This is a genomic window from Rhizobium sp. BK212 (genome assembly GCF_014197475.1).
GTDB lineage: Bacteria > Pseudomonadota > Alphaproteobacteria > Rhizobiales > Rhizobiaceae > Rhizobium > Rhizobium anhuiense.
This window is the reverse complement of sequence record NZ_JACIFS010000009.1, coordinates 114559-171063: the sequence shown is the minus strand read 5'-3', so window position 1 is coordinate 171063 and position 56505 is coordinate 114559. Positions and strand designations below refer to the sequence as shown.

Sequence of the window (56505 nt, the reverse complement as noted above, 5' to 3'; positions counted from 1 at the left end):
TTGATCGCGTGCATCACCGCCTTGCGGACCCGCACGTCCTTCCAGAGCGGCGAATCGTGGTTGAAGCCGAGATAGTTGACGACGAAAGAGACACCTTCGATGACCTTGAAGTCCTTGTTGTCCTTGAAGGTCGGCACATCGTTGGAATCGACATAAGTGAACTGGATTTCGCCGGATCTCAGCGCTGCGATCGCTGCGGCCGGGTTGGCGAAATAGCGATTGATGACGCGTTCCAGGGCGGGCTTGCCACCACGATAATCGGTGTTTGCGGCAAGTTCGACATATTGGTCCGAGACGTATTTGGTGAATTTGAACGGGCCGGTGCCGATCGGGGTGGTGGACCACCACGTGTTCTTCGCCAGCTGGTCGGCCGGTATGGAGGAGAGCGCATGCTCGGGCAGCATCATCACCTTGGTCATCGTGTCGAGAAGACTGCTGCTGGGTGCGCTGAGCTTGATGACGACGGTGTGATCGTCCGGCGCCTCGACGGACGATATGCCCTTCAGCCGGGCGGCGAGCACCGAGCCGGATTTCACATCCATCGCAAGGCCGATGGTGAACTTCGCGTCCTTGGCGGTGAAGGGCTTGCCGTCATGCCATTTGGCATCGGCGAGCTTGAACGTGTAGGTCATCTGATCCGGGCTGACCTCATAGGAGCTTGCCAGTGCGCCCACCACCTTCTGCAGCGTCTCGTCATAGGTGACCAGCGGTTCGTAGTAGATGCTGAGCCAGGTGAAGCCGGCGGTCGCGGCAAGCGGATTGAAATTGCCCTGGAAGCCGCCGGGGCCGACATCGAAACCGCCGGACAGGGTGGCGGCCTGAGCCTCTGTTGCAACGCCCGAAGCGACAAGAGCCGGCACAGCAACCGTCGACAGCATGGCGCCAAGCGCGATGACGGATAATCTAGACAGTCTTTTCATGTGTTCCTCCCATGTTTGAACTTGTCTTGTTGTTGGCAATCACCCGGGCAATGCCCTCGTAGTGACGATCCAGGCGTCTGCGCGCCTCCTCCAGATCCCTTGCTTCGATCGCATCGACGATCGCGGCGTGATCGCGCCACGTCGCCATCGGATCGGTATTTTCAAGATTGACGAAATCCGATGCCTTGTAGAAGGCGAGCCAGAAGACATCGATCAGCCGCACGAGCGTCTCATTGTCCTGGCAGCGAAACAGCAGTCGGTGGAACAGCTGGTCGTCTGTCGCAAAGGTTTCACCGCGTTCGGCATGGACGCGCATTCGGTTGACGGTCGCGCGCAGTTCGGAGATGTCCTCCTCTGCGATCACCTCGATCGTCTTGCCGATCAACCCCACTTCCAAGGTGCGCCGGATTTCGAGGACCTCCTCGATCTGCCGCAGGGCGCCGCCGAGGCCGTAAGCGAGGTTGTCGAGAAGCGGTTCGAAGGAAAAGGCCTTCACGAAGATGCCGACGCCGCGCCGCGTCTCCAGCACGCCGACCGATTCCAGCGCCTTGATGCCTTCCCTCAGCGAATTGCGGCTGACGCCGAGCTGGGTGGCGAGCTCTCCTTCGGCCGGAAGCAGGGTTCCGGGCGCCAGGCCATTATCATCGATATAGGCGCGCAGGCTTTCCTGGACCGATACGTGCAACAGCGGCGCGCGCGTCAGCGGCTTCATCGATTTCAATGTCATTTACCCCGGTCTTCTTCTGGTTTCGCCCATATGATGAAGTCTACATATCCACTTGTAGGATATCTGTCAAATGGGCAGGTTTGCATCGCAGCGCAGAACTGGTCCGCTGCCTGGCGATTGCCCTTTCATTCTAATACCAGTATAGATCCAAGCGTATTCCACAGAAAAAACTGAATGTGCCGCGGAGGGTATCGGGAGAAATCATGGCGACAGATGAACTGATCGAAGCGATTGGTAAGGAATTGCAGGTGTCAGCATCCGGTCTGCCGCTCTACAAGCGGCTGAAAGCGGCGATCGAAACCGCGATCCTTTCGAATACGCTTAAGGCCGGCGCCGTTCTGCCTGGAGAGCGTGTTCTGGCCGAGACGCTGTCGCTTTCCCGGGTGACAATACGCAAGGCGCTGGCGCTGCTCGAGGAAGAGGGTTTCCTCAATCGCCGCCACGGCTTCAAGACGGAAGTCGGATCGCGCGTCGAAAAATCCCTTTCCACGCTCACCAGCTTTTCGGAAGACATCCTCGCGCGGGGGCTCGTTCCAGGATGTATATGGCTTTCCAAGCAGATAAGCCGCCCGTCTCCGACCGAGATGATGGCGCTCGGCATTGCTGGCAATAGCAATATCCTGCGCATGAAGCGTATCCGTACCGCCGATGGCGTGCCCATTGCGGTCGAGACCTCAACGGTGCCCGTTCGCTTCATACCTTCGGCAAACATGGTCGGCGACTCTCTCTACGAGACGCTGGAAACGCGGGGCTTCCTGCCGCAGCGCGCCGTACAGCGCATGCGTTCACGCGCGGCCTCGGTGGAGGATGCGCAGCATCTCCACTGCGACGCCGGAGCGCCGTTGCTGATGACGGAGCGCCGTTGTTTCCTCGGCGATGGCCAGATCGTCGAATACTGCGAGAGCCGCTATAAGGGCGACGTTTACGACTTCGTCTTCGAACTGAGGCGATAATACCAGTTATAAACTGGTTGTAATCTGGTATTTTCCAACTATCGTGATGCCGAAATGGAGTGTCACGATTGCAGCGCGACGACATCAAAAAGAGCCTTATCGTTTCCTGCCAGCCGGTTCCGGGCGGTCCTACGGACACGGCTGAATTCGTGACCGGGTTCGCCAAGGCCGCCGTCGATGCCGGCGCAAGAGCGTTGCGGATCGAATCCATCGCCTATGTGAAGGCCGTTCGTCCGGCCGTGAACGTGCCGATCATCGGCATCGTCAAACGCGATCTCGATGACAGTCCGGTGCGTATTACGCCGTTCGTTGCCGATGCCGAAGCGCTGGTCGATGCGGGCGCCGATATCGTCGCCTTCGATGCCACGGATCGCCTGCGTCCCGTCTCCGTCCAGAAGCTGGTGCAGGCGATTAAGACAAGGGGCAAGCTGACGATGGCCGACTGTTCGAGCCTCGAAGATGCGCGCAACGCCCTGGCGGCCGGCGTCGATTTCGTCGGCACCACGCTGTCCGGCTATGTCGGCGGGCCTGAGCCTGTCGATCCGGATATCGGCCTGATCACAGCCATGCACGCGCTGACGCCTTATGTCATAGCCGAGGGTCGTATCCGCACGGTGGAGCAGGCTGCCGCCGCAGCCAAGGCCGGGGCTTTTGCCGTCGTCGTAGGCTCGGCGATCACGCGCACCGAGCACGTGACGTCGTGGTTTCGCGACGCCGTCGCTGCGGCCTATGATGCCGACGATACCCAAACGGCGCTTGCAATCGATATCGGCGGCACGAAGACGATGGTGGCTCTGGTCAGGGGCGGCGAAGTGCTGGCTGAAATTACGGTGCCGACGGTGCGGGATACGGGCCCCGATGCCTGGCTTGCCATGATCGCCGACTCTATCCGATCATGGACGGATCGCTATTCGCGTGTCGGCATCGCGGTGACGGGCTTCATTCAGGATGGATGCTGGTCGGCGCTCAATCCGGCGACGCTCGGCATTCCCGATCGCTATCCGCTGGTCGATAAGGCGACGGCGACCTTCGGTAAACCGGTTTTTGCCGTCAACGATGCGCAGGCGGCCGCCTGGGGAGAATACAGGTTTGGTGCCGGCGATGGCGGCGATCTGGTGTTCCTCACCATCTCGACCGGCATCGGCGGCGGCATCATCGTCAACGGGCGCCCACTTGCCGGGCTTGCCGGTCATTTCGGGCTGATCCGTGGTCCGTCCGCCGGGCAGTCGCCTTTGGAAGACCAGACGTCGGGCCGCTGGATAGCGGCCGAGGCTGCAAAGGCCGGGCATCAGGCGACCGCCGCCGAGGTTTTCGAGCATGCCAACAGCGGTGAGGCCTGGGCCGAGGCGATCATCTCGCAATCGGCATTCCGCGCAGCGACGCTCTGCTGCGATATCCAAATGATGCTCGATCCCAAGCATATCGTCATCGGTGGCGGCATCGGCCTTGCAGCGGGTTACCTCGACCGGATTCGTGATTGCCTTGCGGGTATCGACGCCCGGCTGACGCCCGTTCTCGTACCTGCCAGGCTGGGCAGCCGTGCCGGCATCGTCGGCGTGGCGAGCCTGGCAGTGCGACGTGACTGAATAATTCCAGAAAACATGGATTCAGACGTAACAATAAGAGAAAGGGAACTACGATGACATTGAACAGAACGTCCTTATCAGCCCTTGCCCTGCTTCTCGCAAGCGTTGCTTTGCCGGGCACCTCGAATGCGACAGTGACCGTTCTTGGCTGGCCGGGTGGTTCGGAAGAAACGGCGCTTCGTGCGACCGCCGAAGCCTACAACGCCACTGCAGGCATCAGCGACGCCGACAAGGTCGAACTCTTATTCTTCAACCGGGAGGGCTTCTACGACAAGCTGCAGGCCGACATGGCAGCGGGGTCGACTGCCTTTGACATCAACCTCGTTGCCACCTACTCGATCGGCCGTTATGCGCCGTACATGGAGCCAGTCGACCTCGGTAGCGATGCCGCAAAGACGTTTGGCGAATCCGTGCTGAAGACCATGCAGTTTGACGGCAAGCAATATGGAGTGCCGACAGATCTGTCGCTGCACTTCATGTATTATCGCAAGGATCTGATCGATGCGCTGATGAAGGACGATGCGGCAAAGGCGAAATATGCTGAAATCTCCAAGCAGTATCTCGGCAAGGAATTGCAGCCGAAGGACCCGGATAACTGGACCTGGGACGACTGGGCGGCAACGGCTCTCTACTTCTCGAAGCAGGTGAATTCCGAAAGCCCCGTGCGTTATGGCACCGTATTGCAGATGAAGAACCTGCTCTTCAACATGATGGTGTTCCAGTCGCTGCCGCGCTCCTATGGCGCAGACTGGACCGACAAGGACGGCAATGTCACCGTTGATTCCGATGCCTACAAGACTGGCCTTGAACTCTACAAGAAGCTTTACGACGCCGGCGCTTCGCCTAAGGATTCGCTGAGCTATGAATATGCCGAGACCAATGCCGCCTACGGTGCCGGGCAGGCTGCCACGGCACTTCAGTGGAATGCCGCTGCGGCGGATCTCACCAATGCCGAGAAAACCCCCGCAGTTGGCGACGTCACCGGTATTGTGGCACCGCCGGCCGGGCCGAACGGACGCGCCGACCATATTCACGGTCTTGGTCTCGGCCTCAACAAGAACGCCAAGAACAAGGACGGCGCCGTCAAATTCCTGAAGTGGCTGGCGACCGAGGATGCGGCCCTGCTCTATGCACGCAGCGGCGGCTCTCCGGCTCTTGCGCCCGACGTGGTGGCGAAAGTCGCCAAGGAACGTCCTGATCTCGTCAAACTCGGCGAGTTTGCCAGCAGGTACGGCTACGTGATGAACGGTGCGACTTCGGCTAACGCACTCTCCGTCTACGAATTGCAGGCGAAAGAGTTCACCGGCTACTGGTCGGGCCAGCAGAGCCTTGATGACGCGCTGGCTCGTGCGAAGGCTGGCATGCAGGACCTCCTGAAGAAGTGATATTCGCCGGATGCCCTGTCTTTTGCAGGGCATCCGGCCCCAGCCGGCGGATCGAAATGGCCATAGTAAGACGTGCCGAGGGAAGAGCCTATCTCACGCCGCTCGTGGGTTTCCTGCTGCTGTTCCTCGGATTTCCCGCAGTCATCAACATCATCTATTCCGTCTCGACGGTCGATTTCCAGACACTGCGAAGTCCGACGCTGAGCGGCTTCGGCAATTACCTGGCGGTGCTTGCCGATCGGGATTTCTGGCGCGCCATTTTCTTTTCGCTGCGCTTCGGCATCTTGACGGCGCTTATCGAATGCCTGCTCGGCCTGTTTCTTGCGATTTTTCTGGCGCCTCTTCTGTCAAAGCGCTCGGTCCTTATGGCGCCCCTCATGCTGCCGCTCATGGTGGCGCCGGCCATGATCGGACTGATGTATCGTCTGGTGCTGCACGAATTTGCCGGGCCGGTGCCCTATTATCTCTTCGAGTGGTTCGGCGACAGCCCGACCTTCCTCGACGTCGCTCACGCATTCTGGACGCTGACCGTGGTCGAAACGCTGCAATGGACGCCGTTTGCCTTTCTGCTGTTTTACATGGCCTATGTCGCCGTGCCGCTCGACGTGCGCGAGGCGGCCGCCCTCGACGGCGCGTCGGCAATCAAGCTGCTTTGGTTTATCGAACTGCCGCTGATGCTGCCGACACTCATGATCGCCTTCTTCATTCGCTTCATCGACGGCTTTCGTGTTTTCGACAACGTCTACGCGTTGACCGGCAGCGGTGCGGGCGGCTCGACCATGTCGCTGTCGATCTATATCTATCAGGCATTTTTCAAGGAGGGTGCGATCGGCAAGGCGGTGGCGGCTTCCGTTGTTCTCTTCCTTGCCTCGCTGCTCGTGCTCTATAGCCTCAACTGGCTGGCCGGCCGCAGGAGGACGTGAGCGATGATGAACACGCTCCGCTGGATCGTTTTTGCCGCCGCAGCTCTTGCGATGAATTTTCCGATCATCGTCACGCTCGTCACGTCGTTCAAAAGCGCGCGCGAACTGTCGGTCAATCCCGGTTTGTGGATCAGCCAGCCGACTCTCGAAAACTACCTGCGGGTTTTAACGCAGACGGACCGTTTCAATATCTATTCCTACCTCTGGAACAGCACCGTCGCTTCGTTGATCGGCACGGGGCTTGCGATCATGCTCGCCTTTCCCGCGGCCTATGCGATCGCCAGGAGCGAAGCGGGCAAGCACACGCTGCTGCCGATCATCGTCAATCTGCGCGCCGTGCCGCTGATCATTTTCGCCATCCCGCTCTACATGATGTACCAATGGCTCGGTTTGCTCGATACCCAGCTCGGTCTCGGCCTGATCCTGACCATCGTCAACACACCGCTGGCGCTTGTCATTCTCGTCAATGCGATTTCCGACGTCCCGCTCGAACTGGACGAAGCGGCAAAGGTGGACGGCGCGAATTCGTTTCATATCATGATCCGCATCATTCGGCCGGTCGTGCGTCCTGCACTGGTGACGACCTTTATCTTCGGCTTTATCACCGCCTGGAACGAGTTCCTCTTCGGTCTGATGCTGACGACAAACAAGGCGGTGCCGATGACCGTTGGCGCTTCCTTCTTTTTTGCGGCAAGCGGCGGCGGCGTGCAATGGGGGACGGCATCGGCCGTGATGATCCTCGGCGCGCTGCCTCCAGCCTTTCTAGGCCTCCTCATGTATCGGCAGATTTCCGGCTCGATGATCTCGGGTGCTGTCAAGGGCTAGTATCAGTTGAAGGCGTTCATCCTGCCTTGTCGCAAGACATAATGGGCGCTGGCCGATATTCTCATATTCCGCCGCGTCCTGTAGAGTCGCGGTATCTGCAGGCCTATGAGAAAATTTCAGAGCGATCGATGAAGAAGACCTTCAATCCGGCCTCGGTGCGCCGGCCTTTCGGAAATTACAATCACGGCCTGCTCGTGCCGCCCGGCGCATCGCTGTTGGTCACTTCGGGCCAGTTAGGTATCGGTCTCGACGATACTGTTCCGAGCGACGTGGCCGCGCAGGCGGAACTCTGCTTCGAGGCGATCAAGGCGATCCTCGAAGAGGCGGAGATGAGTTTTGCCGATGTGATCCGCATTTCGGGGTTCGTCACCCGGCGCGAAGACTTTCCGGCCTATATGGCCGTGCGGGATCGCTATACCCTCGATCCGAAGCCGGTTTCCACTCTGATCGTCGTCGGCGGCTTTACGCGGCCGGAATTCTTCGTGGAGGTCGAGGTGACGGCGGCGAAGATTTTTTAAAAGCGCTCCATCGCGTCTCCGACGCGGGTGAGGAATTTTGCCCGTGTCTCCGGCGTGCAATTGTTCATGTCGTAATGGGCGAGGAAGGTCACCGGCCTCACCGGATTGATCTGCGCCCTCAGCACTCTCTTGACGATCTTCTTCGGCGGGTTGCCGGCTGCAAAGGCGCGGAAGGGCGTTGCGCCATAGGTCAGGACGGCGGCGAGCTTGCGGATGTGGCGCAGCCGCGATTCTACCTTGCCGTTGACCAGTTCGAAGGAAACGCCCGGCAGCCATACGCGGTCGAAATATCCCTTCAGAATTGCCGGAAAGCCGAAATTCCAGATCGGGGTGCAGATCACCAGCCCCTCGGCCGCCTTCAGCCGCTCGACATGCGATTCCACCAGCTTCAGATTTTCCGGATAGTCGTGATAAACGAGCCGGTCGCGGCGTGAGAGCACCGGATCGAACTGCTCTTCGTAAAGGTCGCAGCCGTCCACCGTATGCCCGGCCTTCTCAAGGCTCTCGACGGTCTGCCGGTAGAGCGCCTTGCCGTAACTTTCCTCGACCGGGTGAGAGTGGAGGACGAGAACCCTCATGAAGCCTCCATCAGGGCCGCGAGACCGGGGAAGAGATAGTTCTTGCCGGCGTTGAAATCGAAATCGGGATTTTCCCAGGCAATCATCTTGCCGGGATTGAGCAGGCCTTTCGGATCGGTTTCCTGCTTGAAGGCGAGCTGCACCGTGTCGGTGCGCTTCATGCCGCCTTCCTCAAGCGTATAGCGGTGCGGGTTGAAGATCGGGCATCCATTGTCCTGGTGGATCTTGATGATCTCTTCCAGCCGCTCCTCGGTGGTGTAGCGCACCAGCGGCAGGCCGGAGCACTGGATCTGGCCGTCGAATTTGATGAATTCGAGATGACCCGGCACTTCGTCGCCGAAGATCTCCACCATCTTTCGCACCTTGGCGACATGGTCCGGTCCCGGATATTGCACCTGAAGATAGGTAAAGTTCGGGTCGACCTTAAGGGCGCGCAATGTCGTGTGGTTCCAGGCCAACTCATAGGCATGCGGAATGCCGCGCATGCTTTCCACCGTGTCGGAGCGGAACATGATCTCGCCCTTCTGCGCCGCGGTGAAGGCAAGAAAGGCATCCAGGGAGTGCGGCGCGATCATCAGCACGACGATCGACTGGCCCTGACGGATGTAGGGCTTGTGGCGGGTGAAATAGTCGTAAGGAATGGGAGCCGCGATCGGCGCGATCTCTTTGACGAGGATGCCGTTGCATTTGGCCAGCGCGTCGGAAAAGCGCACCGCGTCCATGAAGTCGTCATAGCCGACCAGCACATCGACCCAGTCATAGGCAGGCGCAAGCGGCATCTCGATCTCGGTGATGATGCCGTTCGTGCCGTAGGCGTGGCTGACTTTCTGGAGATCCCAGCCGGTGAGATCGAGCACACGTGGCTCGGCCTCCATGGTGACGACGCGCAGGCGCAGGATGTTGCCAAGGTCGCGCAAGCCGCCCCAGGTGATCGAGCCGACGCCGCCCGAACCGCCGGCGATGAAGCCGCCGACCGTCGCCGTCTGGGCAGTGGAGGGGTGGAAGCGCAACTCCTGGCCGGAATGGGCCTTGGTCTGCTTGTCGAGCTGGGCAAGCACGATGCCGGGTTCGCAGACGACGCGGCCGGGATGGATCTCCTTGATCTTGTCCATGGCGGCAAGATTCAGCACGATGCCGCCGGAAAGCGGCATGGCCTGGCCGTAATTGCCGGTGCCGGCGCCGCGCGGCGTGACCGGCACGTCGTGGGCATAGGCGATCTTCAGCGTCCGGATGACCTCTTCCTCGGTCTTCGGCGTGACGACGAGATCGGCGGAAACATTGTCGAGCTGCGCCTTCAGGATCGGCGAGTACCAATAGAAATCCCGGCTCTTCTGGCGCACGAGCGCCGGATTGTCTTCGACGGCGATGCCTTCGAGTTCCTTTTTGATCTTCTGATAATCGGCCATGTCAGGCTCCAACGACGCTATCGAGTTCACGGTAATCCGGCAGGCTGCGGTCGATCACCTTGCCGCGACGAAGCACGACGCGGTCAGACTGCGGACGGGAAAGGAATTCACTCCAACGCCGCGCGCTGAAGAGCACGAGATCGGCCGGATCGCCGGCGGCGATGCGGCCCTTGTCCGGCCGTCCGACGATGGCGGCGGGCGAGGTGGTGACGACACGCGCCGCGGTATCGAGCGGGTGGTCGAGATGCAGAATCCGCACGGCCTCGCGGAAGACCTCCACCGGATCGAGATCGCCATAGGCATAGAAGGGGTCGCGGGTATTGTCGGAGGCGACCGCGGTCGCGACACCGGCGGCGGCCAGCTCGTGGAACAGGGTGACGCCGCGCCAGCGCGGGGTGCGGCCGGCATAGCGGTCCTGCAGATACATGTTGCACATTGGCAGCGCGATGACCGCTATGCCTGCCTTGGCGACCAGCTCGACCGTGCGCGCGGCGGTGTCTTCGTCCTGGCGGGCGAGCGAGCAGCAATGGCCGGCGGTCACCTTGCCCTCGAACCCGTTGCGCAGCACGGCCTCGGCGATCGCCTTCAGCGTCTCGGCGCCGCGATCATCCGTCTCGTCGACATGCAGATCGACATCCAACCCATGCTCTGCGGCAGTCCTGAAGAGCGTGTCGAGCTGCCAGATGAGCTCCGGCCCCATGCGCGTGACGCCGCCAAGCAGGCCGCCTGTTTGCCGGACGACGGTGACAAGATCGGTAAAAAAGGAGCTATCCGCCATGGCGTCCAGCGGAAAGAGGGCGACGGCCTGCAGCGCGATCCTCTCCTTCCAGGCATCGCGGATTTCGGCAAAGACCTCGAAGGAGATGCGGTGCTGGGGCGCCAGCGAATCCAGATGCGTGCGGATCAGGCTGGTGCCGTGGGCATAAGCGGAGCGCAGCGAGAATTCCATGCGCCGTTTCACGTCCGCGGCCGACCAGTTGGCTTCCCGGTCAGCCCTGACGGCATCGAGCGCGCCTATGAAACTGCCGTCGGGATTGGCCTGACGCGGCCAGATATGGCCCTTGTCGAGATGGGTGTGGATATCGGCAAAACAGGGCCAGACCATGCCGTCCTTGAGATCGATCCTGGCATAATCGGCGGGTGCGGCGCCGGCCGGCCGGATGGCGGCAATCGTACCGTCGCTGATGACGATATCGACCGTCGCGAGTCCTTCCGTAACCGGCACGTCGACAGGCTCGACGGTGACGGCGGGCACCGTCGCATTGCTCAGCACGAAGCGGGCCGCATTTGGCGGGGATATGAAGGAATAGGTCATCAGTTTTCCCGTTTGATGCTGCTTTCATGCCAGCGGTGGAGGCTCAGCCAGGCGATGAGGGTGGTGAGGCCGAAAATGGCGACCCCAAGCATGGAGAGCATCAAGAGCGCCGCGAAGAGCCGCGGTATGTTCATCCGGTACTGCGCTTCCAGCAGGCGGAAAGCGAGGCCGGAGCCGGCGCCGGCGGAGCCCGCGGCAAATTCGGCGACGACGGCGGCGATCAGCGCAAGGCCGCCGCCGATGCGAAGACCGGTCATGAAATAGGGCTGGGCGGCTGGGATCTTCAGATGGATCAGCGTCTGCCAGCGCGAGGCGCCGTAGAGTTCGAAGAGGTTGATGAGGTTATGGTCGACGCTCTTCAGGCCCTGCACCATGTTTGACAGGATGGGGAAGAATGCGACGAGGAAGGCGCAGATGAGCAGCGCCACCTGCGTGGAGGGCGCGTAGATCAGGATCAGTGGCGAGATCGCCACGATCGGCGTCACCTGCAGGATCACGGCGAGCGGATAGAAGGCGATCTCGATCCAGCGTGATTGCACGAGAAAGATCGCAAACCCCACGCCGCCGATCAGCGCCAGTATCAGCGAGATGAAGGTGATCTGGGTCGTGACCCAGAGGGCAGGCGCAAGCGTACCCCAATCATTGACGAAGGCTGCCGCCACGGCGCCGGGTCCGGGCAGGATGTAAGGCGGTACGCCCGAGAGCACCACGTAAAGCTCCCAGATGATGATGAGCACGGTGATGACCAGGAAAGGCACGGCGATGCGCAGTGCCAGGTCGCGCCGCCCGACGTTCGCCGGTTTGGCGACGGACAGGGATGCGACTTCGGCAGTTTCGATGCTTTCGACGCTCATAAGTGCTCCTCCGATCCGCCGATCGCCTCGATCAACGAACGCGATGCCGTCTCGCAGGCCTGCCGATATTGTTCCGAGGTTCGATAATGCGAATCCCGCTCGAGGCTGGTCATCAGCGGAAAATCGGCATGCACGCGGCCGGGTCTCGCCTTCATCACCACGATCCGGTTGGAGAGGTAAGCGGATTCGAAGACCGAATGCGTCACGAAGATCACAGTGATACCCGTCGTCTGCCACAGCCGCAGCACGTCGTCGTTGAGCTTCTGGCGGGTGATTTCGTCGAGCGCCGCAAAAGGCTCGTCCATCAGCAGCAGCTTCGGCTTCGTCACCAGCGCACGGGCGATCGATACGCGCATCTTCATGCCGCCGGAAAGTTCTCGTGGATAGGCATCGGCAAAATCTTGAAGACCGACGGTCGCCAGCGCTTCCACAATCCGGTCACGGGCTTCCGCCTTTGAAATCCCCCGCAGTTTCAGCGGCAGGTAGACGTTGCCGAAGACGGTCTTCCACGGCATTAGCGTCGGCTCCTGGAAGACGAAGCCGATATCGCCCTCGGGCAGGCCTTTCGAATTGATGCGTGAACTCGGCCAGTCGATCTTGCCCGCGGTGATGTCTCCAAGGCCGGCGATGATGCGCAACGCCGTGGACTTGCCGCAACCGGAAGGGCCGAGCAGGCTGACGAACTCGCCGCTTTCGACCGTCAGCGACATGCCTGAAAGTGCTGTCGTGCCGCTGGAAAAGACCTTCGACACCGATTGCATGACAACCAGCGGCCGCTTTTTCGTTTCCTTCGAAGGCACCGCCTTGATTTCGGCTAGGGACATATTCTCGCTCGTTTGTCGAAGGGATGCGGTCCGCCGCCAGGCAGGCGGCGGACCTGGCCTGGGAGGCTTATTTCTTCAGCGCCATTCCGGTGCCCTTGCACACGAACTTCGTCGTAAAGGCCTTGGTATAGTCGGTATCGGTCTTGAACACCTTGATGGCGGTCATCTCGTTGAAGAACTTCTTGTAATGGGCGTCGGTGATGCAGCCGATGCCCTTGTCGAGACTGTCGCCGGATTCGATGATGCCGTATTCCTTCATCTTGGCGATCGAATAGGCGATCTGGCCGTCCGTTATTTCAGGATTGTCCTTCTTGATCAGTTCGTTCGCCTTGGTGTTGTCGCCGTAGAGGTAGTTGTACCAGCCTTCGATCGAGGCATCGACGAATCGCTGCACCACATCGGGCTTGCCGTCGATCATCGCCTGCGTCGTCGTGATCATCGTCGAATAGGGCGAGTAGCCGTTGTCGGCGAGCAGGAAGACCTTCGGCTCGAAGCCTGCCTGTTTCTGGATCTCGTAGGGTTCCGATGTCAGGTAGCCCTGCTGGGCGGAGTCCTTGTCTGCGAGGAAGGGGGCGGGGCTGAAGTTATAGGGTTTGTACTGCTCGTCCTTGAAGCCTTTGAAGTTGGCCTTCATCCATTCGAAATAGGTGAGGTAGCCGTCCTTGCTGAGGAACAGCGTCTTCAGCTTGGCGAGGTCCTCGAACTTGTCGACGCCGTTATCCGGATGGGCGATCAGCACCTGCGGATCCTTTTGGAAGATCGCGGCGACATCGACCAGCGGAATGCCCTGCTCCACGGCGGAAATTTCTCCCTGCGGACCGCCCATGTAGAAATCGAGCTTGCCGGAGATCAGGAGCGCGCTGTTTGCCGCATTCGGGCCGCCCTGGACGATGGTGACGTCGAGGCCGTATTTCGCATAGGTGCCGTCGGCGACGGCCTGGTAGAAGCCGCCATGTTCAGCTTGGGCAAGCCAGTTCGTCCCGTAGCTCACCTTGTCGAGGGCAAGCGCCGGCGAGGCGGCTGCAAGCATCGCGGCAAGGCCGAGGCAGCTCAGGAATTGCGTCTTCGTCAGTGCTTTCAACATGGTCGGCAGTTCCCCTTTTTAACCGAAGGAAGCCTTGGTCGGCTCCCTTTTAAGGGAATTTGAGCCATTGCGTTGCGCTTTGAAAAGCATCAAAATTCGTGCGCATTGATGCCTTTTCGGCATCTGTCGGAAAGCTGAAGATAATTTGTGCGCCCTGCGTAAAATTTATGCACCGGAGAGATCATGCTGCACTCCAGACGCCTTCTTTACATCAACGAGATCGCCCGTTCCGGTTCGATCCGCAAGGCGGCCGCGCGCCTCAATGTTGCGTCATCGGCGGTCAACAGGCAGATTCTGGCGCTGGAGGAAGAGATCGGGGCGCCGCTTTTCGAGCGGCTGCCGCGCGGTTTGCGGCTGACGGCTGCCGGTGAACTCTGCATAGAACATATCCGGGACGTGCTGAAGAATTACGAGCGCCTGGAGGGGCGCATCCGCAGCCTCAAGATGCAGCAGGCTGGGAAGGTGCGCATGGTGACGACCGTCGGCCTTGCCGCCGGGCCGCTGCCCGAAATCATCGCGCGCTTTCTTTCAGAGCATCCACGCGTCTTCGTCCAGCTGCGCAACGATACCGGCGGCACGACGGCCAGCCCCGTTGTATCAGGCGAGGTGGATATCGGTCTCGGCTTCAATATCCCGGCCATGCCGGGGATCCGCACGCTCGGAAATTTCGATATCCCGATCGGTGTCGTGCTGCCGCCGGGCCATCACCTGATCGGTCCCGGGCCGATCAATCTTGCCGATGTCACGCAGGAAAAACTGGTTCTGGCGCAACCGGGCACCAGCCTGCGCGAGGTGATCAACCTTGCCTTTGCGCGCCTGCCCATCCCTGTCGAGCCGGTGCTGGAAACCAATGCATCGGAGATGCTGAAGCAACTCGTCAAATGCGGCACCGGGCTGACGCTGCTCAATCCGCTCGACGTCATCACCGAATGCCGGCGCGGCGAACTCGTCTTCCGTCCGATCGCCGAGCCGCATGCGCGTTACCAGCAGATGAAGCTGTTTGCGCGCGCCAGGGCGCCGCTCGACGCGGCCACCAGCCTTTTCGTCGAATATCTGCTCGCCGAACTGCTCGGCCTGGTGCAGGAATTGCAGGCCAAGGGCCATATCCCACCTGATACGAGATCCGCGGCCGAGCCTATTTCACATAGAGATTCGAAAGTGGATAGACCTTGAGGTCTTCAAGCAATTCAACAAACCCCGTGACCTGATGGCGGCAGATCGCTTCGCCCTTTTCGGCGGTGGCGACCGAGGCATCGCCGACCACGCCGAGGGGGTTGAGGTCATGCGCGATCCAGGCCAGCGAATGCGGCGGCAGGGGCTGAAGATATTTGGATTGCTGCCGCATCCGTTCGGCCTTCGAGGCGAAATTCTCTGCCTTGTCCATACGCACCAAGTCGGGGCGGAAGTGCAGCATCAACGATGTCTCGACATCGCCGCCGTGAATGCCGTATCTGCTCTCGTGATCGCTGACCATGCCTTCCGGGTGGCCGAACCGGCCCCATTGCGTGGAGACCACCGCCATTTGATGGCGCACGCGCAGTTCACGCGCGACGATGCTCATGATGTCGACATTGCCGCCGTGGGAATTGACGATCACCATCTTCCGCAGCCCGGCTTCTGCAACCTTTGCGCCAATCGCCGTCCAGACGGGGATGAGCAGTTCGGCGCTGAGCGACAACGTGCCGGGGCCGTAAATATGTTCGTTGGCCTTGCCGATCTCCTGTGTCGGAAGGACCAGGATGTCCAGATTCTCCGGCCGCTGCCTCTTCAGCTCCGCCAGCATGCCGGTCGCGATGGCGACATCGGTTGCAATCGGCAGATGCGGGCCGTGTTGTTCCGTCGAAGCGATGGGCAGAACGGCAATCGTGGTCTCGGGGGAAAGGCCGGCAAAATCATATGTGTTGAGCTCGTTCCAGTAAAACGGCGTCGCCATGCGGTCGTCCCCTTTTCGTCACCTGTCTTGACAGGAAGTAGGGAATAACGATGAGCGCGAAAAGCATCATTTTGTGTGCATGGCGCTGCCTTTTCGAGTGCGCCAATATTCCAACTGCAGTTGTCTCCGGTGTGATGCTACCGGGATCTGAACCGGAAGGCCTCGACGAAGGCGCTGAAGGCCGGCGAGGAATGGCGGCGGCTGGGATAGTAGAGATGATAGCCTTGGAAGGTCGGGCACCAATCGACAAGGACCTCCCGGAGCAAACCGGTTTCAACGTATCGTCGGATGAGGTCCTTCGGCAAATAGGCGAGGCCGACGCCGTCGAGGGCGGCATCGATCGCCGATCCGATATGGCTTAGGATCAGCTGGCCGTCGACGCGGACGCTGAACTCGCGTGCGTCCTTCTTGAATTCCCAGGCATAGAGCGCGCCGGAGGTTGGCAGCCGCAGGTTGACGCAATTGTGGAGGGTCAGGTCTTGCGGGCTTGCCGGCACGGAACGGCGGGCGAAATAATCGGGTGATCCGACCACGGCATAGGAGACATCGGAGCCGATGCGAACGGCCACCATGTCGCGTGCAACCGCCTCGCCCAGCCGAACGCCGGCGTCGAACTGACGCTCGACGATGTTCGTGAATCCGTTGTCGACAATGAGTTCCACGATGATATCAGGATAATCTCGCAAGAAGGCTGACAGTCTTGGACGAAAAACCAACGCGATGGCGTCGTCGGGACATACGATGCGGACATGGCCCGAGGGCTTGTCGCGCAGGGCGCTGATTGCGCTGATCTCGGCGGCAATGCTTTCGAAATGGGGTTCGATGCTCTCCACCAGGCGCTCCCCGGCCGCCGTCGGCGCGACATCCCGTGTCGTACGGGAGAGGAGGCGGACGCCGAGCCGTTCTTCCAGTGCCCGGATCGTATGGCTGAGGGCCGAGCGGGTGACACCCAGCTTGGCGGCCGCGCGCGTGAAGCTCCGCTCTCTGGCCACTTCGAGAAACGCCCGCATCTCGGTGAATTCGTCGCGCCGCATTGGTGAATCTCCCTCATCACAACATGCAGATTATAGCCGCTAGTCTGTCAAAACCAATCCGGCTATCTCTTTCCGCAATGGACAGGAGAACGCGGAATGACCATCGAACTGACATTGGACGAGACTGTTCCGGCCGACAGCACCGTTACTCCATGGGCTGCGGTCACCTGCCTCTCGCTTCTGACCTTTCTCCTGGTGGGGCTGGAGTTCATGCCGGTGAGCCTTCTGACGCCGATCGCCCAGGATCTGGCCATTTCGGAAGGTCAGGCCGGACAAGCGATCGCTGTCTCTGGCCTTTTTGCGGTGATCACCAGTCTTTTCGGCAACGCGTTTTTGGCAAGGCTCGACCGGAAAACGGTCGTCCTGCTTTATACGGCGGTGCTGGTCGCTTCCAGTCTGGCCGTGGCTCTTGCTCCGAACTTCCTCGTCTTTCTGGTCGGGCGGGCGCTGGTCGGCATTTCGATCGGCGGCTTCTGGTCGCTGTCGACAGCCATCCTGGCACGCCTGGCTTCTGGAGCCGACCTGCCCAAGGCTATCGCCTTGCTCCAGGGCGGCACCGCATTTGCGGTCGTCATCGCTGCGCCCCTCGGTAGTTTCCTCGGCGGGCTGATCGGATGGCGTGGCACCTTCTTCATCACGGTTCCGATAGCTCTGGCTGCGCTCGTATGGCAATTGGCCGTCCTGCCGAAGATGCCGGCAACGGCAGCGGTCTCGGTTGCCAGAATCTTCGGACTGCTGCGCAATCGCAGATTCGCGATCGGAATGGCGGCGACCAGCCTCGCTTTCATCGGCCAGAACGCACTGTCGATCTATCTGCGCCCATTCCTCGAAAGCGTCACGGGCGTTGAATTGAACGGACTGTCGATGATGCTTCTCGGGCTCGGCATTGGCGGCCTGGCGGGAACATCCATTGTCGGCTTCGTCCTCCGGCGGCATCTTGCCGCCCTGCTGATCGGATTGCCGAGCGGGCTCGCGATGCTTGCCCTTCTGCTGATTGCCCTCGGTCCCTTCACGGCCGTCACAGCAGCCCTGCTGGTGCTGTGGGGGGTCTTCACCACCCCTATTCCGGTGGCCTGGAATACCTGGATGACACGCATCATTCCCGGCGAACTTGAAGCCGGCGGTGGGCTGCAGGTGGCATTGATCCAATTCGCCATCGCCGGTGGCGCCTTTGCGGGCGGGGTGCTGTTCGACACTGCCGGCTGGTGGAGCGCCTTCCTGCTCGCCGCCGTCCTGCTCGCGGGATCAGCCCTGCTCGCCGCTCTGGCGAGCCCTCGCACTTAACCTTCCGAATTCGACAAAGGAGATCGGCATGTCTCAGGGCATTGAAAACAAAGTCGTCGTCATCACAGGCGCAAGCAGCGGGCTTGGCGAGGCCACGGCACGCCATCTGGCCGAGCGCGGCGCTCTCGTCGTCCTCGGCGCGCGCCGAAGCGGGCGCATCGATGCGCTGGCGAGCGAGTTGACCGCTAGAGGCTATAAGGCCAAGGCCGTTTCCACCGACGTCACCGACCGGAACCAGGTCAAGAAACTGGTGGACACCGCGGTGGAGGAGTTCGGCCGCATCGACGTGATGCTGAACAATGCCGGTCTGATGCCGCTTGCACCACTCGAACGGCTCAAGATCGATGAGTGGGACCGTATGATCGACGTCAACATCAAGGGTGTACTTTATGGCATCGCCGCAGCGCTTCCGCACATGAAGGCCCGGAAATCCGGGCACATCATCAATGTCTCGTCCGTCTACGGTCATGTGGTCGACCCCGGTGCCACCGTCTATTGCGCCACCAAATTCGCCGTGCGCGCCCTGTCCGAAGGCCTGCGGAAGGAAGTAAAGCCCTACAATATCCGCACGACGATCATTTCTCCCGGCGCAGTCAGTACCGAACTGCTCGAGCATATCAGCGAGAAGGATATCCAGGCCGGCACGAGGGAATTCGTCAGCAAGATCGCGGTCGGTGCAGATACCTTCGCCCGCACCGTCGCGTTCGCGGTGAACGAACCCGACGACGTCGATATCAATGAGATCCTGTTTCGGCCGACTGCTCAGCCGGTCTGACGGAGTGCAGTCATGACGACATCCTCATATCTGACGCGCCGTGCACTCCTCGGCGCAACCTTCGCAACCGCAACCCTGCCGTATGCGGCCAAGGGACAGGAAGGCCGGGATCCAGCGAGCCAAGTACCGACCGATGTCAGAATCCGGATAATCTTCAACGGCATGACCATGACGGCGACGCTCTACGACAATCCGTCGGCGCTCGACCTCGCTTCGATGCTTCCCCTGGATCTCAAGATCGAAGACTACGGCAAAAACGAAAAGATCGTCTATCTCCCGCGCAAACTCACCGAGGAAGCTAGCGGTCCCTTCGATAACGAGCAGCCGGGTGATCTCTGCTACTTCAAGCCATGGGGCAACCTTGCCCTGTTTTATGCCGATTACAGCTGGGACGGGTTGATCCGGCTCGGTCGATTTGATAACAGCTTCGACCCGCTGCTGGTACGCGGCGAATTCCCGGTCCGCATCGAACGGATATGACGAGGGGGTTCACGGCTGAGGACTTCGTTTCAGTTCCTTCCGCCGGCAGGCCACGTGTTCAGCCAGTTGCGCTTCTTCACAGCACCGGTCGCGGCACGCCCCAGTCGTGCTGACCCTGAACTGGTCCGACACTTGGATGCAGGGCACGCCCACAGATCCGTCGACACATTCAGGCGTGAGGTGTCGCGCGATGCCTGGCATCTATCCTGAAACGCTTCTTGATCCTGTCGACGGGCGTCCCGTCTTGAAGCGGAACCTGGACCAGCCGGTCATAGGTCTCGAAGCCCATCTTGGCATAATAGGCAAGACCGCTGACATTGTCGGCCCGAATGGTGGCATTGATGAAGTCGAGCCCGAGTTCCTCCGCTGCGGCCCGGGTTGCGGGAAAGAGCGCGCTGCCGACGCCTGGAGTCTTTGGGTTCATACGGGCGAAGGTCCCGATGTCGGCAAAGCCTTTCGGCGGATCGCCGTATAGGCTGAGCGACTGAAAGCCGACAAGCGACCGATCATGCTCCGCGACATGGCAGAGAAGAGGAAACTCGCCGTCGATGAACCAGTCCACGAACTCGGCAGCCGAAAGCGGTGTCTCGAGTGCTGTTGTTCCCCCAGCCCGGATGATCTCGTTGAGGAGCTCGCTCAGTTCCGCTGCGTCGGCAGAAACTGCCTTTCGAATATGCATGTTCTTGGCGACCTCCAGACTGACGGCGTATTGGCGAAGTTGGAGATTACAAATCGCCATTTCGTCCGCAAAGGCAATTGTGGTTCGACGGTTCCTCCGGCCTCTTATGTTCAGGCGTTCAAACGCTGTTGCGTCTGTCGGTCGAAGAAGTGAACCTTTGATGTTTCGAAGGAAAGCTTCACCTGCTGTTCGGGCGCCAGTTCGACACGTTCGCGAACGACCCATGTCAGCTCCCTGCCGTCGAGGTCCACGGCGACATGAGTTTCCGACCCGGTGGGTTCGACCACCTTGACCACCGCGTCCACGCCGTTCTCGCCACCGAAGCTGATATCTTCAGGACGAATACCCAGCGTCATCGGTCTGTTTGCCGAATTAACGGGAGCCCGCGAGAGCGGCACGCGGGAGCCGCCCGGCAGCGACAATACCGGGTTGCCGGCATCTTCGATGGTCCCCTCGAGAAAATTCATCGCCGGGGAACCGAGGAAACCGGCGACGAAGATGTTGCGCGGTCTGTCGTAGAGTTCGAGCGGACTGCCGATCTGTTCGACGCGGCCGCCGTGCAGCACGACGATCTTGTCGGCCATGGTCATGGCCTCGATCTGGTCGTGGGTGACGTAGACGATGGTGGTCTTCAGGCGCTGGTGCAGGGCCTTGATCTCCGCCCGCATCTTCACCCGCAGTTTTGCGTCCAGATTGGAGAGCGGCTCGTCGAAGAGAAAGACTTTCGGATCGCGGACGATGGCGCGACCCATGGCGACGCGCTGGCGCTGCCCGCCGGAAAGCTGGGCGGGCTTGCGGTCGAGAAGCGGCTGCAAGCCGAGAATGGCCGCAGCCTCGCCGACCTTCTTGTCGATCTCAGGCCGCTTGGCTCCGGCGAGCTCAAGGGCAAACCCCATGTTCTGGGAGACCGTCATCTGCGGGTACAATGCGTAGTTCTGGAAGACCATCGCGATATCGCGATCCTTCGGCTGCAGATTGTTCACCACCCGGCCGTCAATGCTGATCTGGCCGGCGGTGATGTCCTCGAGCCCGGCGATCATGCGCAGCAATGTCGACTTGCCGCAGCCGGAAGGGCCGACGAGAATGGTGAATTCGCCATCGGCGATCTCGACGTCGACGCCGTGAATGATATCGACCGTGCCGAAGGACTTCTTGACGTTTCTGATGCTTAAACCTGACATCCCGGACCCTCTCGATTAGCGCTTCCTGCGCACACGCAAAGCCTGGTACGGCTTGCGCGGGATTTTCACGCCGAAGGCCGCGTCCGGCTTGCCGCCGCGCACGACCGAGCCATGGCGCGTCGGATGCGGAACGGGAGCCTCGACTTTCTCGGCCGGCGTGATCGTCATCTCCCAGGTGTCGATGATATCGACATCGTAGTCGTCGCCATCAACCGGCAGGCCGGTGGACCAGATCACCGGCTGATGCTCGCCGAAATAGATCAGGCGGAAATCGCCGTCGCCGTCACGCGCGCCGGAGACGCGCGACCACGGCCATTCGCCGATGATGCCGAGCGGTTCGAGACCGTGCTTGACGTCGGCCTCCATGAGGTCCCGGAGGAAGCCGATGCGCTTCCATGCTTCGCCGCGCAATTCGCCACCCTTGGCCCACCAGATCAGATCCTCGGGGTGAGAATAGGTTTCGCCGTGACCGGCATAGCCGCCGCGCGCCATGGTGATCCAGAAACGGTGCACCAGCTCCCTCGGATGGAGATTGCCCCATGACTGCAAGATGTCGCCCTCATACTCGGGCTCGTCGTTGACGACGGGCTTGCCATAGGCATCGCGCCATTCCTGCGTCCGCTTGACGTCGGGGTTCTGGATGCAGGTGTGTGTCACCCACGGTTTGCGGTGATCGAAATTGGCGGTCACGTCGCCATTATGGATGGACCGCAGATGCTGGTAGGGGTCGTTTTCCTCCAGAATGTGGAAGTAGCGGTCCCACTGCTCCATCGGTTTCGTGTCGATCAGGAAATCATATTCATTGGCGAGCGACCACCAGACGTTCCGGTAGGCGGCAAGACGGGCGGCCAGATATTCGACATAGCGGAAATCCTGCGCGGCCGACATGTCGGCATAACCCCAGCGGTCATAGGGGTGGAAGATGATGATATCGGCCTCGATGCCGAGGTCGCAGAGTGCGGCGACCTGCTTTTCGAAGTGCTGGAAGGCGGCGGGGTTGGGCCGGTCGAAGTCTTCCTTGCCGTCGGAGCCGCGTTCGAAGCAGGCATGCAACGGCTCGTTGACGTTATAGGGATAATCCTTCGGAAACACGCCCATGCGCATCTTGTTGAAGCGCGCCGTCTTCAGCGTCTCCAGCGTCTGCTTCTGCATGTCGAACGGTTGATGCGTCCAGGCGTAGCAGGTCGTTCCGAAGGAGAGGAACGGCGTGCCGTCGGCATAGGCGAAATGGAATTTGTTGCGCACGCGCACCGGGCCGTGATTGCCGGCCGAAGGTGCGGTCGCGGCCAAAACACCCGTCTTGCCGTCGAGGGCCGCGGTCTTGGAGCGCGTCTGGAACGACCACTCGCCTTCGCTATCGGGCATGAAGCGAATGCGGTAGGTGCCGTTACCATCATAGAAGCCCGGCACGCGGACTTCGCGGCTCTTCTGGGTGAAGACGGCATCGAATGCTACGTCGAGATAGGGATTGCCGCCGGCAGGCCCTTCGAAGGAGGCCTCGAACACACCCCATTTTTCGACTGTTGCATCGGACATTCTGTCTCTCCTCGTAGAATGATTTTGTGATCAGCCTTTGACGGCGCCGGAGGTGAGGCCGGAGACGAAGTAGCGCTGGAACATGAGATAGACGATCGTCGCCGGCAGCACGGTCATGACGATCGCCGCGTTGAGCTGGCCGTAATTGCTGGAGAACTGCCCCTGAAACGACATCAGGCCGAGCGGCAGCGTCCACATGTGCTGGTCCTGAAGCAGCACCAGCGCCATGGCGAATTCGTTCCAGGTGGAAACGAAGTCGAGGATGAGCAGTGCGGCGAGGACGGGCAGGCATACCGGCAGAAAGATCCGCCGGAAGATGACGAAGTGGCTGGCGCCGTCGATCAGCGCTGCCTCCGATAGCTCCTTCGGAATGCCCTTGAAGAAGCCGTGCAGGATGAAAACCTGATAGGGAACGCCGAAGGCGATGTAGGGAAGGATGACGCCCGGATAGGTGTCGATGAGGCCGAAGGAATTGACCAGGGTGAAGAGCGGCGCAAGCATCACCTGGAAGGGGATCATCGTGCCGAACACGACGAGCAGCAGCAGCGCCTTGGTGATCTTCAACTTGATCTTGGCAAGGGCATAAGCGGCCATCGCCGACAGGAACAGGCCGAGCGGCACCTTGATGACGGTGATGATGACGCTGTTGAAGAAGGAGTTTGCGAAATTGCCGCGGCTCCATGCGGCGCCATAGTTTTCGAAGGCAAGCTCGGCCGGCGGCATGAAGGCGCCGGTGCTCGTCACCGCCGCCGGCGTCTTCAGCGAGGTGAAGACGATGAAGACGAATGGCGCGACCCAGACGAGCGCCACGATGACAAGCGTTATCCAGAGGCCGATCAGAACGGGATCGCGCTTCATCGACGATGGTTGGGCTTCGAGATGCACGGCGGCATGGTCGGTCGGCACTGCTGTCACGATTCGACCTCCTCGTGCTTCTGGGTCCATCTGAGATAGGGAATGACGACGGCCATGGTGATCAGCAGCAGCACGACGGATATTGCCGCACCTCGTCCGAAATCGAAGATCTGCATGGCCTGCGTGAACGCCCAGAGCGCCAGCATCTGGGTGGACTGCGCCGGACCGCCGCCCGTCAAACCGTAGACGATGTCGAAAGCCTTCAGCGACGAGATGACGGAGAGAACGAGGACGATGGTGATCGTCGGGCGCAACGCCGGCAATGTCACATGTTTGAACACCGCCCAGCGGCCGGCGCCATCGATGCGCGCCGCTTCGACGAGCGTCTGAGAGACGTTCTGCAGGCCGGCCAGGAATAGAACCATCGAGAAGCCGACCGTCTGCCAGAGATAGGCGACGAAGACGGAATAAAGCGCGATATCCTTATTGCCCAGCCAATCCTTGATCCAGATCTGCATGCCCCAGGAGGTCAGCAGTTGGGCGAACAGGCCGAAGAAGGGATCGTACATCCACTTCCACATGGTGGCGACGGCGATCGGCGCGATGATCACAGGCAGATAGAAGATGGCCCTGAGGCCATTGCGGCCGAATATTTTCTGGTTGAGGCTGAGCGCCAGCAGCAGTCCGACCAGCGGCGGAAAGATCAGGCTCATCACGGTCCAGATCACCGTGTTGCGGAACGCCACCCAGAAGACCGGATCTTTGGTGAAAATCGCCGAATAGTTCGCAAGGCCGACGAATTGCCGATTGGGATCGAGCCCGTTCCACTTCTGGAAGCTCAGGATCACGACGTTGAGCATCGGGTAGAGCGCGAAGACCGCATAGATCGCCAGCGCCGGCACGAGCAGGATGAGCGCTTGCACGCGCGGATCATGTGTCGATTGTCGAAGTGACATGCTTTCCTCCTGGCAGTGAAAAGCCGCTGCCAGCTGATGAAAGAATGTGCCAGCCGATCAACTCAGAGGTCGATCGACTGGCGCTTGGGAGGGATCAGCTTCTGCTGGCGATGAAGCTCTGCAACTGCTTGGCCGCCTCGGCCGGTTCGGTGCTGCCGGAAGCGACATCATTGATGACGCGGAAATATTCCGTCGTGACATCGAGCGGGAAGGCCTGGTCGCCGTTCATGTAGACCTTGCCGTATTTCTGGAAGATGCCCAGCCATTCGGCTTCGAGCGGCTTCTGATTGGCATACTGGACGTTCTTGTTGACGGAGGTCGAGCTCAACTGGCCGAGCAGATCCTGCTGCACCTTCGTCGACAGGAAATAGTCGAGGAATTTCGCCGCTATGTCGGGGTTCTTGCTCTTGGTGCTGATGTAGTTGTACTCGGCAAAGCCGTAGAGACGGTCGGTATTTGTGGGGAAGGGGAAGATGCCGTAATCGTCGAGATTGGCGCCGGAGCCGTTGAGTTGGCTGACCAGCCAGTCGCCTTCGAGCATCATCGCTGCACGACCGGCCGTGAAGAGGCTGTAGGACTGTTTGTTGTCGATGCCCATGAACGGCTGCAGCGTATAGTCCTTCGTCCACTTCGCAAACTCCGCGAAGGAATCCGTCGCGCAGGGTTCTTTGGTCCAGTCCAACGTCATCGCCTTCAGCGCGTCGTGCTTTTCGGCGCCGCACTTGGTTTCGAGGATAACGTCCATGAGGCGCATGACGTGCCAGTTGACCGTGCCGCCAAAGGTGAAGGCGGGGATGCCCGCGGCCTTCAGCTTATCGGCCGCGGCAAGGAGTTCCTCGTAGGTCTTCGGCTCTTCCTTGATGCCGGCCTGTTCGAAAAGCTTCTTATTGTAGTAGACGGCTTCGCCCTTGAAGGTGAAGGGAACACCGTGCTTGCCGCCCGTATAGAGGTCGGCGAAAGCGGCAGCCGACGGCAGCAATTCGTCGTTCCACTTATACTCGGTGTAATACTTGTCGAGTGGCAGCGACAGGCCGGCCTTCACATACTCGCCGCCGAGGCCGAGACCCGCCCAGCTGAAATAAATGTCGGGTCCTTTGTCCGAGCCCGCGGCGACGCGGAGCGCGGTCTTGTGTTCATCGACGGCGCGCTGAACGATCTCGACATGCGTCCCGGGATTTGCAGCTTCGAAGTCCGTCGCCACCTTCTTGAGGGCCGTATTGGCAGCATTATTGTCGAAGTTGAGGGTCCAGAGCGTGATGTCTTCAGCAAGAACCGGTGTTGCCGAAAGTGACGCCATGGCGATCGCAACGATGCTCGCAGTCTTCAATTTCGCAGAAAGGGTCAGCATTACCGTCCTCCTCTTGTAAGCCGGGACCCTTTTTGCAGATAGTCATTGACATGTCAACTGGTATGATGAGCTAACCATCGTGCCGTCGAGCAAATTTGGCCATCGCGGCGATGATGATGACCGCCGATGCCGCACCGGGATCGATGTGCCCGATAGCCCGGTCTCCCAATCGCGAAGCCCGTCCTTTCGCTGCCGTCATGTCTTTGGTTGCGTCACAGCCGACGCGGGCTGCATGCACTGCCATGTCGAAGCATTCGGGAAGCGGCTTTCCTGTCCCCCACGCATCAAGTGCCGCGTCGGCCGCGGGCTTCCAGGCGTCGACCATCGTCTTTTCACCGGCTTCGGCCTTTCCGCGTTCCTGGATTCCCGTCGCCATGGCTGCGAAAACGCGGACGAAATCGTCATCGGTCAAGGTCTGCCTGTCCTTGGCTGCGGCCGCGGCGCGCATGAAGGCCGTGGCATATAAGGGGCCGGACGAAGCACCGACCGCATTCAGGAATGCCTTTGCCGCAACGTTGAACAGCAGCGTCGGTGGAGTTTCCATATCGAGCTCGCCGACCGCCTTGGCGGCAGCCTGACAGCCTCCGTCCATGGCAAGGCCGTGATCGCCATCGCCGATGGCGCCGTCCAGCTCGCAAAGATGGTCGCGCTCTGCCGCGATATCCTCGGCAATCCCGGCAAACAGTTGTTGCAGGTCTTTTGTGGTAATCGTCATCGATCACCTCGCAAACATCGCGCAATCGCACGGGTGGTCGATCAACCGCTGAAGCTCGTCGTCGAGATGCATGACGGTGATCGAGGCGCCGGCCATTTCAAGCGAGGTGCAATAGTTGCCGACGAGCGACGTGTGGATGACGAGCCCGGCATCGTCGAGTCGGGACTTCACGCGCCGCATCATGATATAGAGTTCCATCAGCGGAGTCGAACCTAGCGAGTTGACGAGCACGGCGACACGATCGCCTGGGTCCGCCTTCATCTCCCGAAGCATGCTGTCCATCAGCTCGTCGGTCACGGCATCGGCCGACCTCAGCGGCTCGCGCGCCATGCCGGGCTCTCCATGGATTCCCATGCCGATCTCCATCTCGTCCTCGCCGATCAGGAAGTTCGGCCGGAGGGTCTGGGGCAGCGAACAGGGAGAGAGCGCCACACCCATCGTATAGGTTCGTGCATTGGCATGGCGGGCGGCGCGCTCGACATCGTCGAAAGAGTAGAGAAGATCGCATGCCGCTCCGGCGGCCTTGAAGATGAAGACGTTGCCCGCCACGCCGCGTCGCCTGTCCCTCTGATCGGCAGGAGCAGACGCCACGTCATCTGTGGTTAGGACGGTGCGGACCTCGATCTCGTCGAGCGCCAGCATCTCGGCGGCCATGTCGAAATTCATCACGTCGCCGGCATAATTGCCGTACATGAACAGGACGCCGGCGCCGCCGTCGACCGCCTTGGCGCAGGCGATGATCGGATCGGGCGGCGGCGAGGCGAAGACATTGCCGATCGCGGCGGCATCCGCCAGCCCCTTGCCGACAAACCCCAGAAAGGTCGGCTCATGCCCGGATCCGCCGCCGATGACCAGGCCGACCTTGCCTTTGCGCGGTCCGTTTCTGGCAATGATCGCGCGGGGCATGTCTTCGACTGCGTAAAGATGGCGTGGATGCGCCGCGAGGATCCCTTGCAGCATCTCATCGACGGCATCTGCGCCGGAATTGATAAGCTTCTTCGTCTTCACGCCGATCCTCCCCAGTGAGCTCCGATTGCATAGATGCGGCTGATGCGCCGGAGGTCAATCCGCCAGCGGCAAGACCGCGGTGGCGAAGGGTGCGAGCAGCAGATCCTTCCCCGATGCGGGGTAATCGACTCTTCGCTCTCCGCTCGTCAGATTGACGACGTGGAGCCTGTTTCCTGCGGCGTCCCGCGCAACGAAAGACAGCACTTCGGAGGGCGAGGACGAGATGCATTCCTGCCAGAATGCACCAGCCAAGGCGGACAAAGTCCGCACCGCATTGAACAGCGGGCGCCGCCCACCCTGCTCGATCGGCTCGGCCGGACCGGCAATCAGACCGAACGGACCGGTCAAGGCCGAGAGCGTCAGGCATTCGAGACCGGCATCCAGCACCCTGATTGCGTAACCGAGTGCGAAGGCTTCAGCGAAACGGCCGTTGTGGCGCGGGTCGCGGTTGGCCATGGGTATACGCGCGCCCGAGGGATTATCCATTGTGCGGCTGCCATAGGGGTTCTGCCGCATCGGGATCGTCGACGGGCCGATCCGGTAGGGCTTGTCGCCGTAGATGGCACGCACCGACCGCGTGATGAAGGGCAGCGCTTCCAATGTCTGCATGACGCTGAGATCGTCGGCCGCATGCACGATGGGGTTGGTGCAGTGGCTGACGAAGTCGAGCTGCCCATCCGGCGCGCGCTTGCGGTTGAGTTCGGTGAAATAGCTCAGCATGCCGCCGCCGATGCGAATACCGGGAAAGGCGGCGCGGGCGGCGGCATAGACCGCGTCCAAAGGCGGGCAATCCGGCCATGTGCTGCCGGGCGGCGTCGATTGCCGGTCGACGGATGGCGAGATCATGATCGCATCCGGCTTGAATGCCGCCAGCTGCATTTGGTGGGCGATCTCGGCCGCCTCGCTTGCCGGCGACGATTTGCAGGGGAGGGCGATCTCCAGCGTCGAGCGGCCGCGGTGGACGGCGGCGATCGCGGTAAAAGTCTTCAGTGCTTCGGCGGCATGCCCGGCATCCGGATCGAAATGAAAGAGGAGTTCCCGCGGCGCGATCTCCGACAGGACGGCCTTTGCCATGAGCGTCGCATCGGCCTCCTCAGGCGTCACGATCACGCCGATATCGGGCATGATGCCGGTCCGCTCTCCAAGCTTGAGTTTTATCGCGCCGCCCAAGGTCGCAGGCGCGAAGCGCGGTGCGGAATGCCTGGTGTCTCTGATAACAAGCGACGTCTTTTGCCGGACAGGTTGGTTGGCAGAGATCTGGTAGGGCCAGGGCAGAGCGAGCGGTCTGACATATGTCTTATAGGATGCGTCCGACCAGTTTCTTTGATCTTCCATTTCAAAGGTGTCGCCCTCCATCCGGCATTCAGCCTGAACGTCAGGCATGACCCGGTGGGTGATGGCGCGCATGTCCTTGAATGGTTGCCAGGGTTCGATGACATCGGGGAACCGTGTCGTCACGATCTCCCCGTCGACATGCTCGACCTTCGCCGGCGAACCCGCCACGCCGACGATTGGATGCAGGATGCAGAAGCCGCAGCGGTTGGTCTCGAAGCCGGTCTCGGTCATGGCTTCGGCCTCGAAATCGAGCCGGTCCTGATATGCCGCGATGCGAACATCGATAACGAGCCTCGTGTCGCCGGGTCCCTCGCAGCGGGCCTGATAAGCGACTTCGAAACGGTCTTCCTTCTGCTCGATGCTGAGATCGACGATTTCAGGGCTGTAGGTGCCCCAATCCCGGTCGCGAACGAGATAAGAAATCGCCCGTAGCACCTCGATGCCGTCGTAGCGGATCGCGCGGAGGTTGCCATCGGCGAGATCGGCGGTCAGCTTTCCGGCCCTCAGCCGAACCGGCGGCGTCTCGACCAGGTGGGTGCCGCAGAGCTGGAACGCATTGATCGTCATCGCAGCATCGCTCCGACATCGATCGTCTGTCCCCTGGCAGCGCTGTCATAGGCGGCCTCGACGAGGGCGAAGGTCTTCAGATTATCGGCCCCCGAGGTTGAGTGCTCCGCGCCGCGCTTGATTTGATCGACCCAATGCTGCTGGATCGCATAGACGCTCTCCTGGATGTTGTGCCAAGGCCGCGAGGCCCAGGACAACAACTTCGGAGAGACATCCATTGTGGTGGTGCCCCTGCCGTGGGCGATTTCAAGGCGGTAGCCCTGGGTCAGGCGGATCGTGCCCTCGGAGCCGTCGAGCTCGATCAGCGTTTCGGGAAACGGCTCTTTCGAGAGCTTGGTGGCGTAGCTGACGTCGACGACCGACGTGGCGTCGTTTTCATGATCGAGCAGAATGGTTGCGACATCCTCGCCCTTGATCTTGGGATTGACCCGTTTGGTGCGGGCCGTGAGTGATCTGATATCGCCGAGGATATAGCGGGCGATATCGAGCGTATGAATACCGAGATCTTCGATGATGAAGCGCTCGCCTTCGGCAAGATACGGCTGGCCGGAGAAGACGTCGTAACCCGAGCGGAAGGAGAAGCGGCCCCAGAAGGGCGTGCCGATGGCGCCAGCATCGAGCGCCTTGCGGACCGCCTGGATCGGCGTCTGCCAGCGAAAATTCTCGTGCACCATCAGGGCCACGCCGGCATTGCGGCAAGCCTCGACCATCGCCTTTGCATCCGACAGCGTCTTGGCGAAGGGTTTCTGGCAGATGGCCGGCACCTTATTCACTGCAGCCATTTCCACCAGAGCGCGGTGACTCTGGACCGTCGTGGCAATGTCGACGAAATCGAAGCCGCCATCGGCAAACATGGCCTCGGCATCGCGGTAGCGGCGATCGATACCGAACTGGTCGCCGACGACCTTCAGCCGCTCCGGATCGCGATCGCAGATCGCGACGATGTCAGCACCTTCGACGTCTTTCCAGGCGTGCATCTGGTTGATCGCGAAGAAACCGCAGCCGATCAAAGCCCCCTTCAACTCGGTCATCTCAGCCTGCCTTTGCCATCTGCATGAGGGTGACGCGCTGCTGCAGGCGCCGCTGGGCCTGATCGACCACGACGGCAATGATGATGACGAGGCCCTTGATGACCATCTGCCAGAACGAGGAGACGCCCATCATGACAAGCCCGTCGGAGAGGATGCCGATGACGAAAGCGCCGATGATCGTGCCGCCGATCGTGCCGCGGCCACCCGACATCGAGGTGCCGCCGAGCACGGCTGCGGCAATCGCATTGAGCTCGAAGCTTTCGCCGGTCGCCGGATGGGCGGCCATCAGTTCGGAGGAAATGACGACGCCGACGATGGCGGCGCAAAGTCCGGAAAACATGTAGACGAAGATCTTCACCACATCGACCCGGATACCGGACATGCGCGCGGCCCGCTCATTGCCGCCGACGGCGAAGATATGACGGCCGATCGGCGTCGAGCGGGCGACATAGGCGGCCGCGAGTGCCAGCACGATCAGGATCCAGATCGACACCGGCAAGCCGAGAATGCGCCCCGCGCCGAAGAAGTCGAAACCGGTCGTGGCATATTCGGGCCGGCCGACGAGGTTCGGAAAGGTCTGACCGTCCGATGACAGCAAGGCGAGACCGCGGGCGACATAGAGCGTGCCGAGCGTGGCGATGAAGGGCGCGACGTTGAGTTTGGTGATCAGCAGGCCGTTGATAAGGCCGATGACGAGACCGATCGACAGCGTGATCAGCACGATCTCGAAGAGGTTGAAATAGATCGTGTAGCCGATCGGCAATTCGATACCGTAAAGGATCAGGCCGCCGGCGACCATGCCGCACAACCCGACGATCGATCCGACGGAAAGGTCGATGCCGCCGGTGATGATGACGAAGGTCATGCCCATCGCCAGGAAGGCGTTCAGCGCCACATGCTTCGACATCAGGATCATGTTCGCCGTCGAGGTGAAGTTCGGCGCGAAGATCGCAAAGAAGATGATCACGGCGAAAAGCGCGATGAAGGTCCTGAGCTTCATCAGCGTCAGAAGCGCCGAGCCGTTGGCGCCTTTCGGCGCAAGAGTGGTTGACGTAGCCGCCATCATGACGCGAGTTTCCCTTGATGTCCGTGTCCCTTGGCCGAAGCCGCGATGATGGCTTCTTCCGTCGCCTCGTTCCGGTCGAAGACGGCGACCAGCTGGCCGTTGCTCAAGACCGCGATGCGATCGGAAAGCGCCATGACCTCCTCGAGGTCGGAGGTCGAAAACAGAATGGCGAGCCCGTTTGCCGCCAGCCGCCGCATGGTGCGGAAGACGTCGGCCTTGGCGCCGACATCGATGCCGCGGCTCGGCTCGTCCATCAGCAGCACTTTCGGATTGGTCATTAATGCCTTACCGATAACGACCTTCTGCTGGTTGCCGCCCGACATCGAGGTCACCTCGAAATCCGGGTTCGGCGCCTTGATCGAAAGATCGCGGATGGCCTCCTGGACGGCGCTCTTCTCGGCACCGCTGTCGATATGGAAGAGCCGGGCGAAGCGGCCAAGGCTCGCCAGCGTCAGGTTGGAAGCGATCGAGAGCACCTGGACCAGACCCTCGCGCTGCCGGTCTTCCGGAATGAGCGCAAGGCCGCGGCGGATACGCCGGGTGGTGTCGCGGGCGCGAACCTGCTTGCCCTCGATGAAGATCTTGCCGGTCGAGTGTGCGTGGCGGCCGATCACACACTCGAAGAATTCGCTGCGTCCCGCACCCATCAGGCCGTATATGCCGAGGATTTCTCCCGCCTTGACCGACAGCGAGACATCGTTGACCGACAGCCCGCCCGTCGGTCTGGGAAGGCTGATGTTTTCGGCGCGAAAGACCTCGGCGCCAACGGCATGGGTGACGGATTTTGCAAAGTCCTTGGCATCCGAGCCGATCATCGAGCGAACGATCCAGCGCGTATCGATGTCGCGCACCATCGCCTCGCCGGTGACCTGGCCGTCACGCAGCACGGTGATATAGTCACCGATCCGCATCAGCTCTTCGAGCCGATGTGAGATATAGACGATCGCAACTCCTTGAGCCTTCAGTTCCGCGATCACCTTGAACAGGATGTCGACTTCGGCCGCCGAAAGCGCCGACGTCGGCTCGTCCATGATCAGGATCCGGGCATTTAGCGACATCGCCTTGGCGATTTCGACGAGTTGCTGCTGGCCGATCGGCAGATCCTCGACCATCGTGTCCGCCTCGATCCCGGCATCCAGGCGCTTGAGAAAGCCATTGGCCTTTTGCACCTGCGCCTTGTGGTCGATGCCGAGCAGGCCGCGGGTGATCTCGCGCCTGGCGAAGATGTTCTCGGCGACCGACATGTTGGCGAAGAGATTGAGCTCCTGGAAGATCATGCCGATGCCATGCGCCTGCGCTTCCGCTGGGCTGTCGAAGGAGACGGGTTCACCGTCGAGGATGATGCGGCCATGCGTCGGACGCTCGACGCCGGCGATGATCTTCATCAGCGTCGACTTGCCCGCGCCGTTTTCGCCGACGAGCACGTTCACCGCACCGCGACGCAGTTCCAGATTGGCGCGCTTGACGGCGACGATGCCCGAATAGACCTTCGACACGTCGTCAAGGCGCAGGATGACATCATCCTTTTGTGCCTCTGTCGCCGTCATGAGCCCACCCTCAATTCCGAAGGTGTCACGAGCGGCAGCTCGCCGCTTTTCGGCAGCGGAAAGGCGCCGATCACGGTCACCGTCTTGCCGGCGAGGTCCTCGCGCGGGACGGCCGACAGGAAGGCCGAGTTGGCCTTCTCGTTGAACGCCTTGCCGAACTGCGCCCATTCGATCTGGTTCTTGAATTCGTTGAAATTGACGAAGTCCAGCGTGTCGCGGAGCGCCGTGCCGCGGAGCGCCGGCCCGATCTGGACCTTTGCATCGGCCTTGCCGTCGCCATCGGCGTCGACATCGAGCGTTGCCGCGCGCGAGTCCGTATCGGCCGCCACGACCTTGCCGGTGATCTTCACCGCATAGGTCCATGGCGAACTGCTCTGCTTGCGGGGATTGCCGTATTTCTCGCCCGCGGCATCAGGGCTGGAGGCAGCCAGTTGCATGACGTCTTTCAGGTCGCCAGCGCGCTTTTCGAAATAAGGCACGACCTCGGGCTGCCAGATCGCCTCGACCTTTGCATTCGGGTCGAAGGCGGTCTTGGCCGCTGCCGCCGCCTTTTCCTCCGGCGTCGGCGTTTTGATGATCTTGCAACCGGGCAAGGCCGCCGCCACGACGGCAGCGATGAGGGCGCCCTTCATTCTCAACATGCTGTGAACCTCGACGTCTTACGAAATGCATTGCAGAGGGCGCGGCCGCGCACCCTCTGCATCTCGCGGCTGATCAGTTCGTCAGCGCGAAGGTCTCGAGCTTGCCGGAGTTGTCGGCGTTGATGAGAACGCAATCCATCAACTGCTTCTCTTCCTTTGGCGCCGTCTTGGTCTTGATGTAGGCGTCTGCTTGTTCGACCGCGAGCTGGGCCTGGGCATAGGCGGGCTGCAGCACCGTCGCCTTGATGCCGCCCGACTTGATGGAGTCACGCACGTCGTTGGAGCCGTCGAAGCCGACGACGATCACGTCCTTGCGGCCGGCCGCCTGCAGTGCTGCGATCGCACCCATGGCCATGGTGTCGTTGCCCGAAATGACGCCCTTGATGTCGGGATTAGCCTGGAGGATGGTTTCCATTTTCGAATAGGCTTCCGTCTGGCTCCAGTTGGCCGACTGCTTGGCGACGGACTTCAGGTCCGGGTAGTCGTCGATGACGTCGTGGTAGCCTTGCGAGCGGATGCCGGCATTGGTGTCGGACTCCTTGCCGACCAGCTCGACGTAATTGCCCTTCTCGCCCATCAGCTTGACGAATTCCTGCGCCCCGAGCTGCGCGCCCTGATAGTTGTTCGAGACGATCTGGGCGACGGCCACGCCCGTCGCATTGATTTCGCGGTCGATCAGGAAGGAGGGGATGCCGGCATCCTTGGCCTTCTTGACGGCCGCGACGGAGGCGTCGGCTCCGGCATTGTCGAGGATGATCGCCTTGGCGCCGCGCCCGATCGCCGTGTCGATCATTTCCGACTGCTTGTTGGCGTCGTCATCATGGGTCATGAGCAGCGTCTCGTAGCCGAGTTCCTTCGCCTTGGCTTCGGCGCCGACGGCTTCGGCCTTGAAGAAGGGATTGTCATGCGCCGGTGTGATGATGGCGATGAGATCGGCCGCAAAGGCCGGCATGGCCGTTCCCAGCGCCAGGGCGCCGGCGAAAGCCGCAAGTGTCAGTCTGCGCGTCAGTTTCATTTTTTCCTCCCTGTTGTGAATGAAGCCCCGTCTCCTCGGAGCGGTTGTCCGGTCTCCCGGAGCAGTTGAGGAGGAGGGCTTGCCTCCTCCAAGCCGAATTCAGGTGATGCGCCGGATGCTTTCGGCGATCTCCTGCGGTTCGAATACTTTCTTCCAGTCGTCGCGCATCAGCGCCGGGATGCCGAACTCGATCGCCTTGTTGCAGGCATCCGAGAACACCCCGTCGACTTCCTTGAAGATGACGGCGCCGAGCACGTTCATATGGCCGAGCAGGAAGTCGCGGGCGGCCTGTTCCGGCACGCCGCGGGCCACGCATTCGTCCATGGCCTGGCGCATGATGACGAGCAGCGATGCGCAGACAGTTTCCGACAGGCCGGGTTCGAGCATGGCGAGCTGGTCGACCGTGACGCGGTGCGAGCGCATGACCGGAGCCCAGATGAGCTTGGCGATTTCCTCGCCAAGCGCATAGGCGCTGTCAGGCCCCTGCATCAGCGCCGAAACGATGTGCTGCTTGGCGAACAGGCCGCCGAAATGGTCCTTCTTGGCCTGCATGTCGGTCTCGTCGTTGAAGATCGGCGGATGGCAGGGATGAGTGACGAAATAAGTGAGGTCGTCACGCTTCGGCAGATGGCCGGCAAAGGGAGCCGCAGCATCCAGCGCGACCACCATGGTGCCTGACCTGAGCTTGTCGACGATGCCTGCCGCGACTTTGCCGATCGCCGTGTCCGGCACGGCAAGGATCACCACATCGGCGCCATCGAGTGCGGCATCGACTGGCACGCAATCAAGACCGAGATCGTTCTTCAAGCGGGCCTTGCCCGCGTCGCTCACCTCGACATGGCGCACTTGGAATCGTGAGCCTTTGAGATTTTTGGCAAGCCGATATCCCATTTTTCCGCCTGCGCCGAAGAGGGCAATCTGAGTCATGTTTCCTCACCTTTTCCGTTTGGATAGGATCATATACTGGTATGATGAGTCAATCACCATATCACTGCTTAATCTGTCGCCATCAATGTTTTTCGGCGTCGAGCCGGTCGATCGCCTGCACATTTCCGGCCGAGGGGCCGTCAGGGTCGAATTCGGATGCAAGCCAGACATCGACGATCGATTTCGCCAGCTCCGGTCCGATGACGCGCGCTCCCATCGTGATGATCTGGGCGTTGTTCGATTTTACCGCGCGCTCCGCCGAATAGGTGTCGTGCGTCAGCGCGGCACGGATGCCCGGCACCTTGTTGGCGGAAATGCAGACGCCGATGCCGGTTCCGCAGATCAGGATGCCGCGTTGATGTTCGCCGTTGACGATCGTCTGCGCGAGGCGCTGCGACAGGTCGGCGTAGAAGCCGGACTGGCTGAGATCATGAACTTCCAGGTCGGTCTTGTGCGCGAGATGGGCGGCAATGACATCCAGCAGCGGTTTGCCTGCGCTGTCCGCGCCGATTGCGATCTTCATAGCAGTTTCCTTTCGCTCGCCTTCAGGCATGGAAATCACCCTTTGATCGCCGCGCTGACGCGGCGAAGAATGTCGAGGTAACCGTCGACGAACCAGGCGGAGCGGCCGATGAACAGGCCGTCGATATGCGGCTCGGTGATCAGTTCCTCGCAATTTTGCGGATTGACGCTGCCGCCGTAGAGCACCGGCACGGAACGGCCAAGAATGGCTTTGGCCACTTCGGCGATCCTTCCATGCCGCTCCGAGGCGTAGTCGGCGGTTGCCGGAATACCGTTGACGCCGATCGCCCAGACGGGTTCGTAGGCGAGCAGGACCGTAGCCTGTTCGGCGCCGGTATCGATGCCCCTCAAGGCTGCCTCGACCTGGCGCCGCAGCACGGCGTCGGCCTGACCTTCCCGGCGCTCCTGCAATGTCTCGCCGATGCAGATCAGCGGGGTGAGGCCGTGGCGGATGGCGGCCGAAACCTTGAGGCCGACGGTTTCATCGGTCTCCCCGAAATGCTCGCGCCGTTCGGAATGGCCGAGCTCGACCATGTCGAGCTCACAGTCCTTCAGCATGAGAGGTGAAATCTCGCCAGTCCAGGCGCCGACGTCCTCCCAGTGCATGTTCTGGGCGCCGACCTTCACCGACGTATCGGCAAGCGCGCGCTTGACCTCGCGCACTGAGGTAAAGGAGGGAATGACGAAGCGCTGCACGTGGACGTCGCGTTCACGGTCTGCATGGGCGAGGCGGCGCGCGAAGGCGAGCGCTTCTTCCAAGGTCTTGTTCATCTTGAAGCTGGTGCCGACCCAAAGGACCATTCAGCTCTTCCTCCCGTCACGGATCTGGGCGAAATAGCCGTCGGTGCCGACCTGGCCGCCTTTGAGGGCGATCTGCAGGCCGTTGGTCGGCGGATAGTCGCCATGGGCGAGGCAAAGCGGCGAACCCGGAGTTTGCGGCAGCGGCAGAAGCGTCGTCAGCGCGTCGACCTTCAACTGCTTGAGGGCGTGACTGGACGTGTCGCCGCCGGCAACGACGGCACGTGACAGCCCTTCGCTTTCGATCAAGCGGCGCAAGATCGTGCCGAGCGCACTCCCAAGCCGGTGACGCGCGCCCGGAAACCTGTCGATGTCGGCGCCACGGTCCGCGGACGGCCCAAGTGCGGTGTGGAGGATGATGCTCTTGCCTTGCTGGAGCTTCTGGACACCTGCCTTGACCGCTGCATCCACCGCGCCTTGGCCATGCTCTCCGACCAGGGCGAGTGGATCGAGCGCCATGCTCTCGAAGCCGTTCTCGACAGCGGTGCGGATCTGGCGCTCGGTGGTCGGCGAGACGCTGCCCGACACGACGGCGAGGCGGTCGACGGGACCGATATCGGGAAATTCGGTCCTGCTGTCGTCGATGAAACCGCTCCGCCGCCATGCGCTGAGCAGGGCATATTCGATCCCCGACGAGCCGGCGACAAAGCTTGCCGAACGGCCGGTGACACGGAGCAGCTGCTGACCTGCGGCCTGCTGTGTCGCTTCGGAGTCGACATCGATGAGCAGGATGCCTTCGGAACTCGACGCCAGCTCGTCGATCCGTTGATCGGCGTCCGCCGCGGTGATCGCCACGAGATCGGCGACCAGGACGGGTAGACGGGTCTGCTTTGAGAGATGCACCGCAAGATCCGCCTCGTCCATCGGCGTTACCGGGTGGCGGCTCATGACGGGGTGGCGGTCGATGCGGAAGATCCGGCCCTGATAGGCGGCAAAGAGATTGCCGAAGGCTGTGTAGCGTTTCAGTTGCGGCGCGCCGACGATGACGGGAACGACGGAGTGGCCGAACACCGCGCGGCCGATTTCGATCGCCTTGCCGATGCTGCCGATCCCAGGGCTGGAATCGAAGGTCGAGCAGACCTTGTAGTGGCAGATCGCGGCACCAAGCGAATTCAGCCATTCGAAGGCATGCGCAAGGTGCTCCTGCATCCATTCCGGCGTCTCGCTGCGGCTCGTCCCGGCAAGGCCGATGGCGCGGCAATCGCTAAAACGCGCGAGCAGTTGCGGCGTGGGAACGTCGAGGAAGAGCGCGGTCGAGACACCGTTCGATGCCAGGGCCTCCATGACATCGGTGGAGCCGGTAAAGTCATCGCCGTAATAGCTGACGAGAAGTCCATCCATCGCGATCACGCGCCCTTGCCGTCGCTGAATTTTGCAATCGAGGCGGCGAGCTCCGGATGTTCTCTCGCATAGATCTCCAGTGGTATGCCGGCGACGGCTGCCTGCCACGCCTGCTGCACGGCCCGAACGCCGGACGCCGGACCATGGGGGTGACTGACGATGCCGCCGCCGCAGAGATAGAGAAGATCGACGGTGCGGCCGGTCCGCTGGTAGGTCTCCGGTGCCTGTCCGCCCCACTGGCCGGAGCCGGCAACCGGAAGCGGGCAATCGGCGGCATCAAACAGCGGCGCGCTGACGGCCTTGAAGGAGGAGACGAAGCTGTCGTCCGGCTCCCAATATTTGACCCTGATGCCGTTGATCTGGAACTGATCGACCCCCAACAGCCGCCAGAATTGCTGATAGACCTTGAAATCCATGCCGGCGCCCGGATCGCGGGTCAGCACGTCCCAGCCGTTTCGATGCGCATGCAGCACCAGATTGGAGCGCTTGCGCAGAAAGCTCATACCGCCGAAGCCGATCGAGTTGATGTTGACGACGGCGCAGTTGCCCCCGGCCGCAGCGACGATGTCGTGATTGCGCATCATCTCGTCGGGGTCGGCATGCGAGATGCCGAAGGCATACATCACCTTCTTGCCGCTCTTTTGTTCGTGATCGAGAATGCGCGGCATGATCGCCGCGACGCGATCCTTGAGCGGCGAATAGGCCGGGCTCATCAGCTTCTCGTCGTCTTTGATGAAGTCGACACCCGATGCGATCAGTTCGCCGACGAGCGCGGCCGTCTCCTGGGGTCTCAGCCCGAGCGCCGGCTTGACGATCGTTCCGATGATGGGGCGACCCTCGACTCCGGTGAGGCGGCGGCTTCCCGGGATGCCGAACTGCGGTCCTGGATGCGCGCTTCTGAAGGTGTCTGGCAGCTTCATGTCGACGATGCGGATGCCGGTCATGCCCTTGATGGAGTAGACGCCGCCGATTGCAATGGTCATCAAAGCCGAGAGGTCGGTCCCGATCGCCTCGAGGGGAAAGGCGATGTCGATATCGGCGCGATGGAGCAGGGTGCCGGGGGCGACCTCGGGCCAAGTCGGATGACGTGCATCTTCGAGCGGGCGGATCGCCAGGACGCGTGCGGCGACCCGCGACTTCAGCTCTTCGGTTTCACCGGGAACGGGCACGAAGGTTCCGGTCGACTGGTCGCTCGCGATCTTGTCCGCCATCGCCTCGACGCTTCCGGGCGTCTCGATGCGGTAGGTCAGGGTAATCATCATGAAACGGACGGTTGCTCCTCTCGCCACGCAGATTGTCATGGCGTCAACTTGTGATCTGGTATAATGAGTATTCCAACTAATGAAAAGCAGAATTTTCGGATGCGCAAATTTTCGTCGACAGCTTTGTTCTCGACATGGAAACTGCTAGGAGGAAACATTTTGAGCCAGCGAGATGTGATGACCCAGCCCCTCGAACAAATCGTCCGCCGGAAACTCTCTGACGAAGTGTTTGATCGACTTGAGCGTATGATCACCTCGGGCGAGCTTCAGCCCGGCGACGAAATGCCATCTGAACGCGTGTTGATGGAACGCTTCGGCGTCGGCCGGCCGGCGATCAGGGAGGCCATGCAGTCGCTTGCCAGCAAGGGTCTTGTCAGCATTTCGCACGGCGAGCGGGCGAAGGTTCTCAGGCTGACGGCGAAATCGATATTCCGCCAGGTTGATCTCACCGCCAAGATCATGCTGTCGCAATCGGCGGATTCGCTGGAGCATCTCAAGAGTGCCCGCATCTTCTTCGAACGAGGCATGGCGCGCGAGGCCGCGCAGCGCGCCTCTGCCAGCGATATCGCTGATCTCAGGAACATCATCGAACGTCAGCGCATGTCGCTTGGGCGGGCGGAAGAGTTCATTGACGCGGACATGGAATTCCACACCCGCATCGCCCAGATCTCAGGAAATCCGATCTACGTCGCCGTCAGCGAAGCGATGCTTGCCTGGTTGAAGGAATATCATACCGAGATGCTGATCTGGACCGGCAAGGAAAAATTCACGCTGGTCGAACACGACGAGATTGTCGACCGCCTTGAAGCAAACGACGTGGATGGCTCGGAAACGGCCCTCCTCAAGCATCTCGAGCGCTCGCGTGCGCTTTACGCCAAGTAACCTACGCGAACTCGGCCACCGCTGGCCGGCACGCCTGGCCATCACTCATTTCTTGACACTGCCTCACCCTTGATCCTTGGTCGCGACCGGGCTCCAGAGCCTATGGGATATTTGTAAGCAGAAAATGCGGAACAATGAGCTGTCGACGAGGTTCTGCCTGATCACCCAAAGATCCCAAGGAGGACATCAGGATGCGTATGAAACTCATAGCAGCTTCGCTTGTCGCCATCGGCATGGCCACGTCTGCTTTCGCACAGTCCAATCCGGCACCAGCCGGCGCCACGATCGATAAAAACCAGGCCGATCAAGGTGGCGGTGCAAGCGGCGATATGAAGGCCAAAAAGCCGATGGCGACCGATACCACCACGACCGGTTCCACGACCACCGGCACTATGAAAACCAACAGGCCCAAGTGCCCCAATCCGGTCAACAACTCCGACAATCTTCAGACGCAGGGCGGTACGAGCAACGCCACGCCGATGGATGAGGCCTGCGCCGCGCATAACAACTGATTATTCCTTTCGCAAAGAACCCCGCTTCGGCGGGGTTCTTTGTATGCCTGCTCGGCCTATACCCTGAACTCTCCTTTTGAGTTTATGCGGCGGATTGACGCACAACTCCAGCGGTGATATCTATGCCAAATTGGTCAGGCCAATTGACCAACTGCGCGCTTGAGGAGAAGCCGCCGGAGGAGGCCACGATGTTTTCGCCTGTTGAATCCCGCCGTCTTTATCGGCAGGTCGCGGATCAGATTCGCTTGATGATCGCGAGCGGCGAGCTCGCCGTCGGTCAGCGGCTGCCGGCGGAGCGCGACCTGGCGGAGCAATTGTCGGTTTCACGCCCGACCGTCCGCGAGGCGCTGATCGTCCTGGAGGTCGAAGGCTTCGTCAATATCCGCATGGGATCCGGCATCTATGTCGTGCGCCAGCATGCCGCGACCGTCGCAGGCGCCGAGCGGGAACCGGTGGAAGGGCCTTTCGAGCTGCTGCAGGCGCGCGCCCTCATCGAATGCGCCATTGCCGAAGAAGCCGCAGGCCGCGCCAAGCCGGCGGATATCGCTCTGCTCGATGAAACGCTGCTGCGGATGAGCGGCGTGGTCAATGATGCGAGCGCGGTGCTTTCTGCCGATCGCGCCTTCCACACCGGCATTGCCGCAATCGTCGGCAATGCGACATTGATTCGCGTGACGGGCGAAATGTTCGACATGCGCATGACCCCTTACTTCGCGAGGCTCGCGAGCCATTTCGAGGGGCCGGGAACGTGGCGCAGCGCCGTGGACGAGCATCGGGCCATTCGCGACGCCATCGCCGCCGGCGATGCGGCGGGCGCCAAGGCGGCCATGCGCGCCCATCTCACCATGTCGCAGAAGAGGTTTTCCGAGAGTTTCGGGGAGGAGCTTTCGGGAGAGGAGGAGCGCGGCCGCAGCAAGGGCCCCGCGAAAGGAACGACCAAGATTTAACCGAGCTCGGAGGAGAGAGCGATGAAGAAGAGACTGGCAACGATACTTTGCACCGCAGCGGCGATCATGGCGAGCAGTGCGATCGCGCATGCCCAGACAGTGCTGAAATGGGCGCATGTCTATGAAACGTCCGAGCCCTTCCACACCGATTCCGTGTGGGCTGCGGAAGAGATCAACAAGCGAACCGACGGGCGTTATAAGATCGAGGTCTACCCGGCCTCGCAGCTCGGCAAGGAAGCCGACATCAACCAGGGCCTCAAGCTCGGGACGGTCGACATCATCATCTCGGGATCGAGCTTTGCGGCACGCGACTACAAGCCGATCGGCGTAACCTACTTCCCTTATATCTTCCGCGGTCCCGATCACCTCATCGCCTACACCAAGAGCGATGTCTTCAAGCGTCTTGCCAAAGGCTATGAAGACAAGACCGGCAACCACATCGCCGCCGTCAGCTATTATGGCACGCGCCATACGACTTCAAACAAGCCGATTGCCAAATGCGCCGATATGGCAGGCTTGAAGATCCGCGTGCCTGATGTTCCGGCCTATCTCGCCATGCCGCGCGCCTGCGGCGCCAACACCACGCCGATCGCCTTTGCCGAAGTCTATCTCGCTCTGCAGAACGGCACGGTCGAAGCGCAGGAAAACCCGCTGACGACGATCGAGGCGAAGAAGTTCTACGAAGTCCAGAAGAACATCATCCTCACCGGCCACATCGTCGATCACCTCAACACCGTGGTCTCGAAGACGCGGTGGGCGAGCCTTTCCGACGAGGACAAGAAGATCTTCGGCGAGGTCATGCAGGAGGCTGCCGAGCGCACGAGCAAGACGATCGCCGGCAAGGAAAACAGCCTTATCGCGACCTTCAAGGAAAAGGGCCTGAATGTCGCTGAGGTCGACAAGACCGATTTCGAAAAGACCGTGATGGAAAAGGTCAAGTTCGAAGATTTCGGTTACGAGAAGGCCGATTGGGAAGCAATCCGCGCGATCCAGTAAAACTCGCGGCGCGGCGCCGTAAGGCGCCGCGTTCCTTCATTCCGACTGGAACAAGGCCGATCATGTCGCAAGAAATCCATACGCAAATCACGGCCGAAGAAATCGGTCACGAGTTCGAAGGGCACGCGCCGACTGCAAACATCTCGGACTATGCCATTGAAGACTGGATCACGCTGATCGTCTTCTGGCTGATGGCGGGTTGCGTCTTCCTTCAGTTCTTCACGCGTTATGTGCTGAACGACAGCTACGCATGGACCGAGGAAATCGCCATCAACTGCCTGATCGGCGTCGTCTTTCTGGGTTCCGTCATGTGCGTGCGCACCTCGCGGCATATCCAGGTCGATGTGTTCTATCACTATATGCCTGCGGGTCTGGCGCGCGTGCTTGCCACCTTCGTCGATATCGTCCGCATCGGCTTTTTCGCCTATGGCTGCCACCTGATGTGGCGCTACGTCGATATCGTCGCCGACGAGCAGATGGTCACCATCGACCTGCCGCGCAATATCGTCTTCTACAGCGTTCTCATCGCCTTCGTGCTGATGTTGATCCGCGCGGTCATCGTCTTCATCGCCAACATCCGCCGCGGCTACTCCGTTCTGGAGCGCCCCGAAGAATTCCAGACCATCGAGGATTGATCCGATGCTACTGCTTCTTGGCTCGTTTCTGGTGCTGATGCTGGTCGGGGTGCCCGTTGCCATCTCGATGGCCGTCGCATCCGTGCTTTACATCGTCCTCTACGGCATCGCACCCGACATCATCGTCGCCCAGCGCATGATCGCTGGCGTTGAAAGCTTCCCGCTGCTCGCCGTCCCGTTCTTCATCCTTGCGGGCAACCTGATGAACTCGGCGGGCGTCACTGGCCGCATCTATTCCTTCGCCGTCGCTCTCGTCGGCTGGATGAAAGGTGGTCTCGCGCAGGTCAACATCATCGGTTCCGTGATCTTCTCCGGCATGTCCGGCACTGCGCTCGCCGATGCGGCGGGGATCGGCACGATCGAGATCAAGGCGATGAAGGATCATGGCTATCCGGTCGAGGCCGCAGTTGGCGTGACGGCGGCTTCGGCGACGCTCGGCCCGATCTTCCCGCCATCGCTGCCTTTCGTGATCTACGGCATGATGGCGAACGTCTCGATCGGCGCTCTTTTCATGGCGGGCATCCTGCCCGGCATCGTCATGACGCTGCTGATGATGATCACTGTCGCCGCTTTTGCCTATTGGAAGCGGTGGGGCTCCGACGCGCCGTTCGATGTGAAGCAGCTCCTGTCGGCGGGGATGGAAATCGTCGTCGTCCTGGCGGTGCCGTTGGCCATCTATCTGCTGATGCGGGCGGGCGTATCGATGAATGTTGCGGCGGGCATTGCCCTTGCTCTGCTTCTCGCCCTCGACTGGTATTTCCGCTTTTCCGCCGTCATGGCGCTGATGACGCCCGTCATCCTGATCGGCGGCATGACGATGGGCTGGTTCACGCCGACGGAGGCCGCCGTCGCAGCCGTCCTTTGGTCTTTGTTCCTCGGTCTGGTGCGCTACCGTACGATGACACCCTCGACGCTCGCCAAGGCAAGCTTCGATACGATCGAGACGACGGCTTCCGTTCTCTTCATCGTCACTGCGGCATCGGTCTTTGCGTGGCTGCTGACGGTGAGCCAGGCGGCCCAGCTGCTGTCCGATGCGATCCTGTCGATCACCGACAACAAATGGGTTTTCCTGATCCTGGTGAACCTCTTGATGCTCTTCGTCGGCTGCTTCCTGGACACGATCGCGGCCATCACCATCCTCGTGCCGATCCTTCTGCCGATCGTCCTGAAATTCGGGATCGATCCCGTCCAGTTCGGTCTCATCATGACGTTGAACCTGATGATCGGTCTGCTGCATCCGCCGCTCGGCATGGTGCTTTTCGTGCTGTCGAGGGTCGCGAAACTATCCGTCGAACGCACGACCATGGCGATCTTGCCCTGGCTGGTGCCGCTCTTCCTGGCGCTGATCCTGATCACCTTCGTCCCGGCCATATCGCTGTGGCTGCCGCAGCAGCTTGGACTGCTGAGATAGGAGTGGAAGATGCGGACACGTGTGGCTCGGCTCTACCAAAAGGGCGATCTCAGAATCGAGACCGCCGCGGTTGCAGCTCTCGGTCCCGGCGAGGTGCTCCTCAAAATGGCGGCCGCAGGCATCTGCGGTTCCGACCTGCACTACTATCAGGACGGCGGCTTCGGGCCGGTCAGGGTTCGCGAGCCGATCATCCCGGGCCACGAGGCAGCGGGAACGGTGAGCCAAGCAGGCGAAGGCGTCGATCTGAAAGCCGGTACGCTGGTGGCGGTCAATCCCAGCCAACCTTGCGGACATTGCGAATATTGCCACAAGGCAATGCCGATCCACTGCCTGGAAATGCGCTTCATGGGCAGCGCAATGCGCCTACCGCATGAGCAGGGCATGTTCCGGGAATGGCTGGTGGTGCCGGCCAGGCAGTGCTTTGCGGTCGGAGTTGCGACAACTGCCGCAGAGGCGGCCTGTAGCGAGCCGCTCTCCGTCTGCCTGCACGCCGCATCGCGTGCAGGAGATATCGCCGGCAAACGCGTCCTGATCACCGGAGCCGGCCCGATCGGCGCCCTGATGGTTGCCGTCGCCTGTTATCATGGTGCGAGCGAGGTTGTGGTCACCGATCTCGCGGATGCGGCGCTCACCAGGGCCAAGGCGATGGGCGCCAGCCGCACGTACAATGTTGCCAATGATGCCCAGGCGCTTGCCGGATTCGAGGCGGGAAAGGGCTATTTCGATCTCGTCTTCGAATGCTCGGCCGCCGCCCCGGCAATCCGCAGCGCGATTGCCACCATCAGGCCGCGCGGAACGATCGTGCAGGTCGGCGTCTCGGGAGACGTCCCGATCCCTCTCAATGCCATCGTCGGCAAGGAGCTTCAACTCCACGGAACCCAGCGTTTCCACGAGGAATTTGCAACCGCCGTCGATCTGATCTCCAGCCGCAAGATCGATGTCCGGCCGATCATCAGCCACAGCCTGCCGCTCGAACAAGCCACCGCAGCCTTCATCCTCGCCGGCGACCGCGCGTCCGCCTGCAAGGTGCAGCTCACTTTTTAGCGTCACCGTTTGGGGAAATGCATTTTATTGTGGCAGGCTGGCAAGCGGAAAAGCGGATATCTCGCTCCCACATGCGCGACAAACGGGCTGCGGCAAGAGGCCCGCGCGGGGATGCAACTGCGCGCCTCAGAGGCCTGACATGCGCTCACCATTGGATCGCCTTCTCGTTTCCGATGGTGTTTCCCCGAAAGCGGTCCTGTAGCTGGCAGCAAATCGGCCGAAATGAAAGAACCCCCATTTCAGGCATATGTCCCGCAGCAATTGCCGGTTGGAAGGGTCGAGAAGATCTTCTCGGGCCGCTCGCAAGCGCATCGCGCGCAAGTAGGCCGACGGGGTCGTTCCCTTGAACGTACGAAACCCTCCCTCAAGCGCACGAATGGAGACGCCTGAGGCCTCGGCTACATTCTGCATGGTAATGGGCTCGCCGACGTTCGCATGCATGAATTCAACGGCGCAGCGTATATGCCGCGGCGCGGGCAAATGCACTTTCCTCTCGAGCAGATGTGAGAACCGATGCGGGATAGAGCGCAAGACCAGATTGGCAAAGGCTTGGGTCAGGTGCGACATGGCAATCGGAGAATGAATGAGCGGCCCGTTGTTCCGCACCCCGTTGATGATCGTTTGAGCCAGTCCTCTGACGAGTTGGCCGGCCGGCGTCGAAAGATCGATGGTCGGCGCCAACCGCAATGTCCCGATCAGCGGCGTCTCCAATATTGCGGCGGCGGTCTGCGCAATCACTTTCCAATCCAGGCGAAGCACGTCGGACTGATGCGGCGTTCCCCGGACGGAAAAGCGGTCCGCCTCGCGATTATTCACCAACAGCAAGCGCCCAGCTGTTCCTTCGATGACGGTCCGGCCAAGCGCCAAATCGATAGCTCCGGAGCGCACAAGGATGACCGACAGCCATTCCGCCGTTTCGGGGGCCGCTTTTACGCTCCATTCGTACGAATATTGGCCACTGACAAGGGATAGCGTGCCATCGGTCCAGAAGCCCGTCTTCCAGCTGATAGCCTGCTCCCGACCGGTACGCCATGCATCAAAGGGACCGAAGCTCCCGGTGAAGGCTTCGACCATATATTCGAACGTTGAACCCTCAAAGCTCGGTGAAAAATCTACTGGCGTATTCTCTGGCATTCGAAATCAGTGGCCGATCAAATATTGAGCAAATGCAGAAAGAAACGGCATGGATTTGTCCCGGCCGTCTTCCGGGAGTTCGATAAGCAAAATTTGTGCCGCGGACGCCAAGCTATCGGCGCGGCTGTCTGACCCACTCTTGCGCATCGCCGTGAGCTGCCGAATCTGAAGAAAATCGTCGGCTTAGCCTCCACCACGGCGTCAGCAATCCTTCCTGACCTGAAACTGCTCTATCGCCCACCCGGGCAGGTGGATTCGATGTGGAAGTCTCACGCTCCATCCTTGACGTCTATCAAATGTCTACATAATGTCTTCTAAAAATATGAGGTACCGATTTTGGATACTGAAGTCAATCCCGACCGCAAAGCCAAGCTTGGCCTTATGCTCCGCAGACGCATCCTGACGATGGAACTGCAGCCGGGGGCGGTGCTGGACGAAGTGGCGCTGAGTGAAGAGTTCGGGCTGTCCCGTCCGCCAGTTCGCGAGCTGATGCGCCAGATGGCCGGCGAAGGCTACATCGAGCTGGAAGCCAACCGCGCAGCGCGGGTCAGCTCCATGAGCTACCAGTCGCTGCGCGACTTCTTCCTTCTTGCGCCGATGATCTATATCACCGCCAACAGGCTGGCGGCCGAGAACGGAACTCGCGGGCAGCTCGACGTGCTGAAGCAGGTTCAGCGGTCATTTCGCAAGACCGTCGACCACTGCGATGTCGAGGGACGCGTCTTCCACAACGACCAGTTCCACCGCCAGATCGGCGAGATGGCGCACAACGTCTATCTGGTTCCAAGCCTTCGGCGTCTGCAGATCGATCATGCGCGCATCGGCAAGGTCTTCTACAAGCACCCGAACACGCCGCGCATGCAGGAAGAGCTCGAGCTCGCCGCGCAACAGCATGACGAGATGATCGAAGCTATCGAGAAACGGGATGTCGATGCAGCCGGAGAACTGGCGCGGCTTCACCTCGAACTTTCACGACGAAACATGGCCATGTACGCGGCCCCGGAGGGTCTGGAGACGCCGACCCTCTAAGGCCTGGCGTTTCGAAGAACACATCGAACCACTGCTGGCGGAACAATGGGCGAACGTCTGAGCAAGCAGGAATACACCCAGATCAAGACCATCTGGCTCAACCTTTCGGCAGCCTAACGCGGGACACCAAACGAATGTCTGACTTCCAGTTTCCAGGCCTGAATCTTGCTATTGCCACGCCGTTCGACGATGCCGGACGCATCGACTACGCAAGGCTCGAAGACAATGTCGAGCGTTACCTGGCAGCAGGCGTCAGGAGTTTTCTGCTCAGCTCCGGCACCGGCATGCATGTCTACCTTTCCAAGGAGGAATCCGAGGAACTGATCCGGCGCGGAGCCCGGATCGTCAACGGACGGGCGAAGGTGATCGCACAGACCTCCGCGCTTCTGGTGGAAGACGTCGTCGAGCGCACCGTCCGGGCGCGAGACGCCGGCGCCGAGGGCGTCATGGTGCTTCCGCCCTTCTTCGAAGGGCCGACCGACGACCAGGGCATCCTCGATTTCTACAGCGAGGTTGCGAAGGCCGGTCTTCCGGTGATCGGCTATAACGTTCCCCAGGCGGTCGGCGTCGCCGTCACGCCCGAACTTCTGGACAAGCTGAGCGAAATCCCCGGCTTCTGTGCCGTCAAGGACAGCGGTGGAGATCTTGCCAAGCAGGCCGCGCTTATCCGCACCGGCCGCTTCGTCATGAACGGCGCCGACCCGCTCGTTCCCTATGCACTCTATGCCGGATGCGATGGCCTGATCTGGGGTGGGGCGAACTTTGCTCCGAAAACCTGCGTCGCCCTCGTCGAGGCTGCCGCCGGGCACAAGTGGGACGAGGTTCGCGCGCTCTGGAAAATCCTGGAGCCGTCGATGGGGCTGATCTGGGAAGGCGATTACGTGCAGTCCGTCTATGCGGCGGCGGATCTGGTCGGCTACGGCGCCGGCGCGCCGCGCAAGCCGCTGCGCGCGCTTGCCCCGGAAAAGCTTCCGGCCATCCGGCGCTCCCTGGAGACGCTCATGGAGCGGGAAGCGATCTGACGTGACCCAGGCCGCAAAGAACGTCTTCGTCGCATCCAGGCTTCCGAAACGCGCAGGCGTTTCGGGCTGGGTGGCCACCCTTGCGCCGCGCACGCCGCGGCCTGTGTTGAACGGACCGGTCGTTGCCGACGTTGCTATTATCGGCGGTGGTTTCGCCGGTCTTTCCGCGGCCCGGCGCATCTCCCGGCTGGATCCGAGCGTGCGGGTCGCCATCCTGGAAGCGGGTGTCGTCGGCGAGGGGCCGGCGGGCGCGAATTCCGGTTTCATCATCGACCTGCCGCACGAAGTCGCGTCAGACGATTTCAGCGGAGAGTCGGAGGCGAGGTTCAGGCAGTCTGTCCTCATACAGCGCTCGGCCATCGCTCTGGCGAGCGAGATGGCCGCGGAAAACGGCTGGGGCAAAGAAGTATTCGATCCCTGTGGCCGATACAGCGTCGCCATCAGCGCGGAAGGCGACAGACATCTCGAGGACTATGCGCAACAGCTCACGAAAATGGGCGAAGCCCACCGGCTCCTGAACGGCAGGGAGATTGCGGCGGTGACGGGGTCGCCGGTCTATACCTCCGGTCTGTTCATGCCGGGTACGATCATCGTGCAGCCCGCCGCCTACATACGCGCGGTCGCCGACTGCCTGAAGGAGCCGGTCGCCCTTTACGAGCGGACGCCGGCACTCTCGTTCGAGCGCCTCGGCATGGGATGGCTCGTCAAGACGCCGCAGGGGTCGGTGCAGGCGGCAAAGATCATCATGGCGAACAACGGACATGCCGAAAGCTTCGGCTTCTTCCGCGGGCGCCTGCTCCACGTCTTCACCTACGCCTCCCTCACCGAGGAGTTCGACCCCTCGCGCCTCGATGGAGAGCGGAAGTGGGCCGCCACTCCGGCCCTGCCGATGGGAACAACCGTCCGTCGCATCGGCACGGCCGGCGGCGATCGAATCCTGGTGCGCTCCCGTTACAGCTACAATCCGGGCATCGAAATCAGCGACGCCGCGATCCGGCGGGCTGGCCGCCTGCACGACGGCAAATTCTCCAAACGTTTTCCTATGCTTAGCGGCGTCAGGATGCAGTATCGCTGGGCCGGCGCGATGGCGCTCACCCGCAATCATGTTCCGGCATTCGGTGAGATCGAACCCGGCGTGTTCGCTGCATGTGGCTGCAATGGCCTTGGAGCGTCGAACTCGACGGCCTCAGGGATCGCAGCTGCGGAACTGGCGCTCGGTCACAGTTCCGAACTCGGCCGTATCTATGCGCGCCTGGCTGCTCCGACGGCATTGCCGCCGCAGCCTTTCACGACGATCGGAGCCAAAATGCATCTCGCCTATCGCGAGTGGAGTGCCGGACCCGAGTGATGCAAGCGATCTCCAATCTGCGCCAGCGGCACAGTTGACGACACGGCGAGGCCGACCATCTGGCGGCCTCGCTCCGTTTTATGACGCGCCGCTACATCCGTCAGCGAATGCCGCCATCGATCTCGAAATTTCGCCTCGGCAAAGAGAGCCCGCGCCGCGGCGAGGGGCGACGGCATCGATATGGCCGATGGCCTGTCCGGCGAGGAAGGCGAACAACACCCGCAATGCCGAATAGATCGGTTCGCTATAAATAAACGCTATAGCGGCAGAATGGAGTTGTGTTGGCCAGCGACGCTTTCCTGAACCTACTGTGACGGTGTCGGCGCTGGGCTGACGCCATAAGAACCGCGGAAAGCGGTCAGGAGTACGCTGGGCCATAAGCCCAAGCGTTTGCACCCGAGAACATGGAGTGGGAACATGAAACTTACCGTAAGCCGCAGAGCATTTTTCCTTTCTACAGCAGTCCTTTCGCTGGCGGTTGCCGTTTCCGGCCTGCCGGCCGGCGCGCTGGCAGCGGACGGGACGATCAAACTCGGACTCGTTGCGCCGATGAGCGGCCCGAATGCGCGCTACGGCGCATTTTCGATGCACGGCGCCGAACTCGCCGTCAAAGACATCAATGATGCCGGCGGCGTCAACGGGATGAAAATCGAACTCCTCAATGCCGACAGCCAGGGTACGCCGGTCGAAGGCGTTTCGGCCGCCCGCCGCCTGATCGACCAGGATGGCGTCGACTTCATCATCGGCGACGTTTCCAGTTCGGTGACGCTCGCCATCCAGCCCGTCGCTGAAGACGCCGAAGTGCTTCTGCTGAATGCGGCGTCGTCCAATCCGAAAATCACCTACCAGGCCGGTGTCGGCGGGTTCAAATGGACCTATCGCAACTATCCGACAGATGAGAACCGGGCGCTGATCGTCGCCAAATATGCAGCAGAGCAGCGCGGCTTTACCAAGTTCGCCGTGCTTTCCGTCGACAGCGATTATGGCCGTTCGGCGATCACCTTCACGAAGAAGTACCTGCCTGACTTCAAGGGCGAGATTCTCAGCGAGGACTATTACAAGGAAGGCGAAGTCGACTTCCGCAGCGTTCTCGCCAAGATCCGCGACAATGGCGCCCAGGCCATCATCATGTACGGCCTCGCCGATACGACACCCATCATCGCCCGCCAGATGGTCGAACTCGGAATAGCCGGCAAGGTGACGCTGATCGGCAATGGCGAGTTCAACACGGAAAAGACCATCAAATCAGCCCCGTCGGCGCTCGAAGGCGCCGTTGAAGCCGCCGCATGGCTTCCGCAGTTCGACTCGCCCGAAAGCAAGGCTTTCGTCGACAAGTTCACGGCCACCTATGACGAAGCCCCGAACAACCACGCCTATGTTCACTGGGACACCGTCAATCTCCTCGCGGCGGCGATCAAGCAGGCTGGCAGCGCCGACAAGGTGAAGGTTCGCGACGCACTCTCCAAAATCAAGTACAAGAGCCCGGTTGGCGAGGTCACGTTCGACGACCACAACCAGGCCCGCCTGCCGATGATCCTGCTGCAGATCGAGAACGGCAAGCCGAGCATCAAGGGTGCCTATACGGCGGACATTCAATATCCTGCCAAGTAATCTGCCGGGAGGAATACGCCCATGCTCTCGACCATAGTTGAGCAAACCGTGAATGGAATCGTCACTGGTTCTGTTTACGCAATCGTCGCCGTCGGCATGACCATGATTTTCGGCGTGCTGAGAGCCATCAACTTTGCTCACGGCGAATACTACATGCTCGGCACGTTCGGGGCCTGGTTTGCGATCGACTATCTCGGACTGTCCTACGAAGCGTCGATTGTCGTGGGGGTTCTTGCAACGATTGCCGTTGCCTATGTGGTCGGGCAACTCGTCATGCGCCGGATGGTCGGCGCGCCCGCGGAATCGGGCGTGCTTGCCACCCTCGGCATCGCGCTGATCCTGCAGAACACCATCATTCTCGTCTTCGGCGGAGGCTACAAGTTCTTCGCCGGAGGTTATATCGAGCCGGTTTCCATCCTCGGCTTCAGCCTGGCCCAACAGCGCATTCTCATTCTCGTCGTCTGCTTGCTGGTGTTCATCGGCCTCGAACTGATGGTCAGCTACACCCGCTTGGGAATGGCAATGCGCGCCGTTTCCCAGAACGTCGAGTGCTGCAGCGTCGTCGGCATCGATGTGCCGCAGGTGGTGCTTCGAACCTTCATGCTGGGGGCGGCGCTGGCCGCACTCTCCGGGGTTCTGACGGCGCCGGTCAATGTCAGCGTCTATGGCGGCATGGGCGAGCTGATCACCTTCAAGACGCTGCCGATCATCATCATGGGCGGTTTGGGCAATGTGCGCGGTACTTTCGTCGCGGCGATGATCCTTGGCGTGGCCGAGAGCCTGGTCGCCACCTATGTCGGCCTGCAATTCCGCGACACCGTCGGCTTCGCCACGCTGATCCTGATGCTGATGTGGCGGCCGCATGGTCTCTTTTCGACGCAGGCGCGCTTCTAGCAGCAGCGCCCGCCGACCTTTCTCGAACGACCGAGGACTCGACATGTCTCTGACGGAAACCGCTCAACAGGTACGCAGGCGCGATCTTCGCATACCGCTCGCCGCAGTCCTGATCGTCCTAGCGCTCGCCGCGCCGTTCATCGGCAGCCGTTACATCACCCATTCCCTGATCATCGCCCTGATTTTCATGCTGCCGGCACATGGGCTCAATCTGCTTGTCGGCTACACCGGTCTTCTTTCATTGGCCCAGGCCGCGTTTTTCGGCATCGGCGCCTATACGGCAGGTCTTCTCGCCGTCACCTACGGCACGCCGTTTTACGTCAATCTCATCGCAGCAGGCGCCGTCTCCGGAGCCCTTGCTCTTCCGCTCGGCATTCCCGCCCTGCGTCTGCGCTCGACGTCCTTCGTGATGTGTACGCTCGGTTTCGTGATCATCGGCCAGGCCATTGCCAAGAACTGGATCTCGCTGACACGCGGTGACATGGGGCTTTCGGGCATTCCAAAACCACACTTCGAGCTGGGCCCCCTTTCGTTCACGGTGTCCGGTACGACAAACTTCTACTATCTCGCCCTGATCATCGGGGTTCTCGCCACCTGCGCCGTCTGGGCAATCGTCCGTTCGCCCGCCGGGCGCAACATGGTGGCGATCCGTGAGAACGAGACGCTCGCCGAATCTCTCGGCGTCCCGACCTGGCACTACAAGCTGATCGTCTTCATGATCAGCGCGGTGTTTGCCGGTATCGGCGGCTGCCTCTACGCCTATTACCTGACGGTCGTCAGCCCGCTGACCTTCCAGATGTATTATTCGACGACGATGCTGATCATCGTGCTGGGCGGCGGGGCGGGCATGATTTCCGGCACCGTCTTCGGAAGCCTGCTTTTCGTCGGGCTGACCGAGGCGCTGCGCATCACCCCCGAATTGCGCATGATCGCCTATGGCTTCTGCCTTCTCGTCCTGGTCTTCTGGTTCAAGAACGGGTTTGCGCCGCTGATCAATCGCTTCTGGAATGCGATCGGAGGTGCGAAATGACCGGTCATCTTCCGCTTCTCGCGATCAAGAACCTCAGCAAGTCCTACGGCGCGGTGAAGGCCGTCAACGATGTCAGCATTCACATCGATCGGGGTGAGATCGCGGGCCTGATCGGGCCGAACGGCTCCGGCAAATCGACCTTCTTCGATTGCAGCACCGGCCTTGCGAAGCCGGACACCGGCACGGTTGTCCTCGACGGACAGGACATCACCGGCTGGTCCCTGAACCGCATCGCCAGGGAAGGCCGCATGCTGCGCTCTTTCCAGAAGACCGTCACTTTCAAGTCGCTCGATGTCGAGGAGAACCTGGTCATCGCCGGTCAGATGTTCACTTTCCCGTCCATTGCATCGACCTTCGGCTTGGGAAAGATGTCCCGTCGGCGCATCGATGGTCTCAGGGAGAGAGCCCGCGAGCTGATCAAGATGGCGGGTCTCTGGGATGTGCGCCACCAGCCGGCGGGCAATCTGTCGGGCGGACAGCAGAAGCTCATCCAGTTCGCATCCATGCTGATGCCCGAACCGAAGCTCATCCTGCTGGACGAGCCGATGGCCGGGATCAATCCGAAGATCATCGAACGCGTCGTCGATACCATCCTGTATGCCAACAAGTCGCTCGGCGTGAGCTTCCTGGTGATCGAACACAATATCGATGTCGTCACCAGCATTTGCCAGCGCGTCATCGTGCTCGACCAGGGAGCCAAGCTCGTCGAAGGCTTGCCGGGCGACATCATTCAGGATCAGCGCGTCAGGGAGGCCTATCTTGGCGGGTAATTCGAACCTTTCGATCCGTGACCTGCGCGCAGGTTACGGCAATCTGGACATCCTCAACGGCGTCGATCTCGACGTGCCGGCGGGACAGTTCGTGGCGCTCATGGGGCCGAACGGGGCGGGCAAATCAACGCTTCTCAAGACGCTCTACGGCATGACGACCATCAAGCAGGGAAACATCGACTGGCGCGGCAAGAATATTGCCGGCAACACGTCGCGGGCCATTCTGGGCGAGGGGATTTCCTTCGTGCCGCAGGGACGCTGCAACTTCCCCGTCATGACCGTCGACGAAAATCTTCAGATGGCGGCCTATACAATCCGCGACGCCAAGGTGAAGGCTGACCGCGACTACGTCTACGACCTCTTTCCGATCCTCAAGAAACGCCGCGCGACACTGGCCGGCAACATGTCCGGCGGCGAGCAACAACTGCTCGAAGTGGCGATGGCGGTGCTGCAGCGGCCGAAGGTGCTGCTGGTCGACGAGCCGTCCGTCGGGCTGTCGCCGGCGGCGATCGGCATCGTCTTCGACGAGCTTCTTCGCCTTCACGCCGACGGCATGACGATCCTGCTCGTCGAGCAGAACACCAAGAAGGCCATGGAAGTCGCCCAGCGCGCGGTCATCCTGAGACTTGGCAAAGTCATCTGGGACGGCCTGCCGAAAGACATCACCCATGACGAACTCGGCGAACTTTTCCTGACCGGGAAAATGCGCGGCGAAACCGAGGCCGTTCACTGAAGGCGATCTCTTGCCTCTTATAAATTAAGCGAGGAAATTCCCATGAGCACCTTTGTGCCTGCATCACGTGTCTCCAGAATCAAGGTTTCGCCAAGCACGGCTGCGGCCGCCCGGGCGCGCGAGCTGAAGGCGGCGGGTCGCGACATCGTCGACCTGACGGTCGGCGAGCCGGACTTCGACACGCCTGACAACATCAAGGCCGCAGCGCACGCCGCCATCGACAGGGGCGAAACGAAATACACCGCCGTCAACGGCACGCCGGCGCTGCGCAAGGCGATCATTGGCGATTTCAAGCGCCGGCTCGGCCTCAGCTATGCCGACGACGAAATTTGCGTCGGCGGCGGCGCCAAGCAGATTCTGTTTCTCGCGCTGATGGCGAGCGTCGAAAACGACGCCGAGGTGATCATTCCCGCACCCTACTGGGTTTCCTATCCCGATATGGTCATCGCCAACGAAGGCAAACCGGTCATTGTCGAATGCCCGCAGGAAACCGGCTTCAAGCTGACGCCCGAAACTTTGGAAAAGGCGATCACGCCGAAGACCCTATGGCTGGTCCTCAACGCGCCGTCCAATCCGACGGGTGCCGCCTATGACCGGCGCGAACTCGAAGCCCTCGGCGAGGTGCTGCTGCGCCATCCCCATGTCTTCGTGCTGTCAGACGATATCTACGACCAGGTCTGGTTCAAGGACGAGCCGATGACGACGCTGGTTGCCGCCGTCCCGGAACTGAAGGGGCGTGTTCTGCTCACCAACGGCGTCTCCAAGTCCTACGC

The 56505-nt window shown here is 61.0% G+C and carries 56 protein-coding genes (2 of these 56 cut by a window edge); 26 read left to right on the top strand and 30 right to left on the bottom strand.

What is annotated here, in order from left to right; genetic code table 11:
• Nucleotides 1-920 carry the 5' portion of an ABC transporter substrate-binding protein gene (locus tag FHT79_RS25370; RefSeq protein ID WP_183904397.1) on the bottom strand. The gene continues 679 nt to the left of window position 1, outside the view, so only the first 920 of its 1599 coding nucleotides appear in the window; the start codon lies at nt 918-920; its stop codon lies off the left edge, out of view.
• A complete protein-coding gene (locus FHT79_RS25365) occupies nt 904-1647 on the bottom strand; it encodes a FadR/GntR family transcriptional regulator (RefSeq protein ID WP_183904396.1) in 744 nt (247 codons plus the stop codon). The genes FHT79_RS25370 and FHT79_RS25365 overlap by 17 nt, the downstream gene beginning before the upstream one ends.
• A gap of 203 nt (nt 1648-1850) precedes the next feature.
• Between FHT79_RS25365 and FHT79_RS25360 the strand changes: the two genes are divergently transcribed.
• The 6 genes from FHT79_RS25360 (at nt 1851) to FHT79_RS25335 (ending at nt 7837) form a co-directional block, all read left to right on the top strand.
• Complete coding sequence (locus tag FHT79_RS25360) at nt 1851-2600, top strand: GntR family transcriptional regulator (protein ID WP_028756722.1); 750 nt, start codon at nt 1851-1853, stop codon at nt 2598-2600.
• Between the two features lie 68 nt (nt 2601-2668).
• Entirely contained in the window at nt 2669-4186 is a 1518-nt protein-coding gene (locus tag FHT79_RS25355; protein ID WP_028756723.1) for a putative N-acetylmannosamine-6-phosphate 2-epimerase, read from the top strand.
• 53 nt (nt 4187-4239) lie between these two features.
• Nucleotides 4240-5571 carry an extracellular solute-binding protein gene (locus FHT79_RS25350; RefSeq protein ID WP_183904395.1) on the top strand — a complete coding sequence of 444 codons (1332 nt, stop codon included), beginning with the start codon at nt 4240-4242 and terminating at the stop codon, nt 5569-5571.
• 56 nt (nt 5572-5627) lie between these two features.
• Entirely contained in the window at nt 5628-6494 is an 867-nt protein-coding gene (locus FHT79_RS25345) for a sugar ABC transporter permease (protein ID WP_183904394.1), read from the top strand.
• Between the two features lie 3 nt (nt 6495-6497).
• Nucleotides 6498-7319 carry a carbohydrate ABC transporter permease gene (locus FHT79_RS25340; RefSeq protein ID WP_183904393.1) on the top strand — a complete coding sequence of 274 codons (822 nt, stop codon included), beginning with the start codon at nt 6498-6500 and terminating at the stop codon, nt 7317-7319.
• A 128-nt stretch (nt 7320-7447) separates the two neighbouring features.
• The gene (locus FHT79_RS25335) at nt 7448-7837 is read left to right on the top strand and encodes a RidA family protein (RefSeq protein WP_028756727.1); all 390 of its coding nucleotides are present in this window, start codon (nt 7448-7450) and stop codon (nt 7835-7837) included.
• On the opposite strand, the gene FHT79_RS25330 is transcribed toward FHT79_RS25335, so the two are convergent.
• From FHT79_RS25330 to FHT79_RS25305, 6 genes are all read right to left on the bottom strand, one after another.
• Entirely contained in the window at nt 7834-8415 is a 582-nt protein-coding gene (locus FHT79_RS25330) for an NAD(P)H-dependent oxidoreductase (protein ID WP_028756728.1), read from the bottom strand. The genes FHT79_RS25335 and FHT79_RS25330 overlap by 4 nt on opposite strands.
• Entirely contained in the window at nt 8412-9821 is a 1410-nt protein-coding gene (locus FHT79_RS25325; protein WP_127430824.1) for an FAD-binding oxidoreductase, read from the bottom strand. Before FHT79_RS25325 ends, FHT79_RS25330 begins: the two co-directional genes overlap by 4 nt.
• Before the next feature lies 1 nt (nt 9822).
• The gene (locus FHT79_RS25320; protein ID WP_028756729.1) at nt 9823-11136 is read right to left on the bottom strand and encodes a cytosine deaminase; all 1314 of its coding nucleotides are present in this window, start codon (nt 11134-11136) and stop codon (nt 9823-9825) included.
• The gene (locus FHT79_RS25315; protein ID WP_028756730.1) at nt 11136-11990 is read right to left on the bottom strand and encodes an ABC transporter permease; all 855 of its coding nucleotides are present in this window, start codon (nt 11988-11990) and stop codon (nt 11136-11138) included. The genes FHT79_RS25320 and FHT79_RS25315 overlap by 1 nt, the downstream gene beginning before the upstream one ends.
• A complete protein-coding gene (locus tag FHT79_RS25310; RefSeq protein ID WP_028756731.1) occupies nt 11987-12814 on the bottom strand; it encodes an ABC transporter ATP-binding protein in 828 nt (275 codons plus the stop codon). The genes FHT79_RS25315 and FHT79_RS25310 overlap by 4 nt, the downstream gene beginning before the upstream one ends.
• Before the next feature lie 67 nt (nt 12815-12881).
• Complete coding sequence (locus tag FHT79_RS25305; protein WP_063474064.1) at nt 12882-13898, bottom strand: ABC transporter substrate-binding protein; 1017 nt, start codon at nt 13896-13898, stop codon at nt 12882-12884.
• 183 nt (nt 13899-14081) lie between these two features.
• Between FHT79_RS25305 and FHT79_RS25300 the strand changes: the two genes are divergently transcribed.
• A complete protein-coding gene (locus tag FHT79_RS25300; protein ID WP_028756733.1) occupies nt 14082-15071 on the top strand; it encodes a LysR family transcriptional regulator in 990 nt (329 codons plus the stop codon).
• Here the strand turns inward: FHT79_RS25300 and FHT79_RS25295 are convergent.
• Together FHT79_RS25295 and FHT79_RS25290 are read right to left on the bottom strand one after the other, a co-directional pair.
• A complete protein-coding gene (locus FHT79_RS25295) occupies nt 15034-15831 on the bottom strand; it encodes a creatininase family protein (protein ID WP_028756734.1) in 798 nt (265 codons plus the stop codon). The genes FHT79_RS25300 and FHT79_RS25295 overlap by 38 nt on opposite strands.
• Nucleotides 15832-15968: 137 nt before the next feature.
• A complete protein-coding gene (locus FHT79_RS25290; RefSeq protein ID WP_097543330.1) occupies nt 15969-16865 on the bottom strand; it encodes a LysR family transcriptional regulator in 897 nt (298 codons plus the stop codon).
• 96 nt (nt 16866-16961) lie between these two features.
• On the opposite strand from FHT79_RS25290, the gene FHT79_RS25285 reads away from it, so the two are divergent.
• The 3 genes from FHT79_RS25285 to FHT79_RS25275 are packed head-to-tail and all read left to right on the top strand — an operon-like array spanning nt 16962 to nt 19404.
• Nucleotides 16962-18149 carry an MFS transporter gene (locus FHT79_RS25285; protein WP_183904392.1) on the top strand — a complete coding sequence of 396 codons (1188 nt, stop codon included), beginning with the start codon at nt 16962-16964 and terminating at the stop codon, nt 18147-18149.
• A 28-nt stretch (nt 18150-18177) separates the two neighbouring features.
• A complete protein-coding gene (locus tag FHT79_RS25280; RefSeq protein WP_028756737.1) occupies nt 18178-18924 on the top strand; it encodes an SDR family oxidoreductase in 747 nt (248 codons plus the stop codon).
• 12 nt (nt 18925-18936) lie between these two features.
• On the top strand, nt 18937-19404 hold the full coding sequence (locus tag FHT79_RS25275; protein WP_183904391.1) for a cyclophilin-like fold protein: 468 nt from the start codon (nt 18937-18939) through the stop codon (nt 19402-19404).
• A 169-nt stretch (nt 19405-19573) separates the two neighbouring features.
• Here FHT79_RS25275 and FHT79_RS25270 read toward each other — a convergent pair whose 3' ends face one another.
• The 19 genes from FHT79_RS25270 to oiaX form a co-directional block, all read right to left on the bottom strand.
• Nucleotides 19574-20083 carry a GNAT family N-acetyltransferase gene (locus tag FHT79_RS25270; protein ID WP_063474175.1) on the bottom strand — a complete coding sequence of 170 codons (510 nt, stop codon included), beginning with the start codon at nt 20081-20083 and terminating at the stop codon, nt 19574-19576.
• A gap of 110 nt (nt 20084-20193) precedes the next feature.
• Nucleotides 20194-21264 (bottom strand): sn-glycerol-3-phosphate ABC transporter ATP-binding protein UgpC, encoded by a 1071-nt coding sequence (gene ugpC / locus FHT79_RS25265; protein WP_028756740.1) that lies wholly within the window; start codon nt 21262-21264, stop codon nt 20194-20196.
• Nucleotides 21265-21279: 15 nt separating this feature from the next.
• Nucleotides 21280-22800, bottom strand: coding sequence for a DUF5060 domain-containing protein (locus tag FHT79_RS25260; RefSeq protein ID WP_183904390.1), 1521 nt, complete (start codon nt 22798-22800; stop codon nt 21280-21282).
• Between the two features lie 30 nt (nt 22801-22830).
• Nucleotides 22831-23715 carry a carbohydrate ABC transporter permease gene (locus tag FHT79_RS25255; protein ID WP_028756742.1) on the bottom strand — a complete coding sequence of 295 codons (885 nt, stop codon included), beginning with the start codon at nt 23713-23715 and terminating at the stop codon, nt 22831-22833.
• Nucleotides 23712-24611, bottom strand: a complete 900-nt coding sequence (locus tag FHT79_RS25250; protein ID WP_183845272.1) for a sugar ABC transporter permease — start codon at nt 24609-24611, stop codon at nt 23712-23714. The genes FHT79_RS25255 and FHT79_RS25250 overlap by 4 nt, the downstream gene beginning before the upstream one ends.
• A gap of 94 nt (nt 24612-24705) precedes the next feature.
• Nucleotides 24706-25959 (bottom strand): extracellular solute-binding protein, encoded by a 1254-nt coding sequence (locus FHT79_RS25245; RefSeq protein WP_047616751.1) that lies wholly within the window; start codon nt 25957-25959, stop codon nt 24706-24708.
• A gap of 70 nt (nt 25960-26029) precedes the next feature.
• Nucleotides 26030-26674: a dihydroxyacetone kinase subunit DhaL gene (gene dhaL / locus FHT79_RS25240; protein ID WP_183845274.1), complete on the bottom strand. Its 645-nt coding sequence runs from the start codon at nt 26672-26674 to the stop codon at nt 26030-26032.
• Nucleotides 26675-26677: 3 nt separating this feature from the next.
• Nucleotides 26678-27682, bottom strand: a complete 1005-nt coding sequence (locus FHT79_RS25235; protein ID WP_097595400.1) for a dihydroxyacetone kinase subunit DhaK — start codon at nt 27680-27682, stop codon at nt 26678-26680.
• 54 nt (nt 27683-27736) lie between these two features.
• Nucleotides 27737-29584, bottom strand: a complete 1848-nt coding sequence (locus tag FHT79_RS25230) for a hypothetical protein (protein ID WP_097595398.1) — start codon at nt 29582-29584, stop codon at nt 27737-27739.
• On the bottom strand, nt 29581-30615 hold the full coding sequence (locus FHT79_RS25225; protein ID WP_097595396.1) for a Gfo/Idh/MocA family oxidoreductase: 1035 nt from the start codon (nt 30613-30615) through the stop codon (nt 29581-29583). The genes FHT79_RS25230 and FHT79_RS25225 overlap by 4 nt, the downstream gene beginning before the upstream one ends.
• Nucleotide 30616: 1 nt before the next feature.
• Nucleotides 30617-31681 carry an ABC transporter permease gene (locus FHT79_RS25220; protein ID WP_028757638.1) on the bottom strand — a complete coding sequence of 355 codons (1065 nt, stop codon included), beginning with the start codon at nt 31679-31681 and terminating at the stop codon, nt 30617-30619.
• Nucleotides 31678-33228, bottom strand: coding sequence for a sugar ABC transporter ATP-binding protein (locus tag FHT79_RS25215; protein WP_183904389.1), 1551 nt, complete (start codon nt 33226-33228; stop codon nt 31678-31680). Before FHT79_RS25215 ends, FHT79_RS25220 begins: the two co-directional genes overlap by 4 nt.
• Nucleotides 33225-33869 carry a DUF2291 domain-containing protein gene (locus FHT79_RS25210; protein WP_047616917.1) on the bottom strand — a complete coding sequence of 215 codons (645 nt, stop codon included), beginning with the start codon at nt 33867-33869 and terminating at the stop codon, nt 33225-33227. The genes FHT79_RS25215 and FHT79_RS25210 overlap by 4 nt, the downstream gene beginning before the upstream one ends.
• Nucleotides 33870-33942: 73 nt before the next feature.
• The gene (locus tag FHT79_RS25205) at nt 33943-34884 is read right to left on the bottom strand and encodes a D-ribose ABC transporter substrate-binding protein (RefSeq protein WP_028757644.1); all 942 of its coding nucleotides are present in this window, start codon (nt 34882-34884) and stop codon (nt 33943-33945) included.
• A 99-nt stretch (nt 34885-34983) separates the two neighbouring features.
• A complete protein-coding gene (locus FHT79_RS25200; RefSeq protein WP_028757645.1) occupies nt 34984-35811 on the bottom strand; it encodes a phosphogluconate dehydrogenase C-terminal domain-containing protein in 828 nt (275 codons plus the stop codon).
• 82 nt (nt 35812-35893) lie between these two features.
• A complete protein-coding gene (locus tag FHT79_RS25195) occupies nt 35894-36334 on the bottom strand; it encodes an RpiB/LacA/LacB family sugar-phosphate isomerase (protein ID WP_127430812.1) in 441 nt (146 codons plus the stop codon).
• 35 nt (nt 36335-36369) lie between these two features.
• Nucleotides 36370-37134, bottom strand: a complete 765-nt coding sequence (locus FHT79_RS25190; protein ID WP_183904388.1) for a triose-phosphate isomerase — start codon at nt 37132-37134, stop codon at nt 36370-36372.
• Nucleotides 37135-38472: a four-carbon acid sugar kinase family protein gene (locus tag FHT79_RS25185; protein WP_183904387.1), complete on the bottom strand. Its 1338-nt coding sequence runs from the start codon at nt 38470-38472 to the stop codon at nt 37135-37137.
• A gap of 5 nt (nt 38473-38477) precedes the next feature.
• The gene (gene oiaX / locus FHT79_RS25180; protein ID WP_183904386.1) at nt 38478-39734 is read right to left on the bottom strand and encodes a 3-oxo-isoapionate-4-phosphate decarboxylase OiaX; all 1257 of its coding nucleotides are present in this window, start codon (nt 39732-39734) and stop codon (nt 38478-38480) included.
• Nucleotides 39735-39911: 177 nt separating this feature from the next.
• Between oiaX and FHT79_RS25175 the strand changes: the two genes are divergently transcribed.
• From FHT79_RS25175 to FHT79_RS25145, 7 genes are all read left to right on the top strand, one after another.
• Nucleotides 39912-40616: a transcriptional regulator NanR gene (locus FHT79_RS25175; RefSeq protein ID WP_183904385.1), complete on the top strand. Its 705-nt coding sequence runs from the start codon at nt 39912-39914 to the stop codon at nt 40614-40616.
• A 191-nt stretch (nt 40617-40807) separates the two neighbouring features.
• On the top strand, nt 40808-41128 hold the full coding sequence (locus FHT79_RS25170) for a hypothetical protein (protein ID WP_183904384.1): 321 nt from the start codon (nt 40808-40810) through the stop codon (nt 41126-41128).
• Nucleotides 41129-41316: 188 nt separating this feature from the next.
• Nucleotides 41317-42075, top strand: coding sequence for a FadR/GntR family transcriptional regulator (locus FHT79_RS25165; protein WP_028756916.1), 759 nt, complete (start codon nt 41317-41319; stop codon nt 42073-42075).
• Nucleotides 42076-42096: 21 nt separating this feature from the next.
• Complete coding sequence (locus tag FHT79_RS25160) at nt 42097-43071, top strand: sialic acid TRAP transporter substrate-binding protein SiaP (protein WP_028756915.1); 975 nt, start codon at nt 42097-42099, stop codon at nt 43069-43071.
• A gap of 62 nt (nt 43072-43133) precedes the next feature.
• Nucleotides 43134-43706 carry a TRAP transporter small permease gene (locus tag FHT79_RS25155; protein WP_028756914.1) on the top strand — a complete coding sequence of 191 codons (573 nt, stop codon included), beginning with the start codon at nt 43134-43136 and terminating at the stop codon, nt 43704-43706.
• A gap of 4 nt (nt 43707-43710) precedes the next feature.
• Nucleotides 43711-45117: a TRAP transporter large permease gene (locus tag FHT79_RS25150; RefSeq protein ID WP_028756913.1), complete on the top strand. Its 1407-nt coding sequence runs from the start codon at nt 43711-43713 to the stop codon at nt 45115-45117.
• 9 nt (nt 45118-45126) lie between these two features.
• Nucleotides 45127-46161 (top strand): L-idonate 5-dehydrogenase, encoded by a 1035-nt coding sequence (locus tag FHT79_RS25145; protein WP_183904383.1) that lies wholly within the window; start codon nt 45127-45129, stop codon nt 46159-46161.
• A 126-nt stretch (nt 46162-46287) separates the two neighbouring features.
• Here FHT79_RS25145 and FHT79_RS25140 read toward each other — a convergent pair whose 3' ends face one another.
• The gene (locus FHT79_RS25140; protein ID WP_028759086.1) at nt 46288-47295 is read right to left on the bottom strand and encodes an AraC family transcriptional regulator; all 1008 of its coding nucleotides are present in this window, start codon (nt 47293-47295) and stop codon (nt 46288-46290) included.
• A gap of 381 nt (nt 47296-47676) precedes the next feature.
• Between FHT79_RS25140 and FHT79_RS25135 the strand changes: the two genes are divergently transcribed.
• The 9 genes from FHT79_RS25135 to FHT79_RS25095 form a co-directional block, all read left to right on the top strand.
• Complete coding sequence (locus FHT79_RS25135; protein WP_183904448.1) at nt 47677-48324, top strand: GntR family transcriptional regulator; 648 nt, start codon at nt 47677-47679, stop codon at nt 48322-48324.
• A 134-nt stretch (nt 48325-48458) separates the two neighbouring features.
• The gene (locus FHT79_RS25130; protein WP_183904382.1) at nt 48459-49346 is read left to right on the top strand and encodes a dihydrodipicolinate synthase family protein; all 888 of its coding nucleotides are present in this window, start codon (nt 48459-48461) and stop codon (nt 49344-49346) included.
• Between the two features lies 1 nt (nt 49347).
• Nucleotides 49348-50694 carry an FAD-binding oxidoreductase gene (locus FHT79_RS25125; RefSeq protein WP_183904381.1) on the top strand — a complete coding sequence of 449 codons (1347 nt, stop codon included), beginning with the start codon at nt 49348-49350 and terminating at the stop codon, nt 50692-50694.
• Between the two features lie 417 nt (nt 50695-51111).
• A complete protein-coding gene (locus FHT79_RS25120) occupies nt 51112-52305 on the top strand; it encodes an ABC transporter substrate-binding protein (protein WP_047616793.1) in 1194 nt (397 codons plus the stop codon).
• Between the two features lie 21 nt (nt 52306-52326).
• The gene (locus FHT79_RS25115) at nt 52327-53199 is read left to right on the top strand and encodes a branched-chain amino acid ABC transporter permease (protein WP_047616795.1); all 873 of its coding nucleotides are present in this window, start codon (nt 52327-52329) and stop codon (nt 53197-53199) included.
• A 43-nt stretch (nt 53200-53242) separates the two neighbouring features.
• Nucleotides 53243-54229 carry a branched-chain amino acid ABC transporter permease gene (locus FHT79_RS25110; protein ID WP_183904380.1) on the top strand — a complete coding sequence of 329 codons (987 nt, stop codon included), beginning with the start codon at nt 53243-53245 and terminating at the stop codon, nt 54227-54229.
• A complete protein-coding gene (locus FHT79_RS25105) occupies nt 54226-54999 on the top strand; it encodes an ABC transporter ATP-binding protein (RefSeq protein WP_047616799.1) in 774 nt (257 codons plus the stop codon). The genes FHT79_RS25110 and FHT79_RS25105 overlap by 4 nt, the downstream gene beginning before the upstream one ends.
• Nucleotides 54989-55732, top strand: a complete 744-nt coding sequence (locus tag FHT79_RS25100) for an ABC transporter ATP-binding protein (protein WP_063474087.1) — start codon at nt 54989-54991, stop codon at nt 55730-55732. The genes FHT79_RS25105 and FHT79_RS25100 overlap by 11 nt, the downstream gene beginning before the upstream one ends.
• A gap of 42 nt (nt 55733-55774) precedes the next feature.
• Nucleotides 55775-56505 carry the 5' portion of an aspartate transaminase gene (locus FHT79_RS25095; protein WP_183904379.1) on the top strand. The gene runs 478 nt beyond the window's last position, so the window shows 731 of its 1209 coding nt (coding positions 1-731); the start codon lies at nt 55775-55777; its stop codon lies off the right edge, out of view.

Coding starts and splice junctions, on each gene's coding strand:
- FHT79_RS25365 (WP_183904396.1), bottom strand. CDS start 1,647: ATGACATTGAAATCGATGAAGCCGCTGACGCGCGCGCCGCTGTTGCAC.
- FHT79_RS25360 (WP_028756722.1), top strand. CDS start 1,851: ATGGCGACAGATGAACTGATCGAAGCGATTGGTAAGGAATTGCAGGTG.
- FHT79_RS25350 (WP_183904395.1), top strand. CDS start 4,240: ATGACATTGAACAGAACGTCCTTATCAGCCCTTGCCCTGCTTCTCGCA.
- FHT79_RS25345 (WP_183904394.1), top strand. CDS start 5,628: ATGGCCATAGTAAGACGTGCCGAGGGAAGAGCCTATCTCACGCCGCTC.
- FHT79_RS25340 (WP_183904393.1), top strand. CDS start 6,498: ATGATGAACACGCTCCGCTGGATCGTTTTTGCCGCCGCAGCTCTTGCG.
- FHT79_RS25335 (WP_028756727.1), top strand. CDS start 7,448: ATGAAGAAGACCTTCAATCCGGCCTCGGTGCGCCGGCCTTTCGGAAAT.
- FHT79_RS25330 (WP_028756728.1), bottom strand. CDS start 8,415: ATGAGGGTTCTCGTCCTCCACTCTCACCCGGTCGAGGAAAGTTACGGC.
- FHT79_RS25325 (WP_127430824.1), bottom strand. CDS start 9,821: ATGGCCGATTATCAGAAGATCAAAAAGGAACTCGAAGGCATCGCCGTC.
- FHT79_RS25320 (WP_028756729.1), bottom strand. CDS start 11,136: ATGACCTATTCCTTCATATCCCCGCCAAATGCGGCCCGCTTCGTGCTG.
- FHT79_RS25315 (WP_028756730.1), bottom strand. CDS start 11,990: ATGAGCGTCGAAAGCATCGAAACTGCCGAAGTCGCATCCCTGTCCGTC.
- FHT79_RS25310 (WP_028756731.1), bottom strand. CDS start 12,814: ATGTCCCTAGCCGAAATCAAGGCGGTGCCTTCGAAGGAAACGAAAAAG.
- FHT79_RS25305 (WP_063474064.1), bottom strand. CDS start 13,898: ATGTTGAAAGCACTGACGAAGACGCAATTCCTGAGCTGCCTCGGCCTT.
- FHT79_RS25300 (WP_028756733.1), top strand. CDS start 14,082: ATGCTGCACTCCAGACGCCTTCTTTACATCAACGAGATCGCCCGTTCC.
- FHT79_RS25295 (WP_028756734.1), bottom strand. CDS start 15,831: ATGGCGACGCCGTTTTACTGGAACGAGCTCAACACATATGATTTTGCC.
- FHT79_RS25290 (WP_097543330.1), bottom strand. CDS start 16,865: ATGCGGCGCGACGAATTCACCGAGATGCGGGCGTTTCTCGAAGTGGCC.
- FHT79_RS25285 (WP_183904392.1), top strand. CDS start 16,962: ATGACCATCGAACTGACATTGGACGAGACTGTTCCGGCCGACAGCACC.
- FHT79_RS25280 (WP_028756737.1), top strand. CDS start 18,178: ATGTCTCAGGGCATTGAAAACAAAGTCGTCGTCATCACAGGCGCAAGC.
- FHT79_RS25275 (WP_183904391.1), top strand. CDS start 18,937: ATGACGACATCCTCATATCTGACGCGCCGTGCACTCCTCGGCGCAACC.
- FHT79_RS25270 (WP_063474175.1), bottom strand. CDS start 20,083: ATGCATATTCGAAAGGCAGTTTCTGCCGACGCAGCGGAACTGAGCGAG.
- ugpC (WP_028756740.1), bottom strand. CDS start 21,264: ATGTCAGGTTTAAGCATCAGAAACGTCAAGAAGTCCTTCGGCACGGTC.
- FHT79_RS25260 (WP_183904390.1), bottom strand. CDS start 22,800: ATGTCCGATGCAACAGTCGAAAAATGGGGTGTGTTCGAGGCCTCCTTC.
- FHT79_RS25250 (WP_183845272.1), bottom strand. CDS start 24,611: ATGTCACTTCGACAATCGACACATGATCCGCGCGTGCAAGCGCTCATC.
- FHT79_RS25245 (WP_047616751.1), bottom strand. CDS start 25,959: ATGCTGACCCTTTCTGCGAAATTGAAGACTGCGAGCATCGTTGCGATC.
- dhaL (WP_183845274.1), bottom strand. CDS start 26,674: ATGACGATTACCACAAAAGACCTGCAACAACTGTTTGCCGGGATTGCC.
- FHT79_RS25230 (WP_097595398.1), bottom strand. CDS start 29,584: ATGACGATCAATGCGTTCCAGCTCTGCGGCACCCACCTGGTCGAGACG.
- FHT79_RS25225 (WP_097595396.1), bottom strand. CDS start 30,615: ATGACCGAGTTGAAGGGGGCTTTGATCGGCTGCGGTTTCTTCGCGATC.
- FHT79_RS25220 (WP_028757638.1), bottom strand. CDS start 31,681: ATGATGGCGGCTACGTCAACCACTCTTGCGCCGAAAGGCGCCAACGGC.
- FHT79_RS25215 (WP_183904389.1), bottom strand. CDS start 33,228: ATGACGGCGACAGAGGCACAAAAGGATGATGTCATCCTGCGCCTTGAC.
- FHT79_RS25210 (WP_047616917.1), bottom strand. CDS start 33,869: ATGTTGAGAATGAAGGGCGCCCTCATCGCTGCCGTCGTGGCGGCGGCC.
- FHT79_RS25205 (WP_028757644.1), bottom strand. CDS start 34,884: ATGAAACTGACGCGCAGACTGACACTTGCGGCTTTCGCCGGCGCCCTG.
- FHT79_RS25200 (WP_028757645.1), bottom strand. CDS start 35,811: ATGACTCAGATTGCCCTCTTCGGCGCAGGCGGAAAAATGGGATATCGG.
- FHT79_RS25195 (WP_127430812.1), bottom strand. CDS start 36,334: ATGAAGATCGCAATCGGCGCGGACAGCGCAGGCAAACCGCTGCTGGAT.
- FHT79_RS25190 (WP_183904388.1), bottom strand. CDS start 37,134: ATGGTCCTTTGGGTCGGCACCAGCTTCAAGATGAACAAGACCTTGGAA.
- FHT79_RS25185 (WP_183904387.1), bottom strand. CDS start 38,472: ATGGATGGACTTCTCGTCAGCTATTACGGCGATGACTTTACCGGCTCC.
- oiaX (WP_183904386.1), bottom strand. CDS start 39,734: ATGATGATTACCCTGACCTACCGCATCGAGACGCCCGGAAGCGTCGAG.
- FHT79_RS25175 (WP_183904385.1), top strand. CDS start 39,912: ATGACCCAGCCCCTCGAACAAATCGTCCGCCGGAAACTCTCTGACGAA.
- FHT79_RS25170 (WP_183904384.1), top strand. CDS start 40,808: ATGCGTATGAAACTCATAGCAGCTTCGCTTGTCGCCATCGGCATGGCC.
- FHT79_RS25165 (WP_028756916.1), top strand. CDS start 41,317: ATGTTTTCGCCTGTTGAATCCCGCCGTCTTTATCGGCAGGTCGCGGAT.
- FHT79_RS25160 (WP_028756915.1), top strand. CDS start 42,097: ATGAAGAAGAGACTGGCAACGATACTTTGCACCGCAGCGGCGATCATG.
- FHT79_RS25155 (WP_028756914.1), top strand. CDS start 43,134: ATGTCGCAAGAAATCCATACGCAAATCACGGCCGAAGAAATCGGTCAC.
- FHT79_RS25150 (WP_028756913.1), top strand. CDS start 43,711: ATGCTACTGCTTCTTGGCTCGTTTCTGGTGCTGATGCTGGTCGGGGTG.
- FHT79_RS25145 (WP_183904383.1), top strand. CDS start 45,127: ATGCGGACACGTGTGGCTCGGCTCTACCAAAAGGGCGATCTCAGAATC.
- FHT79_RS25140 (WP_028759086.1), bottom strand. CDS start 47,295: ATGCCAGAGAATACGCCAGTAGATTTTTCACCGAGCTTTGAGGGTTCA.
- FHT79_RS25135 (WP_183904448.1), top strand. CDS start 47,677: ATGCTCCGCAGACGCATCCTGACGATGGAACTGCAGCCGGGGGCGGTG.
- FHT79_RS25130 (WP_183904382.1), top strand. CDS start 48,459: ATGTCTGACTTCCAGTTTCCAGGCCTGAATCTTGCTATTGCCACGCCG.
- FHT79_RS25120 (WP_047616793.1), top strand. CDS start 51,112: ATGAAACTTACCGTAAGCCGCAGAGCATTTTTCCTTTCTACAGCAGTC.
- FHT79_RS25115 (WP_047616795.1), top strand. CDS start 52,327: ATGCTCTCGACCATAGTTGAGCAAACCGTGAATGGAATCGTCACTGGT.
- FHT79_RS25110 (WP_183904380.1), top strand. CDS start 53,243: ATGTCTCTGACGGAAACCGCTCAACAGGTACGCAGGCGCGATCTTCGC.
- FHT79_RS25105 (WP_047616799.1), top strand. CDS start 54,226: ATGACCGGTCATCTTCCGCTTCTCGCGATCAAGAACCTCAGCAAGTCC.